This window comes from Streptomyces sp. NPDC002784 (genome assembly GCF_053592135.1).
In genome coordinates this window covers 1-44,535 of the sequence record NZ_JBSFVD010000033.1, presented here as the reverse complement: position 1 = coordinate 44,535, position 44,535 = coordinate 1, and the positions used below count along the sequence as shown (strand labels likewise).

Genomic DNA, 44,535 nt, shown 5'->3' with positions numbered 1-44,535 from the left:
GGTGGTGGGTCGACGGTGACGGCGTGGGCCGAGGCCAACGTCCGTTCCTGCGCGTCGACTTCGTGCAACGCCGTCAGCAAGGTGTACGCGGGTCAGTCGTACCCCGCCCATTGCTGGACCGTGGGTCAGAGCGTGACCGCGGAGGGCATCACCAACGACAAGTGGATCCGGCTGCCGCTGAACGCGGGCGGGGTCGGCTATGTCAGCGGTATCTACCTCAAGGGCGACGAGACCGGAGGCGTCACCACCAGGTGCTGAACCGGCCGCTCCGTCAGCGCTCGCGGTCCGAGGCCGGCCACACGTAGGGCAGGTCGTCGGGGACGCCGGGGAAGAGCGCGGCGTAGGTGTCCGGGTCCTTGCGGACCAGGGCGGAGCGGTGGCTTTCGTGGAAGGGCTCGTCGCCCAGCCAGGGCGGCAGCTCACCCGCGGCCGCCAGGGCGGGCTGGTCGCGCACCGCGGTACCGGGCCGGTGCGCGGCCAGCTGGGAGACGAGGGATGCCGCGCAGCTGTCCTGGTGTCCTTGGTCCCGCCAGACCCGGCAGATCTCCAGGCCGTACCGGACGAGTGCCTCCTCGTACCCGGTCCACATGCGTACGGCCGGGTGCCGGCGCCACCCGTAGCCGGGGATGATCAGGCCGCGCAGCACCTGGAGGGCTTCGACGCGCTGCTTGCCCAGTCGTCGCCGGTCCAGCAGCAGGGCGGTGCGGTGGAAGTCGGATTCTGGCAGGAAGGTCTGCATCGGCCGGCTCGATTCGGTCAGGTCTGCCGTCCCATCGGGCCCTGCGTGTGGTCCGGGTGGGCGGGCGTACGGCGCTTCTCCTTGAGCTGCGCCTCGTACAGGTGGTCACGGCCCCCGGCGAGTTCCTGGACGGCACTCGTCTCCAGCTCCTGGAAGGGCTGGTAGTAGGTGGCGTTGTACGCCTCGATGATCTGGAACGTCCAGTGCCCGGGGATGACGTTGCGGCCCAGGATCTCCGTGCGGACCTTCTCGGCCCACTCGGGATGACCGGCCTCCTTCAGCAGTCTTACGGCGTCGTCCAGTTGCAGGTCGGCGGTCCCGGTCAGCTGGTGGAAGTCGTACAGGCGGCCCCGGGCCCGCTCGGTGGTCTCCCACGCCTTGGAGAGCGCTCCGAGCGCCTCGACGGTCTTGTCGTCGAGGTTGTCGAGGTTGTCGAGGCCGGCGGGACGCTCGTGGCTCGGGTCGAGGGAGCCGGAGGCTTCGGCGACGTCGTTCATGGGTTCCTTCCTTGCGGATGTGCGGATGTGCGGATGTGCGGATGTGCGGATGTGCGGATGTGCGGTGGCGCGTCGGCGCGGTCGGCCGGTCAGTGGCTGCTTCCCGTGCGGTCGCGGTGCATCAGCAGCCGCTGGGCGCGGACCAGGCCGGGTGAGTGACGGCGCAGGGCGGCGCGGGCGGCGTTGGCTCCCGGAGCGCCGTGCACCCCGCCGCCCGGGTGGGCGCTGGCCGAGGCGAGGAAGAGTCCCGCCACGGGGGTCTCCGGGCGTCCGGTGCCGGGTACGGGGCGGAAGAAGAGCTGCTGGTGCAGCGCGGTCGTGCCACCGTTGATGGCGCCGTTGCGCAGGTTGTCGTCGAGGGCTTGCAGGGTCGGGGGCGCCAGGATGCGGCGGGCGCGGATCTGGGAGCGGAAACCGGGAGCGAACCGTTCGACTTGCTGTTCGATCCGGTCGGCCATGCGTTCCTCCTCCGCGGCGTCCCAGCGGCCGGTGATGCCCTCCTCGCCCGCGTCGGAGCCGACCTCGTGGGGGACATGGGTGTACGCCCAGGCCGATTCGGTGCCCTGTGGCGAGCGGGAGGGGTCGGCGGTGGTCATCTGGCCGAACAGCAGGAAGGGGCGGTCCGGGACCTGCCGCATGGCGATCTGCGCGGCGAAGCGGGTGAGCTCGTCCATGCCGTCGGCGAGGTGCACCGTGCCGGCCCGGGCCGCCTGCGATGCCTGCCAGGGCACGGGGGCGTCGAGCGCCCAGTCCACCTTGAACGTGGCGAAGTCCCACTGGAAGCGGCGCAGGTCGTCCATGAGCTGGCTGGGCAGATGGTCGGCGTCCACGAGCTCGCCGTACAGAGCGGGCACCGACACGTCGGCGAGGACCGCCCGGCGCGCCCCCACCATGTCACCCGACGCGGTCCGCACGCCGACGGCCCGCCCGCCCGCGACCACGACCTGGGTCACGCGCTGCCCGCAGCGCACCCGCCCGCCACGCGCCTCCAGCCGCCGCGTCAGGGCCTGGACCAGCGCGCCCGCTCCGCCCACGGGGACGGGAAAGCCGTAGGTCTGACCCAGCATGGACATGAGCCAGCCGAATCCACCGCTGCCCGCCGACTCGGGGGCGAGGTCGGCGTGCAGGGCGTTGCCGGCCAGGAGCAGCCGTCCGCCGTCCCCGCCGAACTCCTCCTCGCCCATGCGGCGGACCGGCAGGGCCAGGGAGCGGGCCATCCGCAGGCCGCCCGCGGCCCGCAGCCGCCGCGCGAGCCGCGCCGTGGCGCGTACGGGAGGGAAGGGCGTGAACAGTGCGTCCACGACGTCGGGGCCCAGGTCCTGCCACATGTCGTGCAGCCGCCTCCAGGCGTCCCCGTCGCCCTTCGCGAAGGCGTCGAGGGACTGGGCGGTGACGTCGACGTCCCGGTCCAGGACCGCGCAGCTGCCGTCGGTGAGGGGGTGCGCGAGCACGCTGGGGGCGTGGCTCCACCGCAGGCCGTGATCCTCCAGACGCAGCCCGGCCAGCACCGGCGATGCGGCGGCCAGGGGATAGAACGAACTGCAGAGGTCGCTGACGAACTCGGGGTCCACTTCCCGGTCGTGGCGTACGGCGCCGCCGGGCTCCGGCTGCTCCTCCAGCACCTCTACGCTCCACCCGGCGTCGGCGAGCAGGTTCGCGGCCACCAGGCCGTTCGGGCCCGCGCCGATCACCACCGCGTCCGGCGCCTCCGGATCGGCTTCTTTCGGCGCGGCGTGCGCCTTGCGCGGCCTGGCCCGGGGCTTGCGGGGCCTCGGCGACGCAGCGGGGGTGGAGTTCTCGCACAACCGTGCGAGCCGGGCGAGCATCGCGCGATGACGCAGCTGGATCAGGGGCTCGATGGCGGCGTTGTGCAGCCGGCCTCCCGTGCCGCGCAGGGGGTGCTCGTCGACGATCACCAGGCAGTCCTCGCCCCACGGCCGCAGCTCGATCGCGATACGGGCCGTGCCCAGGGGCCCCGCGTGGGCCTCCAGCTCCAGGCAGGCGCCTTCCTCGCAGTGGCGCACCACGGTCTCGTTGACCAGTTTCCGGGGGCCGAGGCGGATCTCGTAGCGGATCGCCGCGCCGGTCTGCGGCCACTGCCCGCGGGCGGGCCAGGACCGGGAGGTCCCCACCACCCACTCGCCGTACCGGGTGCCGTCGGAGAGGACGTCCCACACCCGGCTCGGAGGGACGCGGATCAGATGATGACGAACAGCCACGAAGTCCTCCCAAGGCGCCATGGCCGACCGGCCGCCGACCGCGCCCCGAGTGCCCCACCCGCCACAGATCCAACCGAACCGTCGGAGTGACGGCGCGGGACGGGGTCGTCGGAGCGCAGAGCGTGTGCCTGCCGGTCAGAGCGGCTTTCGGCCGAGGCCCGTGGCGCGCCATCGGTCCGATGCCGCGCACACCCGGGTGGCTGGAGGGCACAGGGGGCGGCTGGAGGGCCCGCGGGCACGCGGGCACAAGTAAAGGCAAGGAGTTCCGGCTCCTTGCCATGCTCAACGTATAGCGCACCTGGGGGCTTGCGGCAAGGCCCCGGCGACGGCGCAGAATCGTCCGCCGAGGCTACAACCTGCAGAGATGAGGGCGCGCGGTGCGTGAGCAGTTGCTGAAGGGTCTGACCGAGCTGGAGGCGCCGGTGGGGCCGTACGTGCTGGCCCTCCGCGAGGTCGACGAGACGCGGGTCGCGGTCGTCGGCGGCAAGGGCGCCCAGCTGGGCGCGCTGGCGCGGATCGACGGCGTCCGCGTGCCGGACGGCTTCTGCGTGACGACGGACGCCTTCCGGCGGGTCATGGCGGAAGAACCGGCGGTCGGCGATCGGCTCGATGAGCTGTCGCGCCTGGACCCGGACGACCGGGAGGGCATCCGGGCGCTCAGCGCGCAGGTGCGCCGGATCATCGAAGGGATCGCCATGCCGGACGATCTCGCGGCGGCGATCACTGACGCGCTGAGCCGCTCCGGGGACGACGCCGCCTACGCCGTCCGGTCCAGCGCGACGGCGGAGGACCTGCCGACGGCCTCCTTCGCCGGCCAGCAGGACACGTACCTGAATGTCATGGGACCGACGGCCGTCCTCCGGCACATCAGCCGGTGTTGGGCCTCGCTGTTCACCGAGCGGGCCGTGACCTACCGCCGCCGCAACGGCATTGACCACCGTACGGTCCACATGGCCGTGGTCGTGCAGCAGATGGTCCTCCCGCAGGCGGCCGGCATCCTGTTCACGGCCGACCCCGTCACGGGCAACCGCAAGGTCGCCACCGTGGACGCCGGCTTCGGCCTCGGCGAGGCCCTGGTCTCCGGCCTGGTGAACCCGGACGTCTTCAAGGTGCGGGACGGGGAGGTCGTCGCCAGGACGATCGCCGCCAAACAGCGGGCCGTTCACGCCCTGCCGTCCGGCGGCACGCAGGAAGTGGTGATCGACCCGCAGCGGCAACAGCAGCCGGCGCTGACCGATGAGCAGGCCGTGCGGCTGGTGGAGCTCGGCCGGCGCATCGAAGCACGGTTCGGCCGCCCGCAGGACATCGAATGGTGCCTGCTCGACGATGACTTCCGGATCGTGCAGAGCCGCCCCATCACGACGCTGTTCCCCGTCCCCGAGACCCGCGACCAGGAGAACCACGTCTACGTCTCCGTCGGCCACGGGCAGATGATGACCGACCCCATGAAACCGTTGGGGCTGTCCATGTGGCAGCTGACGGCGATGGTGCCGATGCAGGAAGCCGGGGGTCGGCTCTTCGTCGACGTCACCCCGCGCCTGGCCTCGCCCACGACCCGCGCCGGCCTCCTGGACGCCCTGGGGAAAGCCGATCCGCTGATCCGGGACGCCGTGGAGACCGTCCTCGAACGCGACGACTTCATCCCCACTCTCCCGGACACCGGCCCCGCCGAGTCCCCGGCCAAGGCCGCCGCGCCCGCCCCGATCGAGACCGACCCCGCCCTCGTCACCGAGTTGATCGAGCGCAGCGAGGCGTCCGTCGACGCCCTGGAGCGCGACATCCGGACGAAGAGCGGACCGGCGCTGTTCGACTTCCTGCTGGAGGCGGTCGAGGAGCACAAACGAGTCCTGAGTGATCCGCTGAGCATGCAGGCGATCATGGCGGGGATGGAGGCCACCTGGTGGCTCAACGACAGGCTGGGGGAGTGGCTGGGCGAGAAGAACGCGGCTGACACGCTCACCCTCTCCGCCCCCGGCAACATCACGTCCGAGATGGGACTGGCACTGCTCGACGTCGCGGACGTGATCCGCCCGCATCCGAAGGTGGTGGCGTTCCTGGAGAGCGTCGTGGACGAGGGCTTCCTGGACGAACTGCCGAAGGTGGAAGGCGGCGCCGACGCACGCGACGCCATCGAGGCCTACCTCGACCGCTACGGCATGCGCTGCGTCGGCGAGATCGACATCACGAGGCCACGCTGGCGCGAGCGCCCCACCACACTGGTGCCCCCGATCCTCGACCACGTCCGGAACTGCGAGCCGGGCGCGGCTGAGCGGCGTTTCGAGGAAGGTCGGCACAAGGCGCTGGAGAAGGAACAGGACGTGCTGTCACGGCTGCGCGCCCTGCCGGACGGGGACCGGAAAGCCGACGAGGCCAAGCGGATGATCGACCGGCTGCGGACCTTCATCGGGTACCGGGAGTACCCCAAGTACGGCATCGTCAGCCGCTACTTCCTCTACAAGCAGGCCCTGTTGGGAGAGGCCGAGCGCCTGGTGCAAGCAGGCGTGCTCCCGGAGAAGGAGGACATCTTCTACCTCACCTTCCAGGAACTGCGTGACGTCGTGCGCTCGAAGCAGGTGGACGACCAGCTCATCGAGCGGCGCAAGGAAGCGTTCCGGTCGTACCACGCGCTCACCCCGCCCCGCGTGCTCACCTCGGACGGCGAGGTGGTCACAGGGTCGTACCGGCGCGACGACGTGCCGCCCGGCGCCCTGGTCGGCGTTCCGGTCTCGGCCGGGACGATCGAGGGCAGAGCCCGCGTCGTCCTCGACATGGCACAGGCCGACCTCGAAGCGGGCGACATCCTGGTCACGGCCTTCACCGACCCCAGCTGGTCGCCGCTGTTCGCCGGAATCGCGGGCCTGGTCACGGAGGTGGGCGGCCTGATGACCCATGGCGCCGTGATCGCCCGGGAGTACGGCTTGCCGGCCGTCGTGGGCGTGGAGCAGGCCACCCGCCTGATCCGGGACGGACAGCGGATCCGCGTCCACGGCACCGACGGGTACGTCGAGGTGCTGCCGTGAGCGGGAGCCACCCGGCTCCGGCTGAGTAACCGTCGCACGACAGGGCCTCTTGGCCTTCGCGGGTTCGATGCCCGCAAGTAGCCAAGAGGCCCTGTGTCCCTGTCCGGGGCCGGCCACCTCGTGCGCGCAGGCACGCTGTTCGGCCCACCGCCCCTGCGGGCGGATGGAACAGCCGGTCAGATCCGTCCGCCGGTCATGCGGGTGATCGGGCCGAGCGTACGGCGTCCCGCGCGGCGACCGGCCAGGTAGGACGTGGCGGTCACCGCCGACAAGCCCGCCCCCACACCGGCGGCGACGAGCTTCCGATTGGCGATCAACGTCCACGCCGTCGTGGCGAGGGCCACGGCCTGTCCCGACGCGGTGACGACGGCCTTGCGCCCGGCCTGGACACCGGCGGCCGCGCTCTGCACGACCGCGGTGCCCGTTCCGGCCGCACGCTCGGCCCCCTTCGCGGCTGCTGAGGTCGCGTCACCGGACTTCTCGGCTGCCTTGTCCGCCGCCTGCGACGCGGGAGCAGTCGCCTTCGCCGTGGCCTGCCGGGCCTTGGCAGATGCGTTCCGCTTGTTCGCGGAGTCTTGATTCGTGGCGCTGTTCGACTGATTCATGTCCTTCGCGTTGCCCCTCGCGCCCATGGCAAACACATGTTGTCAAGACGGTGTACGCCGCTACACATCGAGTACACATCGAGCACGGCCGATGGTCACTGGGCGGGTTGGAGCTGGGCGAGCCAACTGGGTGCGGCCGGGTCGCCTTGGTGGGCGCGTTCGGTGAGCCAGGCGAGGGCTTGGTCGGTGCGTCCGGTGTCGTAGAGGAGGGTGACGGCGAGTCCGAGGGAGGCGGTGTCGCCGACCTCGTTGGCGCGCTGGTACCAGGTGATCGCCTCGTCGATGCGCCCGGCGCTGTGCAGGAGGGTGCCGGCGGCCCGCAGGCTGTCGGCCTGCCCCGCTTCGTAGGCCGCGGTGAACAGCCGCAGGGCAGGGGCGAGCAGGCCGCGCTCGCCGGCCGACTGGGCGAGGTCGGTCAGATCCGGGCGGCGTGCGTGGTCGACCAGAGCGTCCCAGAAGCCGGTGGGGGCGCGGACGAGCCGGCGGGTGGCACGCCCGTGCTCCTCGAGGAAGTCCGCCAGCCGGTAGTGCGGTTGGGGTGGGGCGGAGGCACCGCGGCGGGGCCGGATACGGGTGAGGGGACCACGTGCGCCGCGCAAAGGGGCCGCGCAGTAGGCCAGGGCCTGCTCGAACCAGTCCTCGCCCAGAGTGTCCCACTCGGCGTCGGTGAGGTAGCTCTCGGCGGCGGCTTCCAGCAGAGCGTGCGGCAAGGCGACGGTGTGCCCGGCCGCACGCGCGTCCATGGCCGCCTCGATCAGCGCTCGGGCGGCCGGTGGCGCGGTGCGATAGCGCTCCAGCAGGGCCGGCGCTCCGGCCAGGTACTGGGTGATGCGCCCGTCCTCGGCATGCCGGGCGGCGTGCAGCAGCCGCGGATCACGGGCCGCCTGGCCGAGCAACCGGGCGAGATCATCGGCGGTGAAGGCGGCCGGGACGGTGACGCCGGTGCCGGCCAGGAGGTAGCGGGCCTGCGCGTGCGGGTCTTCCCCGCCTTCCTGCGGGCCGGGTTCCTGGACGAGTTGGGCCCAGTGCTCCGGCCAGATGGTGCCCAGCACCAACACCGGCGCCTGCGACGGCTCGCGCAGCAGCGCGCGCAGTGCGGCGGCCACCCGTTCGCCCAGTCCCGTGCCGGGAGTCGTGAGGTAGTGGTGGGTGTCGTTGAGCCAGACCACGGTGTGCGGGCCGATGCCGCCGAGCCCGGTCAGGGCGGCGTCGGCCCGGCCGGGCACGATGGGATGCCAGAGCCGCCAGGTGTCGGGCAGCTCCTGGACGGCCTCCCAGCAGGCGCGGGTCTTGCCGGTGGAGGAGGGGCCGATCAGCACGGCCATCGTGCTGGTGCCCTTGAGGGCTTGCGTCACGTACTGGCGTAACTGCTCGTCGTGCCGGCGCTCGACGTAGGCGGGCAACGGCGGCAGGTCGTGCGGGAACTGGCCCGCGCTGTGGTCGATGGCCCTGTGCACTTCCAGGGCGAACGGATCGGTGACGAGGCGCAGGGGCTGCCCCAGCGGCGCCGTCAGCCGTGCCTTGAGCCACAGGCCGCGGATCAGCAGCGCGAAGTCGTCCGCGTTCCACGCGGCGCGGCGCGCCAGGATGACGGCGATCGCGGCGGCGTCGGCCTGCTGAGCGGGCAATTGCGCTTCGCCCAGGCAAGCCCGGATGATCTCAGCGCCGGGCGCCGGGTCGAGGTCGCTGATACGCGCCGCGTCCGCGGCCAGGTCCTGGAAGGTCGGGGTGCCGGCCGCCAAGTACGCCTCGTACAGAGCGCATTGGAAGTCGCGCAAGGGGCCTGGACCCACCTGGGGTACCTGCATGACACGCGACGGTTGCGGCTCGCTTCCCCCGTTCCTCATCCGTCCATCATGTCTCTTCGCGCCGGTGGGGAGCAGCGTTCGCAGGAAAAGCGGGGTCGGCCGTGACGCATCCGGCGCCGCACGCGAGGCGTACGCGGAGCGGCTCGGCAGCTGGCGGGTGGCGGGCCGTGCGCACCGCGCCGGCTGGCACACTGTCGTTCCGGTGGGTGGAGCGTGCGGCGGTGGGAGCAGGGTGGCGGGGGAGACGATGACGGCCTGGATCGCGGCCGGTTCCGCGGTGGCCGGAGCCGTCGCCGGCGGCCTGATGACCGGGTGGTTCACCCTGGCGGCCGCCCGGAAGCAGGCGCAGGGTGCGGTGGATGCCGCGGCCCGGCAGGCGGACGCGGCCTGGGCGGCCGGCCAGCGCCAGGCGGACGCTGCCTGGGAGGCGGGACGCCGCCAGGCGGACGCCGCCTGGGAGGCCGGACGCCTGCAGGCCGACGCCCAACTCGACGTCGCCCGACAGACGCTGACCGCCCAACACCTCGCCACGCAGCGGGAGGTGCGCCGGACCGCGTACGCCGCTTTCCTCGTCGCCACCGACACCGCGCACCAACGCCGCCGCGAATGGCAACAGGCCCTGGGAACCACGCAAGCAGCCGACTGCCGTGATCTCTACCGGACAGCCCTGCTCTCGGTCACTGAAGCGCTCACCCTGGTCCGTCTCGAAGGCCCCGGCCCGGTCGTCTCCGCCGCCGAAGCCCTGGAACGCGCCCTCGACGCGAGCACACCCGTGAACCAGCACCAGCGCGCGCATACGGCCTTCCTCGACGCAGCACGCACCGCCCTCGCCGCCGCCTGACCGCACTGATCCGGCACCCGCCGCATACTCCTCGCCCCGCAACCTCACGACCAGTGCGGGGTGGGTGGATCGCCGCCATCCTCCCGTAGTGCGGCGGGCGCCAGGAACTCGCAGGCGGTGTGGCGCAGTCTATGCCAGCGGAGACCCGAGCGGGGCGTCAAGCCGGTGGACAGCAGCCTCAGTTGACCTAGGCGAACCTTGACCGGGTCCGGCAGCGAGCCCGGTAGGGCGGCGAACATGTGCACGTCCTCCGGTGCTCGTAAGACCGCTGCCGCGGCGCGGCACCAGGCTTCGGGCGAACCGGCGGCGGGCTCATCGGCAGTGGCGAGCAACGCCGCGAGGACCGCGATTTCGACCTGGGCGAGAAACATGTCCCGATCGACGTCCCATGTACGCAGACGCTGTTGGAGCCGACGCGCGAATCGGGGATCGGCCAGTCGGGCGCGCATGACCTCGCCGGCCAGACGGGCCCCGGCGGTGACTGGGTCAGTCGTCATCAGAGGTCCTCCGAAGGCCCCGGCTGGACGGGGGAGACCAGCCGAGGCCGTATGAGGGTGGCATGCGGAGGGCGGTCGCCTCTCGGCGGAGGGCTCCATGGGGCTTCAGCCGGACGATCGTCCCCATGGGCTATGGGTGAGGCCCGGGGACACTGTCCCCTCCGCAAGCCACATGTAGCTGAACGGTCAACTGTCGCGGGTTGTTCCCGTACGGACCCCGACCACCGGTGTGAGCTGCAGAACACTCGCCGCGCGCGGCTCAGTCGAGGTAGTCGGCGACGAGGTCGGCGAACTCGGCCGGAGCGGCCAGGCGGATGCCGAGGTCTTCGGCCTTGGCCCGCTTGGACCCCGCTCCCTCTCCGGCGACGACCAGCGTGGTCTTCTTGGAGACGCTGGAGGAGGAACGGCCCCCGGCGCGCTCGATCAGCTCGTTCATCTGGTTGCGGCTGAGCTTCTCCAGAGGGCCGGTCATCGCACCGGTGACCACCACGGTCATCCCGGCCAGCGGCCCGCCCGCACGCTCGGGGCTCTCCTCGGCGTCGTCGGCGCCACCGCCCTGCGGCACGGGCGGGGTCGCGCCGGGCTCGGTCATGTTCACCCCGGCGGTGGCGAGCTTGTCGATCAGCGGGGCCAGGTCGGCGAGTTCGGCGACGATCGACGGGGCCTTCTCGGTGCCGATGCCCTCGACCTGCTGCATCGCTTCGGCGTCCGCGGCTCGGATGTGGTCCATGGTGGCGAAGTGCCGGGCGATACGGCGGGACATGGAGCGGCCGGTGCCGCGGACCCCGAGCGCGCACAGTACCCGCGACAGGGGCTGGCCCTTGGCCGCGGCGAGGGCGGCGAGGAGGTTGTCGGTGCTGGTCGCGCCCATCCGATCGAGGCCCAATAGCTGCTCGCGGGTGAGGGTGAACAGGTCGGCGAGATCGGCCACGAGCCCGGCGTCGACGAGCTGGACGACACGCGTGTGGCCCAGGCCCTCGATGTCGAGCTGGTCGCGGCCGGCCGCGTAGGACAGGGCGGCCACCAGATGGCAGTTGCGTCCGTTCTCGCAGCGCCAGCGCTGTTCGCTGGTGTCGATGCCGGCTCCGCAGCGGGGACACGCCTCGGGGAAGACGATGGGCCGCTCGTCGCCGGTGCGCAGGTGGGCGACGGGGGCCTCGATGCGGGGGATGACGTCACCGGCCCGGTGCACCATGACCTGGTCGCCCAGACGCAGGTCGCGGCGGGTGATGTCGGCCGGGTTGTGGAGGGTGGCGTAGGTGATGGTGGCGCCGTCGATCTCGACCGGTTCCAGGACGGCGCGCGGGGCGATGATGCCCGTACGCCCGACGTTCCACTCCACCTCAAGCAGCCGGGTGATCTTCTCGACGGCCGGCAGCTTGTAGGCGATCGCCCACCGCGGAGCACGCGAACCCGATCCTGCCGTCCGCTGGTCGGCGGCCAGGTCCGCCTTGATGACGACCCCGTCGATCCCGAACGGCAACTCGGCCCGCAAAGCGGCGATCTCCTGCACCTGGTCCAGCACCCGCTCGACGGTGTCGGCGGTGATGCCGGGCACCGCGGTGGTGGCGGTGGTGTTGACCCCGAACGCGGCGGCCTGCGCCATCAGCTCGCTGTGCGCGAGTTCGCCCAACCGCGCGGCGAGGGCCGGCTCGGTATGGGGCAGGGGCAGCAGCCCGTAGCCGAAGAACGTCATCGGCACGGTGTAGGCACGCTCCTTGGCGCGCAGGGTGCCCGCCGAGGCGCCGCGGGGGTTGGCGAACGGCTGTCCGCCGTGCGCGGTGCGGACCTCATTGGCGTGCTCGAACTGGGCGGTGGTCATGAGGATTTCGCCCCGGACCTCCACGGTGACCGGCTCGGCGAGTTCGTCCGGCAGGCCCTCGATGGTGCCTATGGCGTGCGAGACGTCCTCCCCGGCCGTCCCGTCCCCGCGGGTGATCAGCTGTCTCAGACGGCCGTCGGTGTAACGGGCGGCGACCGCCAGCCCATCCAGCTTCGGCTCCACGCTGAACCGCTCGACATCGCGGCCGATACGCCGGGCCAGGGATGCGGTCCAGGCGGTGAACTCCTCCGGCGAGAAGACGTTGTCCAGGCTCAGCATCGCCACCGTGTGCGGGACATCGCCCACCACGGCGCCCCCCGCCACCTTCCCCGTCGGCGAGTCGGGCAGCACCTGATCAGGATGCTCGGACTCCCACGCGGCGATGCCTCGCACCAGCCGGTCGTAGGCGTCGTCGTCCAATGCCGACGTCCCGCCCTCGTAGTAGGCGGCCGACGCCTTCACCGCGTCCTCGACCGCCTGCGCGTAGGCGGCGGCATCCATGATCACAGCAGCAGGTGTTGTCATGCCCCTCATCCTGCCTCCCACCACTGACAATGCCCGGTGCGGCGGGGCGGGCGAGACGGCACATGCGGCAGTACAGCGACCCAGATGCGCGCTGCGGAACATCACCCCGAGGCGCGTACGCCATGATCAGGGACAGCCGATTCTTTGGGGGCGCCGTGGGATGGTCTGAGCACGTGGTGGCGCGAGACGGCGTCCGGCTTGCCTGCCGGGACTGGGGCGGGCGTGGACAGCCCATCGTGATGCTGCACGGCCTGGCCGGTCACGCGGGTGAATGGGACGCGCTGGCAGGGCTTTTGAGCTCCAGGTACCGGGTCGTCGCGGTCGACCAGCGCGGACACGGCAGCAGCGAGCGCCACCCACGGGACGTCTCCCGCGCCGCCTACGTCGCCGACGTCATCGCCGTAGTGGATCAGCTGGCGCTGCGGCGGCCCGTCCTGGTTGGCCAGTCGCTCGGCGGGCACACGGCCATGCTCACCGCCGCAGCGCACCCCGCACACGTCCGCGCACTCGTGCTGGTCGAGGCCGGCCCCGGCGGCCCAGACGCGCAGGCGCCCGCGAACATCGGCGGTTGGCTCGACTCGTGGCCGACACCGTTTCCCTCACCGGAAGCGGCAGCCGCATTCTTCGGCGGCGGACCGGTCGGCGCGGGATGGGCGGCGGGACTGGAAGAACGGGAGGGCGGATGGTGGCCTCGCTTCGAGCGGGACGTGATGGTCCGCTCACTGGCGGAGACCGCGCAGCGCTCCTTCCTGCCCGAGTGGAGGCAGGTCGCGTGCCCCACCCTGGTCGTTCTGGCCCAATCCAGCTTCATCCCTGCCCAGGAAGCCGACGAAATGCTCCGGCAACGACCCACCACCATGGCCATGAGCATCCCGGGCACAGGCCACGACCTGCACTTGGAACAGCCGGAACTCCTCCATACCGCGCTCTCGGACTTCCTTGAGGGCTTGGCCCAAGAGGGGACTTCGGCTCGCGGATCGTGAGGGCCCGGGTACGTCGTCCCCGCCCATCGGACTCCCGCACGGCAGGGAAGGACGAGTCGCGGCGGTGCCTACTTCTTCCAGCGTCCGCGGGCGATCATGATCACGCCGATCGTCAGCCCCACCACCAGGACCACGAGGCCCAACTGCCAGCTCAGGCCGACTGCCGCTCCCGATCGCGCCACGTACATGGAGAGCTCCTCACGTCCTCGTCCCCGGCCCTCGCAGGCCTTGAGCAAGCAGCCGTGCCCCCCACCCCACATGCCCCCGATGGCGCCGCTCATGGCTGACGGCCCCACCACTGTGCCCGCACCGGCCCGGCACCGGTGATTTGACGGATCCGCGTTGCCGAAGGGCACCGCTTGAATCGGCATGGTTCGACTCCCGCACGATCTCCGGCGCCGGAAGCACGGGACGCCCCCGTGCGCCCGGCACGACGACGCGCCGCCACCGCCGAGGGCGGGCGGCGCGGCCAGAAGGGATCAGTCATGTCATCTCGCCTCAGTCTGCGGCTGCTCGGCGCGGCCACCGCAGGCGCCATCGCCCTAGGGGTCACCGGCGCACTCTCCGGCCCCGCCTCCGCCGCCACCCAGGTCTACAGCGAGAACTTCTCCTCCGGGCTCGGGACCTTCACCTCCACCGGTTCCGTCAGCACCACCACCGGGGCGGCGCGACTGAGCGCCTCCCTGCTCACCGACCCGTCCCTCACCTCCGCACCCATCGCCCTGACCGGATACAGCGGCATCTCGGTGTCGTACACCCGCACGGCGACCGGCCTCGACCTCGGTGAGGCGTTCACGGTCGCCTACTCCGTCGACGGCGGCACGTTCACCACGCTCGAGTCCTCCCGCACCGCCTCGGGCGCGGCGTCGTTCCAACTGCCCTCGTCGGTCGACGGCCGCAGCGTGCGGCTCCGCTTCTCGCTGGACGCGAGCAGCGCGCTGGAGACGCTGACCGTCGACGACGTCCTCGTCCAGGCGGCGGGCGGCGGGGGCGGCGGACCGACCGATCCGCCGGGCGGAACGCTGCCCCCGGTGACCAACGTGACCGCGCCAGGGCCGTACGCGGTGACCATCGACACGACCGCCGGTCCCGGCAACGACGGGTGGCTGGTGTACCCGTCGAACGCCGGGCAGAACGGCGTGAACCACCCGGTCCTCGTCTGGGGTCCCGGCGCGGGTTCCGACCCGGCCGCCTACGAGGACATGCTCCGCCAGTGGGCCTCGCACGGGTTCATCGTCTACAGCGAGGTCTCCTCCAGCAGCGGCGACTACATGGTCGACGCCCTGGACTGGATCGAGGACCAGAACGCGAGCCCCAGCAATCCGCTGTACCAGGACATCGACACCTCCGAGGTGGCCTTCGGCGGCCACTCCCGCGGCTCGATCGGCACCTTCGACGTGGCGGACGAGCCGCGGCTGGAGACCACGATCCACGTGGCCGGCGGCTCCTTCGACGGCAACGGGCCGGACAACCTCCGCAACCCCGCCCTCTACATCGGCGGCGACGACGACTTCGCGACCCCCAACGTGGAGCGTGACTACGCCAACACCGACGTACCGGTGTGGTTCAACATCCTGAACGGCACCGACCACATCGCCGCCACCCGCAACGGACAGCACATCATCACCGCCTGGCTGCGGTGGCACCTGGCCGACGAGGAGTTCCGCCGCACGCAGGACTTCCTGCGCACCGGCTGCACCTTCTGCGGCCTCGGCGAGACGCAGTACAAGAACTGGTAAGCAACGCGAGGGCACCGGTGGCCACCACCGGTGCCCTTCCGGAGGGTACTTGCGCAGTCGGCAGCGGGATTGCCCCGTGATTCACGCTCAGCCGATGGCGATACGGGGGTGCGCGGACGGGGTGATCCAGCTCATGATCCGGTCCATCGTGGCGCGGGGGACGGAGACGCAACCGGCGGTGGCGCCGCTGCCGTTGACGTGGAGGAAGATACCGGCGCCGCGGCCGGGGGTGGCGGGCCAGCGGTTGAAGTCGATGACGAGGGCCTTGGCGTACTGCGTCGGGTAGTTGATGAGGTGCTCGCTGCCCCGGTCGCCGGACTCGGTGAGCGGGAAGTCCGCGCCCGCCTCGCCGTGCATCTGGTTGTAGAACTTCGACTCCGGGTCCTGCACCCACCAGTCGTCGTCGGCGACGACGTGGTAGGGCATGGCGGTGCCGCCGGGGACGTGGCCGAAGCCTTCGGTGATGGTGTAGGTGCCGCCAGGCGTGGTGTACGTGTTCTGCATCCGGGTCGCCCCGTTGGTCACCCCGTTGGAGCCGACCCGGCCCGCGCCGGTGCTGAACTGCGCCTTCCAGCCGGAGGGGCCCTTGGCCCAGGCGGTGACGGTGGCGTAGGAGCCGCTGGCCTTGACGGTGATCACCTGGGTCGCGTCGCCCACCTCCACGGGGACCGGGAAGTCGGGCGCGGCGGGAACGGTGGTGTCACCACCGGATCCTCCCGTCGTGGAGCCGCTGCTGCTCTCCCTGCCCGCGTTGTCCGCGGCGGCCGTGGACGCGGAGGCCGAGACCGACGGTGAGACAGACGCGGAGGCGGAGGCGGAGGTGCGGGTGGACGGAGACCCGGAGGGCGATGCGCTGGCGGAGGCTTCGGGCGAGCCGGACTGCGAGGTCCGCGGCGCCGCGACCGATTCCGAGGCCGCCTCCTGCCGGTCGTCGTCCTGCCCGCCGCAGGCGCCGGTCAGGGTCAGGGTGCCGAGGACGGTGGCAGTGGTCAGCACCTGCCGGGGAAGGGCGTGCACAGAGGGCTCCTTGCGTTCTCGTCTGCGGATCTGGTCATTTCTGGGTGCCGCTGCCTGCCGCGCCCGGCGCGGGCAGAGTTCCGATGCACGTGGCGCGGCCGAACGCACCGCTGGCGGTGGCGCCTTGGACGTACCGGCCGCGGATGGTGAGCGTGCAGCGGGCCTGACCGCCGTGCTCGCCGAGCACGATGCTGACCACTGGCTCGCGGCCGAGGGGCACGGCAACCGTCTTGCGCCACGGCAGCGCCGCGTCCTTGACGGTCACGGCCTTCGAGGACTCGCTGCGCGCCTGGTAGCTGATGTCGGCGGTGCCGTTGCCGGTGACTTCGTAGGTCACCGAGGCGGTGGGAACCCGGCGTTCGGGTGGGGTGTCGTCCTGACCGTTGTCGAGGACGCCGTAGAGGACAAGCCCGGTGCAGGCGGCGAGGGCGGCGCCGGCGATGAGCAGCCCTGCCCGGTCGGAGCGGGGGCGGCGGGGCTCGGCTGATTCGCCGGCCGCATTCCCGTGCCGTGCGTCTTCATCCGTTTCCCGCGGGGAAGGTGCGGGTTTTCCGGTTACGGCGCCCATGAAACGTCCCCTTCGGAAATAGGAAATAGCCCGGGTGGCGGGCGATGACGGGCGCTTTATACATGACGCCGTTCCCCGATCGCCAGCGTGCGGATATTTCGGACATCCAGATCCCGAATTCTTGGTAACTGCCCTTCATGTCCGGTCGCTTGACTTGTCATCAGTTGACTGACTAGGAACTGCGTCGCCGCGTTCCGTGGCCTTGTTCGTGCTGCTCAGAAGGCACTGGGACGGCGAATTCCGGTCAGCTTCTTCAGGAAGGTTTGGCGTGAGACCCAGACTGGGGAGAACGATGGCTTGCCTGGTGGCAGCCGCGGTCATGAGTACCGCATTGCCGCAAGCCGCTTATGCGATGCCGGCCTCCGACGGTGATGACAAGGGACTCATCGACACGGTCAAAGGCTGGTTTTCGGACGATGACGAAGACGGCGACGAGCCTGCGCTCGAAAACCCCCCGTCACACGATGAATTGGACGTGGCGGACCGGGAGAAGCTGCCGAAGGAGAAGTTTCAGCCACCGGCCAAGCGGGTCCGGGAGATCACCGGCAAGCGCACGTCGAGTGCTCGGTTCTGGGCGTTGTCGGACGGCCGGGTCGAGGCGGAACTGTCGGCGACCCCGACCTCGTACCAGCAGGGCACGTCGTGGAAGCCGATCGACACGACGGTGGACGAGACCGACGCGCAGGGCTTCGATTTCGCCAATACGACGAACGAGGGCCGTACGTGGTTCGGTTCGGATGCGGACCGGCTGGTGAGTTTCAGGTCACCGGACGGCCGCTCGGTCACCCTTGGCCTCCAAGGTGCGAGCGGCAGGCTGAAGCCGGTGGCGAAGGGGTCCACGGTCACGTACCAGGACGCGCTCGGCGGCGCGGACCTGGAGTATGTGGTCGGGGCGGGCCGGGTCAAGGAGAACATCGTCCTGGCCGAACGCCCGGACGGCCCGCTGGAGTTCGTGTTCACGCTGGACACCGACGGTCTGGTGCCGAAGGCGCGCAAGGACGGCTCGATCGCGCTGTACGGCGCGCTGCCCAACACACCGGTCATGGTGATCCCGGCGCCGTACATGACGGATGCGAAGAAGGCGGACCGATCGGTCTTCGGCCAGACCTACAGCACCGACGTCACCCAGAAGCTCACCCCGGACGGCAAGTCCTGGAAGCTGACGGTCACGCCGGACGCGAAGTGGCTGGCGGCGAAGGAGCGCCAGTACCCCGTGGTGATCGACCCGACGATCACCATCGCGCCGTCACCGTCCGGATCTCAGGACGTCATGGTCCTGTCGGACCAGCCGTCGACGAACTTCAACACCAGCTGGAAGCTGTCCGCGGGCAAGACCGACACCGGTATCGCCCGCTCGCTGATCCGGTTCCCGCTGGACGAGATCCCCGCGGGGGTGGATCTCGACTCCGCACGCCTGGAGATGTACTTCGACCAGGCGCACACCACGGGGGCCGGCAACAACACGATCGAGGTGCGCCGGGCCACCGGCCCCTGGGACGAGACGACGGCGACCTGGTCCTCCACCAGCGCGCTGGCCGGTGAACTCTCCGGTACCACGGTGCAGTTCGACGACGGGGACGCGGGCACGGCGGCCGTCGGTGCCTGGCCGTCGTCGGGCTCGACGCTCGCGCAGCACGCGATCGGCGGCGACTACCGGGTCAACCAGGACTCGGTCTCCGGCGACACCCACACCTGGCGGACACCGGTGGGCGACACCGGCACCTACCGGGTCGACGTGCACCACGTCGCCTCAGCCAACCGCACCACCGCGGCCCCGTACACGGTGACCTACAACGGCGGCAGCGCGACCACGTCGGTCGACCAGTCGGCCGGCACCGAGGGGGTGTGGACCTCGCTGGGCGGCGGCACTCAGTACCAGTTCAACCGGGGCGGCACCGGCTACAAGGTGGTCCTGGGCGACACCGCCAGCCCGGCGGGTTCGGCGGTGATCGCCGACGCGGTGCGGCTGAGCAACCCCGCGCAGGTCGTGAAGAACAAGGGCGAGTACAGCCAGTGGCACAACTTCCCGGTCACCAATACGGTGCAGAAGTGGATCAGCGGCACTGAGGTCAACAACGGCTTCGTCCTGCAGGCCAAGGACGACACGCTGGCCGCGACGGCGCTCGGTGGGCCGCGGTACGAGGCCGGTGACGGCGACTACGGCGGCGAGACCTCGACCATCCCGCGGCTGACAGTGACGTACGGCAAGGTCGGCACCACGCTGAACTCACCTACGGTGATTCACGGCACGGGTCCGGAACTGTCGTGGAAGCCGTACAGCAACACCACCGGTGACAGCGGTCTGGACATCGTCGAATACCAGCTGCACCGCTCCACGCAGCAGGCGTTCACGCCGTCCGCCGCCACCCTGGTGGCCCCGCTGGGCGGGACGGTCACCAGCTACACGGACACCACCGCGACACCGACCCCCGACTCCTCCAGCGTGGAGATCGGCCGGTCGTACTACTACCAGATCGCGGTGAAGACCGCCGATGACCAGTTGCTCGGCTCACCGACCCGGATCGTCGGCGTCCCCAAGGCCGGCCGCACCATGCGGCTGATCCAGGGCACCGCCGGCGGGGTCACGGACACCACCTTGTCGTCCGCTGAGCCGACGACCAACCAGGACACCCTCTCCTACGACGGTGTGGGCCAGAAGTGGCTGAGCGTGGGCAACAACACGCCCACGAGCGCTACGGAGAAGACCCGCGCGGTGATGAAGTTCCCCACGGACGCGATCCCCGCCACCGCCACGGTGCTGGAGTCGCGGATGTTCATGTGGGGCGCGGAGACCACCACGAAGACCAACGGGGCGATCTACGAACTCCGCGGCCTGAACCGGGGCTTCACCGAAACAGAGGCCACCTGGAACAACGCCACGTCGGCCACCGCGTGGACGACCGCGGGCGGCGACTATGCGGCGACGGTCTCGGACACCGTCGCCCAGGTCTCCGAAGTCGGCCGGCACTGGTGGGACGCCACCTCACTCACCCAGAGCTGGATCAAGACGCCCACCAGCAACAAGGGCGCGATGGTCAAGCTCAAGGACGAGACCGGCGCAGGCCCGCAGGAGCAGACGGTGTTCCTCGCCTCGGAGGCCGCCGACCAGCAGATCGGCCCGCTGCTGCGGGTCATCTACGTCGACTCCACCACCGAGGACACCTACTACGCGCCGCGGACCCCGGCCCGGATGACCCCCAACTCCACCTACACGGTCGACTTCACGGTCACCAACACCACGAGCACGGCATGGGCGGCGGGCGAGCGGCAGCTGTCGTACACCTGGAAGCTCCCGGACGGCACCGACGCCACCACCGGCGGAAACCAGCTCTCCACGGCGATCCCGGCCCTGTCGCCCGGCCAGTCGGCGACGATCAAGGCGCAGGTCAAGACGCCGATCAACTCCGACTCGGGCAACAAGCGCACCGAGTACGTGCTGGGCTGGGACGTCCGGAAGGTCTCCGACGGCAGCTGGCTGTCCGCCGGGACCGGCGGCATACCGGCACTGAAGCAGAACGTGGCGGTGGAGGACGCCACCTCCAACAGCCTGGGCCTGGAGAAGTTCTACGCCTACACCGGCAAGAACACCGGCGCCGGTTCGACGGTGATGAACAACCTGGCCTCGGGCAACAGCGTCTGGTCGTACAACGCGTTCACCAACCCCGGACGCGGCCTGACCACCTTCGCCCGCTTCTCGTACAACTCCCTCGACACCAGCGACACGGTGTCGGGCGCGGGCTGGTCGGCACAGCTCGCCGGGCCGATCCGCCTCGGCGCCGCGCTGGACTTCCACCCCAATCCCCACCCGGCCGAGATCCGTCTGCCCGACGGCGACGGCACCACCCACGTCTTCCGCAAGCAGGCCGACGGCACGTGGAAGGCGCCGGCGGGCGTGCACTACCGGCTCACCATGAAGGCGGGCCTGGACTGCACCCCGGCCAAGGACCCGGTCCCGGACGCCTGGACCCTGCTCCGGCCCGACGGCACACGTTTCCTCTTCGGCTGCGACGGCTACCTGACGTCGATCGTCGACAAGAACGGCAACACGCAGACGTACACCTACGAGGAACGCAAGTCCAACCACAAGCCGACGAAGTTCCTCAAGTACATCACCGACCCGGCGGGCCGGAAGTCGCTGCGCGTCGGGTACTGGCTCAAGGGCGACGCGACCTACTCGTACATCAACGAGACCGGTGCGCAGGTCACGGGGACGAACCTCAACAACCCCAAGATCTACGACCACATAGCGTCCCTGACGGATATCTCCGGCCGCAAGATCTCCTTCTACTACACCGAGACCGGCCAGCTGGGCCGCATGGTCGACGGCAACGGCTCCGACCAGCCGAAGACCTTCAGGTTCACCTACGACGCCATCCAGGGCAACAAGAACGTCAAGCTGGTCAAGGTGACCGACCCGCGGGGCAACGGCACTTCGCTGGCGTACCACTCCCCGGCGGCGGGCGACAACCCCAAGTACCACTGGTGGGCCAAGACGATCACGGACCGTCTCGGGGGTGACACGGGCTTCGCGTACGCGGCGAACACGGCCAACCCCAAGTTCACCGACACCACGGTCACCGACGCCGAGACACACGCGGCGAAGTACGTCACGGACGACTTCGGCCGCCCCGTCCAGACCACGAACGCCAAGTCCCAGACCACAAAGATGAGTTGGGACGCCGACAACAACGTCACCTACCTGGAAGAGGACAACGGCGCCAAGACGGCGTATTGCTACGACCAGAAGACCGGCTACCCCCTCTGGCAGCGCGACGCGGAGAACAACAAGACCGGAGTCCCGGACCAGGCGACCGCCTGCGTGACCGACCCCACCAAGTGGCCGGCCAGCGCCGCGAAGTACCAGTACCAGACCCGCGCCGACGGCTACTCCGCCGACCTGTGGCGCAAGACGTCACCCGAGGGCCGGGCCTGGCAGTTCGGCTACGACACCTTCGGCAACCTCAAGACGGTCACCGACCCCAAGGGCGTGGCGACGGCGACGGCCGGTGACTACACCACGAAGTACGACTACAACTCCTATGGCCAGCTGACCAAGGCGACGGACGCCAACGGCAACCCGACCAGCTACAGCGGCTTCGGCCCCACCGGCTACCCGGCGACGATCACCGACGCGCTGAACAAGTCGACGGACTACGTCTACGACGAGCGCGGCCAGGTCCGCGAGGTCACGGACGCGCTGGGGAAGAAGACCACGCAGGGGTACGACACGTTCGGCCGCCCCACGGTCAACACCGTGCCGAAGGACCAGGCGGCGGGCGCCCTGATCACCACGCCCGCGCCCGTCTACGACGCCAACGACAACGTGACGACGTCGACGGCACCCAACGGCGCGGTCTCCACCGCGGTGTACGACAAGGCCGACCAGGTGTCCACGGCGACGGCACCGGCGAACAACAACACCGCACCGCGCACCTCGACGTACACCTACGACAAGGTCGGCAACCTCAAGACGACGACCGAGCCGAAGGGCACGGCGACGACGGCGGACCTGACGGACTACGTCACCACGAATCACTACAACGAGATCTACCAGCTCGACCACGTGGTCAACGCGGCCGGTGACAAGGTCAGTTACGAGTACGACACGGTCGGCAACGTCACCAAGGTCATCGACCCGAAGAAGAACGCGACCGCCGACACGACCGACTACACCACCAAGACCGCCTACGACCTGAACCACCGGGCCACCACCGTCACGGACGCGGCCGGAAAGACGAGCAAGCGGTTCTACGACAAGGACTCGCTCGTCACGTCCACGGTGGACGCGGAGAACAACACCACCACCATCGCCTACGACGAGCGCGGCAAGCAGAAGGAGGTCAAGGTCCCGCACTCCGGGACGACGTCCATCACGTACCGCACGACGCAGTTCGAGTACGACCAGGTCGGCAACACCACCAAGGTCATCACCCCGCGGGCTGTAGCGGCCGGCACGACCACGGCGTTCACCGCGCGGACCGAGTACGACGCGTTGAACCGCCCGGTCAAGCAGTTCCAGCCGTACGACCCGGCGGATCCCCGCTACAACAACGCGAACGTCTACACCCAGACCGTCTACGACGAGGTGGGCCGGGTCAAGAAGACCTCACTGCCGCCGTCGGAAGGCGAAACGGTCCGCAACGACACCAGCTACTCGTACTTCGACAACAGCTGGGTGAAGTCCTCCACCGACCCGTGGGACATCGTCACCACCTACGACTACAACGAGCTGGGCCAGCAGACCAAGCGCACCCTGACCTCGGCGGGCGGCTCCTCCGACCGCACGATGACCTGGTCGCACTACCCGGACGGGACGCTGAAGTCCCGCGCGGACGCCGGTGTCCCGGTCGGCAAGTCGGTGGTCCTGGTGGACAACTCCGACACGCAGAACACCTCGTCGACGGGGACTTGGGCCACCGGCGACGTTGCGGGCCAGCACGGCTACAACCACCGCACGCATGCGGCCGGCACGGGTACGGACGCCTTCACCTGGACCCTGAACATCCCCAAGGACGGCACGTACACCGCGTACGTGAAGTTCCCGAAGGTGACGGGTGCGGCGACGGCAGCGAAGTACACGGTCACCCACTCCACGGGGACCGCCGACAAGACGCTCGATCAGAACGCGACGGCGAACCAGAACACCTGGGTCGCTGTGGGCTCCTACGCCTTCAAACAGGGCAACGCGGCCAAGCTCCAGCTGTTCCAGAACAGCGGTGGTGCGGTCGTCGCCGACGGCGTGAAGCTGGTGCGTGACACGGCCGGTGAGACCGACACCGAGAAGAACAACTTCGCCTACACCTACGACCTCAACGGCAACCTCACCAAGATCGACGACACGTCGTCGACCGCGAAGATCGACGCGTACACGGTCGCCTACAACGGCCTCAACCAGGTCCAGAAGGTCACCGAGGCGCTGGCCGGTACGGAGAAGAAGGCCACGTCGTACACGTACGACGCCAACGGCCAGCCGGAGACGGTCACCCACCCGGATCAATTCTCCAAGTACACCTACGACTTGCGTGAGCTGGTCAAGACGGTGTCGGTCGGCAAGACAGCAACGGACGCGGCACCGAAGGTGACGTCGTACACGTACACCGACCGCGGCCTGAAGCTGAAGGAGACCAAGGCCAACGGCAACACCGTCGACTACGCCTACTACCTCGACGCGGCCCTGAGGTCGACGACCGAGAAGAAGGCCAACGGCACCCTCGTCTCCTCCCACACCTACGCCTACGACGCCAACGGCAACAAGGCGCAGGACGTGGCGAAGAAGATGAACGCCGACAACCACGCGGCGTACCTGGAATCGACCACCAACTACAGCTACGACCCGGCCGACCGCCTGAAGGAGTCGGTCAAGACCGGCAACGGCGCGGGCACGGAGACTTACGTCCACGACGACAACGCCAACGTCATCCGCCAGACCGTCAAGGGCACCGCGACCACCTACAACTACGACCGCAACCGCCTGCTGAGCGCCACGACGGGCACGTCGACGGCGAAGTACAACTACGACCCGTTCGGCCGCCAGGAATCAGTCACCTCGGGCGGCCAGATCATCGAGCGCAGTACGTACGACGGCTTCGACCACGTGGTGAAGTCCGAGAAGGCCGACAGCACCGGCGCGCTGAAGGCAACGACGTACACCTTCGACCCACTGGACCGCACCGCCTCCAAGACAGCGGACGGCAAGACCACGGACTTCTCCTACTTGGGCCTGTCATCGGAGGTCCTGGACGAGAAGGTCGCCGGCGAGCTGACCAAGTCCTACCAGTACAGCCCTTGGGGCGAACGCCTCTCGCAGATCAAGCACAACACCGACGGCACGGCCGAGGCCGGTTACTACGGCTACAACAGCCACACCGACGTCGAAACACTGACGGACGCAAGCGGCAACACCAAGGCTACGTACGGCTACACCGCCTACGGCTCCGATAACGAGGCCGAGTACACGGGCATCGACAAGCCGAACGCGGCGGACCCGACCAAGGAGGCGTACAACGCCTACCGTTACAACGCCAAACGCTGGGACGCTCAATCCGGCACGTACGACATGGGCTTCCGCGACTACAGCCCGGGGCTGAACCGCTTCACGAGCCGGGACATGTACAACGGCGCCCTCGCCGACATGGGCCTCGGCAGCGACCCTTTCACCGGCAACCGCTACGCCTTCACGGGCGGAAATCCCATCAGCTTCATCGAAATGGACGGGCATACGAGCTGCGATGCCACCGGGATGTGCGGGGGCACTTACCGCGAATCCACGGCGCCCAAGACGCGAGGCGGTGGCCTGTTCGGCGGCCTCATCACGAGTTTTGTGATCGGCATCTCCGAACTCCTTGGGGATGACTCTGCCCCCGGTGACGGCTCCGCCAGCGGCACTACGCCACGAACCGATCCGACGTGTCACGGCACTGACGGTCAGGGCTGGATCTCCTACAGAGATGTGGACACGGCCCACGGAGGACGGGCCACGGGCGCCGTCGGATGCATCGACAAGGCATACGCCTCCACGCACGGCACCGACGTCAAGTGCCGCAGCACGCCCTACATCTGCCCCCCCGGATACGAATGGGCGAGGAAACTTGCCCGCTGGTACGGGCACCCGGACCCGGGCCGGCACATCAACGCCTGTCACCTGATCGGTGCCTCCCTCGGTGGTGACGGCCTTGACCCTAGGAACCTCGCCACATGCGGTCGGGTCACCAACACATATGGCGACGACGTCGCAGGAACTCAGACGATCAACATGCGGGTCTTCGAGGAGGTTGTTGAAGATGCGATCGAGGTGGGTCAAGTGGTGCTCTACGAGGTGACCCCCAATTATCTAGGAGCCCGTACCGTGCCCAGGTCAATCACGGTGTCGGTACAGGGGATGTACGCGGACGGCTCACCAGGTGTCATCTTTACCGACGAGCTTCCCAACCTCCTCCTCACCGGGCCCCAGGGATCGCAACAGTTCAGCAACCTAGGTATGGTCACCGACAGCCGGTCCGGGATACCAGTACCTTCTGCGGGGATGCCATGACAGTGACGCGAAAGGAAGTACAGCGGTGAACACGCAGGCATTCATCGCCGAGCTGCGGCGCCTTATGCCCCCCCATGAGGGCGCCGGAGACTCCATCGACTGGCGCGAGGCCGAGAGCTCTTACGGGATCGAGTTTCCGCAAGACTACAAGGAGTTCGTCGCCACTTACGGCCGCGGCGAGGTCGACATGTTCCTGACCTTTCTCGTCCCCGGGAAGTGCGAGGGCCCCAGGCCCTCCGACTCCATGGCCGAGGAGACTGCCGAGGCACGGCGTATGTGGCTGAGGAAGCCGCCAGCGGGATACGGAACGACGGACCCAGCGCCGGTCGTGGCCTGGGGTGTGACCTCCAGCGCGGACCTATTGTGCTGGGCCCCCGGTGGTGAGCAGGGTCCGGACGGATGGCCAGTGGCCGTGTGGAGCCGTGGCAGCCTGAACTGGACGGTCCACGACTGCGGCATGCTCGAGTACGTCGTCCGGCTCCTGCGCGGCGAGCTCGACAACATTCCCGCCGAGGCTGACCGAGTACACCGCTTCGTCCACGTCCGCGAAGCCCGCCGTCTCCTGGCAGCCGGCATCAATCCGGACACCGGCGAACCCGACCCGGACGCAGGCATGTTCGGTCCGCCGCCCCCCTGGCTGTCGCAGGGCAGCTAGTCGACACCTACCCATGGCGTCGCCTGCCCCGCCCGGTCAATGTGTGTGCCGACCGGGCGGGGCAGTGCCCTGCGGGCGTTTGTCAGAAAACCGGCTACCCCGTCTGGCAACGCGATGCGGAGAACGACAAGCCCGGCGTCCCCGACCAGACGACCACCTGCGTCACCGGGACGCGAGCTTGGTCGTCTTGTGTATCAAGACGCAAGTCAGATGGGTTGAGCGCGCGGCGTCCGCCACCGTCGGTCGGGGGGAGTCCCGGGCAGTGTCGGCTTCGCGCGCTGCTGTGAGAGGTACCGGCAATTGCGGACAGTGGACAGAAGGAGACGACACGTGCACGTGAAACCCTGGTTGCCTCGGTCGACGGAACGCGGACCTGTGAGTTCGCCTGACATCTTCACTGTCCCGTTTGAGTCAGGCTCCTGAAGCTCTGCCCGCTCTCGCTGTCTGCCCTATCATTCGCTGCCGCATCCAACGCCTGCGTTACGACCCCTAACTGGTCTTCGTAGCCGCTATGGAGTGGGCACACTCCGGTTCACCTCCACCTCAATGCTCTGCTGCACCACCCCCCGCGTCGAGAACGGGACCGGCTCGCCGTTGGTGAAGTCGCCCGGCGGGATGCCCGGGTGGTGGCCCTCCTTTGTGGCCGGCCGGTCGTCGTGGGCGCTCAGGGTGAGGCGGGAGACGATGCGGTAGCGGTCGCCGCGGTAGACGGAGTGGACGTACTCCACGGCACGGCCCTCGGTGTCGGTGGTGAGCCTCTCGAAGAGGAGTGCGGGGGAGACCTCCGGGACTTGGAGGAGTTCGGCTTCGGCTCGGGTGACCACGGTGGGCTCGATGGACTGCACCGCCTCGCTGACGTGGACGCCGTGCCGGTCGCGCAGGTGCTCGTAGAGGTCGCCCTGCTGTAGTTCGTCACTGGTCAGGCCCGGCGCTAGGTCCGTCCGTACGTGCAGGTGCTCTATGGCGATGGGGGAGCCGTCCACGAGGCGGAGGCGGGCGACGTAGAGGATCTCGGCGGCGGGCGAGATGCGCAGCTTGCGGCTGATGCGGGCACCGGCGGGGAGGGTGCTGAACTCCAGCAGTCTGCTGCTCCACGCTCCGCCGGCGCGCGGCAGGCTGAAGGCGTTGTGCTCGGAGACCAGTTCCTGGGTGATCTTCTCGGCGGCCACGAACATGCCCCGGCCGTGCTCCCTGACGAGCAGTCCCGCGATGACCAGTTCGTCGACCGCCGCCCGCAAGGTGGGGCGGGACACGCCGAGTTGGGCACAGAGGGCGCGCTCGGAGGGGATGGCGTCTCCGGGGCGCCGTGCCTCGATGAGTTCGAGGATCGCGTCACGGACCCGCTCGCGCTTGAGCATCGCGCCGGAGGCTGCCGGGTCGATCTCCATACGGGGCTCTCGTTCGTCGTCGGGAAGTCGGGACGTCGGGACGTCGGGAAGTTTGCTGGTCAACTATAACGGGCCTACTGGTCAGGCTACAGGTGTCTGGACAGGTCCGGGGCCCTCCAGCCCGTTCCCGCCACACCCGCCGCCAAAGTGCCACTCTGCCAAGGGGGTTGACGACGTTATTGGTCTATGCCACCTTCATGCCGCCAGCAACTGGTAAACACCCCGTAAGAGATTGGTCAGGTCGGGGTGTCCTTCTCGTTCTCAGGCTCCCCAGAGGTGAACCGTGAAGCACCGCCCCCTCGCTCTGCTCGGCGCGATGCTGCTGAGTACCGGACTCGTCGCCTGCTCCTCCTCCGACGGCGACCAGAGCGCCGGCGGACCGACCACCCTGGACGTCTGGCTGATGCGCGACAGCGTCTCCGCGGCGTTCCAGGAGGAGTTCGAGGCAGGTTTCGAGAAGGCGCACCCGGAGATCGACGTCAAGATCCAGATCCAGGAGTGGGAGGGCATCGGCGAGAAGGTCACCGCCGCCCTGGCCAGCAATGACGCCCCCGACGTCATCGAGGTCGGCAACACCCAGGTCGCCCAGTACGCCCAGAGCGGCGGCCTGACCGACTTCACCGACAAGGTCACCGAGCTCGGCGGCGAGTCCTGGCTCAAGGGCCTCGCCGAACCCGGCGCCTGGGAGGGCAAGCAGTACGGCATCCCGTACTACGCCGCCAACCGTGTCGTCATCTACCGCACCGACCTGTTCCAGCAGGCGGGCGCCGACGCCACGAAGATCAAGACACGTGAGCAGTGGATCGCCGCCACCGAGAAGCTCAACAAGGGCGGGACGCAGGGGATTTACCTGCCCGGCCAGAACTGGTTCGCTTTCGCCGGCTTCGTCTGGGACGAGGGCGGTGACCTCGCCGTCGAGGAAGGCGACCGGTGGGAGGGGGGCCTGGACAGCCCCGAAGCGCTGAGGGCCATGGAGTTCTACAAAGAGCTCCAGGCGCTCGGCAAGGGTCCCAAGGACTCCGACGAATCCCGCCCGCTCCAGGCCGAGGTCGTGGCCAAGGAGAAGATCGCCCAGGTCATCTCCACCCCCGGCGGCGCCAACGTCATCGTGCAGAACAACCCCGACCTCAAGGGCAAGCTGGGGTTCTTCCCCATCCCCGGCAAGACCGCGGACACCCCGGGCGCCGTCTTCACCGGCGGCTCCGACCTGGTCGTACCCTCCGTCGCCGCGCACCAGGAGGAGGCGTACACCTTCATCAAGGAGCTCACCGGTGACGCCTGGCAGCAGAAGCTCGCCCTCGCGATGAGCTACGTCCCGAACAAGACCACCCTGGCGGACGCCGTCGCCTCCGACCCCGGCGCCGCGGCCATGGCGGTCGGCGCCGCGCAGGGACACGCCACGCCCAACACCCCCCAGTGGGCCGCGGTCGAGGCCAAGAACCCCATCAAGGACTACATGACGGCCGTACTCACCGGCCGGGACGCCAAGTCCGAGGCCGCCAAGGCGTCCGAGTCCATCACCACCACGCTGAACAGCGGTTCCTGACAGATGCTCGCCAGGTCCCCCCGCCGGCCGCCCCGCGGACGCCCGCTCGCTCTCGGCCCGTACCTGCTGATCGCGCCGGCCGTCCTGGGCATGCTCTACCTCCTGCTCTATCCGTTCGGCCGGGCGCTGCTGATCTCCCTCCAGGACTTCCGGCTGCGCGAACTGATCCGGGGCAACGCCGAGTTCGTCGGGCTGCGCAACTACCAGACCCTGCTGAGCGACCCGAGGTTCTGGGACGTCGTCCGCCGCACGTTCCTGTTCATGGCCATCAACGTCGTCGCCATCATGATCCTCTCGACGCTGGTCGCCCTGATGATCGAACGGCTGGGCGGGTTCGGCAGGGCCATGGTCCTCAGCTCGCTGGTACTGGTGTGGGCGGTGCCGGTCGTGGCCGCCACCACCGTCTTCCAGTGGCTGTTCCACTCGCAGTTCGGCATCGTCAACGAAACGCTCACCAGCCTCGGCTTCACCTCCTTCGAGGGCTACACCTGGCTCGCCAACGGCAGCGCCGCATTCACCATCATCGTCATCCTCATCGTGTGGCAGTCGGTGCCGTTCGCCGCCATCACCGTCTACTCGGCACTGACCACCGTGCCCGGGGAGCTCTACGAATCCGCGCGCATCGACGGCGCCGGCGCCATGCGGATCTTCCGCTCCGTGACCTTCCCCCTCGTGCGACCGATCTTCATGCTCGTCCTCTCCCTCGAAGTCATCTGGACCTTCAAGGCGTTCGTCCAGATCTGGGTGATGACCCGGGGCGGACCGGGCGACGCGACGACGATCCTGCCGGTCTACGCCGTGCAGACCGCGCTCGCCAACCAGCGCTACGACCTGGGCGCGGCCGCCTCCATGGTCACCGTCCTGCTCATGAGCGGCGTCCTCGTCCTCTACTTCCGCCAACTGTTCCGCCAGGAAGGGGAGCACCTGTGACCACGACCCGCAGGACCGCCGCCCCGCGGCGCACGCTGCGCCGGCTCCCGCTCAACGCGGCAGCCACCCTGACCGTGGCCATCTGCCTTTTCCCCGTGTACTGGATGGTCGCCACCGCCTTCAAACCGTCCGGCGACATCCAGTCCTACGAACCCCGCCTGATCCCGGGGGAGTGGACCTTCGAGCACTTCCGCACAGCGGTCCAGGCCGACGGCTTCGCCCTGTTCTGGCGCAACAGCATCATGGTCACCCTCAGCGCCGTACTCCTCGCGCTGGTCGTCGCGCTCGGGGCCGCCTACGCCGTGGCCCGGCTGCGCTGGCGCGGCCGCCGCCAGTTCATGCTGGCGGTGTTCATCGCCCAGATGGCGCCGTGGGAATCACTGATCATCCCGATCTACATCATCTCCCGCGACACCAACATGCTCGACCGGCTGCCGACGCTCACCCTGATCTACTTCATGATCACCCTGCCGTTCACGGTGGTGGCCCTGAGAGGCTTCATCGCCGGCATCCCACCCGAACTGGAGGAGGCGGCGCAGGTCGACGGCTGCACCCGGGTGGGCGCCTTCCGCCGGATCGCGTTCCCGCTGCTCGCCCCGGGGCTGATGGCCACCTCGCTCTTCGGCTTCATCACCGCCTGGAACGAGTTCACCTACGCCAACTTCCTCATCATCAAGCAGCAGGACAGCCGCACGCTGCCGGTCTGGCTCTCCTCCTTCCAGACCACCTTCGGCACGGACTGGGGGGCCACCATGGCCGCCTCCACCCTCTTCGCCCTGCCCGCGCTGATCGTCTTCCTCGCACTGCAACGCCATGTGACCTCAGGCCTCACCGCCGGAGGGGTCAAGGGCTGACCGGCTCATCCGCCCCCTGCCATGTCCCGCTGAGCACCGGAGAAGATCCCCGTGGACCAAGCTGAAGTGGACCGACCCGAACCCCCACGCCCCGATCTGGCACTTGTGCCCCGCCCCAGCAGCATGTCCCACCGCCCGGGCCGGTTCCGCCTCGACGACACCGCGCGGCTGCGCCTCACCCCCGGCACCGAAGCGGCCGCCGACCTCCTGCGCACCTATCTCGTACCCGCCACCGGACTTCGCCTGGAGCACGCCGAGGACGGCGCCTTCGTCCTCGCCCTCAACCCCGCCCTCACGGGCCTGGGCGAGGAGGGGTACGGGCTCACCGTCTCCTCCCAGGGGGTCCTGCTGCGGGCCGCCGCCCCGACCGGGCTGCTGCGCGGCGTCCAGACGATTCGTCAACTCCTGCCCTACGACGCCCTGTCGACGCCCTCGGACACTGTCGAGCTGCCCGGTGTGGAGATCACGGACGTGCCCGCGCACCCCTGGCGCGGCATGCTGCTCGACGTCGCCCGCCACTTCCAGCCCGTGTCCTATCTGCGGCGCTACGTGGATCTCCTCGCCCTGCACAAACTGAACGTGCTGCACCTCCACCTCACCGACGACCAGGGCTGGCGGATGCCGGTGACCGCCTACCCCAGGCTCACCGAGATCGGCAGCCGGCGGAGCCAGTCGATGGTCGGCCCCGCCGGCAGCGCCCGCTTCGACGGCCGCCCGCACGGCGGCGCGTACACCCGCGCCGAACTCACCGAACTCATCGCCTACGCCGCCGCACGAGGCGTGACGGTGGTGCCGGAGATCGGTGCGCCCGGGCACGTACGGTCCGCGCTCGCCGCCTATCCCGAACTGGGCAACCGCCCCGAGCGGCCGCTCGACGTGTGGACCCACTGGGGTGTCTGCACGAACGTGCTCGGCGTCGGCGACCACGTCCTCGACTTCTTCCGCACGGTGCTGGACGAGGTGATGGACCTCTTCCCCTCCCCGTACATCCACATCGGAGGCGACGAAGTCCCCACCGAGGAATGGGAGGCCAGCCCGGCGGCGCGCGAACGGGCCGCGCGGGAAGGGCTGTCCGGCCCGCGTGAACTGCACGGCTGGTTCATGGCCGAGATGGCCGACCACGTCGTACATGCGGGACGGCGGCCGGTCGCCTGGGCCGAGGACGACACCACGCTGCCCCTGACGTGCACGGTGATGAGCTGGCGCACGCCGCAGCACGCGTGGGCCGCTGCACGCCGGGGGCACGACATCATCCACGCCGACCACCGCTCCACGTATTTCGACTACGCCCGTGACCTCGGCCCCCTGGAACCTCCCGCCCAGCCGGGGCACGCCCTCGACCTGCGCACGGTGTACGGCGTGGACCTGCTGCCGCCCGCCGAGGAGCCACAGCTCGCCAAGAAGATCCTGGGCACGCAGGGGCAGCTGTGGACGGAGTTCGTACGGACGCCCGAGCACATCGAGTACCTCACCTACCCCCGCCTGTGCGCTCTCGCCGAGCGGGCGTGGGCCCCCACCGGCGACTGGCCGCACTTCCGGACCCGGCTCGACGGGCACCGCGCGCGGCTGACCGCGCTCGGCGTACCGCACGACGTCCTCCCGGACCCGACGGCGTACGCCCCCGCCTGACCATGACCTCCTCCGGACCCGACGGCGTATGCCCCCGCCTGACCACGACCTCCTCCGGACCCGCCGCACACGCCCCCGTGACCCGAGCGTCCCCGACCGGGCCGCACACGCCCCCCCGCCTGACCACGACGCCACCGGAACAGGCCCCACACCCCCCGTGACAAGGAGGCCCCGGACCAGGCCGCACACGCCCCCCGTGACCAGGACATCCCCCAGTACCGGGCCCCGCACGCCCCCGCGTGACGTGGCCCCGCACCACCCGCTCCACCCGCACACCCCCACGATCCCTCCCGCGGACGGCGGGAGCGAACGAAAGGACACTGTCGGATGAGTACCCGTGCCACCCGCCGCAGCATCCGCGCGGCCCTCGCCCTGACCGCCATCGCCGGCAGCGCGGCCCTGGCCACCCTCCCCAGCACCACCGCCTCCGCGGCAGCGGGCGACGGCCTGGCCGTCCAGTACCGCACCAGCGCCGGCGGCGCCACCGCCGACCAGACCGAGCCGTGGTTCAAGGTGCGCAACACCGGCACCACCAGCGTTCAGCTGAGCCAGGTCAAGATCCGGTACTACTTCAAGGCCGACTCCCCGAACGCCACCTACCGCTTCGCCTGCTCATGGGCGGTCAAGGGCTGCTCCGTGGTCACCGGCACCTTCGGCACGCTCGCCAACCCCACCGCGACCGCCGACCGCTACCTGGAGATCGGCTTCACCTCCGCGGCCGGCTCCCTCGCCCCCGGCGCCGACACCGGCGACATGCAGCTGCGCTTCTACCAGTCCAACTGGCAGCGGCTGACCCAGAGCGACGACTACTCCTTCAACGGCAGCCAGTCCACCTACGCCGACTGGAGCAAGGTCACCGCGCAGATAGCCGGTACGAACGTGTGGGGCACCGCCCCCGCCGGGAACGAGCCGACCGACCCGCCAACCCCGACCGACCCGCCCGGCGGCGGCCAGACCCTGTTCGACGACTTCTCCTACACCTCTCACACCGACCCCGCCCTGTCCAGCCACGGCTGGAGCGTCCGCGCCAACTCCGGCGGCCCCGGCGTCCCCGGCGCCACCTGGGACCCCTCCAAGGTCACCTTCGTCAACCAGAGCGGCAACACGGTGATGAACCTGGAGACGTCCAGCGCCGGCACCGGCTCCAGCACCACGCACACCGAAGTCCTCACCAAGGCGACGAAGTTCAAGAACGGCACCTACGCGTCCCGGGTGAAGTTCTCCGACGCGCCCAAGTACGGCCCCGACGGCGACCGCATCGTCCAGACCTTCTTCACCATCAACGACCTCAAGGCCCCCATGGCCGACGACTACGCCGAGTACGACTTCGAGTACCTGCCCAACGGCGGCTGGGGCGAGCCCGCGAACATCCTGTACACGACCTCCTGGGAGACCTACAACCCGGACCCGTGGCAGGCGGTCAACCAGCACAGCGAGAGCCGCACGAGCTACGCCGGCTGGCACGACCTCGTCGTGACCATCGACAACAGCAAGATCACCTACTACGTCGACGGCCAGCACTTCGGCACGCACGACGCCGCCTACCTGCCCGAGCGGCCCATGTCCATCAACTTCAACCAGTGGCTGATCGACCTCAACGGCCAGACCTCCACCACCCCGCGCGCCTACGACCAGCAGGTCGACTACGTCCTGCACGTCAAGGACCAGGTCCTCACCCCGGCCCAGGTCGCCACGAAGATCGCCTCGCTGCGCAGCGCGGGCACGAAATTCGTCGACGAGGTCCCGGCATCCTGACCGCGGAGCCCTGCATGAGAACAAGCTGCCCCCGCGGTGCGCACCGCGGGGGCAGCTTGTTCTCTGGAGGGACGAAGTTCCGGGTGACGGGGTGCGGTCGGCGAACTCCCGCCCTGCGCAACGCCGTTGCTGATCAAGCCGACCACGGCATGCCCGCCTCGCGCCCGCCCGTCCGGCCTGTGCCCGCGCACATCTCCCGTCCGTCCCGTTGTGCACCGGCCTCCCGACGACACGGGCTGCTGGACCGCATAGGGGATGGCTGATGACATGACCGCCATGTCTGCCGCATCGCCTGCCCCGCAGCACGCTCGCGCCCGCCTGGAACCCGCCGTCGTGTCATCGCCGGGGAGGCGTTGCCCGTGAATGCCACGGACGGGCAGTCCCTCGCCGCCATGGTCTTCCTCGTCTTCGTCGCGGTGTCCTTGCTGCTGTGCGGGCTGGCCGCCGCGGACCTGGACGAACCCGAGCACTTCTACGCGGGCGGCGGCGCCGCCTTCGGGCCGGTCGGCAGCGGGCTCGCCGTCGCCGGTGACTACGTCTCCGCCGCGACCTTGCTCAGCACCACCGGCGCGGTCGCGCTCGACGGAGCCGACGGCATGCTGTTCGCCACGGCGACGGTGGCTTCCCTGTGGCTCGTCATGCGCGTCTTAGGTGAACGCCTGCGCCGACAGGGCGTGTTCACCCTCGGGGACTTCATCGCCGACCGGCTCGGTGACCGCTCGGCGGGCCGTGCCCTCGGCGTCGCCACCCTCGTGGTGCTCGCCCCGCTGCTCCTGGTGCAGTTGTCGACCGGGGGACACATCATGACGGCCATGTTCGGCCTGCCCGACGGAGCGCTCGCCGGCTGCACCATCGGCAGCGGTGCGCTGATGATCAGCTACGCGGCGTTCGGCGGGATGCGCGGAACCGGCTACATCCAGATCCTCAAGGTCGGCGTGGTCCTGTTCGCCGTACTGCTTCTTGCCGGTCTCGTCCTCGCGCGCCACGACTGGTCGCCCTCGGCTCTCATCGGGGCGGCGCGAGAAGGATCGGGAGCCGGAAACTCCTTCTTCGTCCCCGGGCAGCACTTCGGCGGCTCTCTCCTCGGCCGGCTCGATCTGATCAGCTTCGGCGCCACCTTGCTGCTCGGCGCCGCGTGCCTGCCGCATCTCACCATGCGGCTGCACCCGTTGCGCGACGCCCGGACGGCCCGCCGGGCCGTCGGCTGGGCCGTGGGGCCGGTCGCGGTGGTGTGCCTGGGCGTGGTGGTGGCGGGGCTCGGGGCGTGTGCCCTGCTCGGCCGGGAGACGGTGCGCGCCGCCGATCCCGGGGGAGCGACCGCCCTGTTGATGGTGACGGGCGCTCTCGACCCGGCTGCGGGCGGTACGCGGCACAGCATGCTGTTCGCGATCGTCGCCTGCGCGGTGTTCGCCACCACCCTCGCGGCCGTCGCGGGCATCACCCTGGCGGCGGCGGCCGGCCTGGTGCGGGACTTCAGTAAACGGCCCGGCAGCGGTGCCGCGGCCCGATCTGCCGGTTCCGAAGTCCGCAGGGCCAGAAGCGGCGTTGTGCTGTTCGGCGCCGCCGCCGTCTTCCTGGCCGTTCTGCTCGGCGACCGCGGCACCCTCACGCTGATCTCGCTGTCCCTGGCCGCCAGCGCGTCCGTGCTGGCACCGATCCTGTTGTACGCGCTGTTCCTCCCGGGGTACACGGCCACGGGGGTTCGGTGGACGGCGTTCGGAACGCTCTCGTTGATCGTGGTGCTCATGGCGTTTTCACCCGCCGTGTCGGGCGCTCCCACCGCGCTGTTCCCCGACCGTGATTTCCACCTGTTCCCTTTGCAGACACCGGGTTTGATCACCATCCCGGTCGGCTTCCTGCTGGGCCTGATCGGCAGAGACCGCTCGCGCATGGTGCGACCGGCCCGAGGGAGGAAACTGTCGGGCACGGGCGCCCGCTGAGCGCCGCCGGTCGTACGCCATGCTCCGCGCGAGCTTCTGGAGCCTGTTGTGGGCCACCCGGCGAGAGCGCGTCAGCGGCCGGTCGAGCCGTCGATCAGTTCGCGGAGGATGTCCGCGTGACCCGCGTGACGGCCGGTCTCCTCGATCATGTGGGCGAGCGCCCAGCGGACGCTGGGAGCCGGGCGGTCCGGCTGCGGTCGGGGGAGCGGTGCGCCGAGGTCGGCACACTTGTCGAGCACTTCGTTCGCGCGCTCGACCACGTCTTGGTAGCGGGCGACGACATCGGCCACGCTGTCGGTCGGCGCGGCCTGGAAGGTCGCTTTCCAGTGGGTGACGTCCTCCCCGAGGAACAACGAGCGCTCGACGAAGGTCAGATGGTTGAGCAGGCCGAGCAGGTTCGTGCCGGAGGGCACCGCGGCGGTGCGCACCTGCGGTTCGGGAGCCCCGTTGACCTTCGTGGCGATGGAGGTCCGGAGGTAGTCGAGGAAGCCGCGCAGGACCTCGGTCTCGCTGGTGCCGGTCCGGGGTGGCGGGGTGTCGCGGCGCGTGATGCTGGGCACGGGGATCTCCTTGTACGGGGGAGGGCCGACCGCGGGGTCACATGGTGCGGCGGATGAGGAGGACGTGGTCGGTGACCTCGGCGGTGCGCCCGTCCGGGCCCTTCGCGATCCGACGGGGCGTGTCGGCTCGCTCCACTGTCCACGTGGCCGGGTCCAGAGCGATGTCCGCGGCGACTTCTCGCGGGCTCGGGTACCGCAGGTCGGGGTCCTGGTTCCACGACCACGGCGCGGTCGAGCCGTGATCGACGACCAGCAGCCGTCCGCCCGGGCGCAGGGCGTGCGCTGCCGCGCGCAGCACGGCCGACCGGTCCAGATCGAAGGGGGTGTGCAGGTAGTGCGCGCAGACCAGATCGAAGGCGCCGGACGGGAAGGACTCCTGCAAGTCGTGCCGCACCGCCGTGACGCGTTCGCCCAGGCCCTGGGAACGGGCGAGCTGGGCCAGCCGCGCGACCGCCACGGCCGAGATGTCGGTGGCTGTGACGCGCCACTCCTGCCGGGCGAGCCACAGGGCGTCGCCGCCGTCGCCGCATCCGAGGTCCAGCGCGTCACCGGGCGGCAGGTCCGCCACCGTCTCGGTGAGGCGAGCATTCGGCTGCGGGCCGGAGGTTTCCGGCCGGGCCGCGTAGACACCGTCCCAGAACGCGACCGCATCGGTGGTACTCATCGGGGCTCCTTGTGTCGGCATACGCTCAGTCTTACGAGCCGCCGCGGGGCTTGGCACGGAATGTTGCTGTTCCGGCAACATGACCGATGGACCACCCCGCGGACGAGAAGCGCTCGACGCGGCGTCACCCGTGCCGTGCGGCTCAACTCGCCGACGGGGCGGTGCGGTTGAAGGCGCGGCGGTACGAGCGTGGGGGAACTCCCCGGCGGCGTACGAACCGCTCACGCAGCACGGCAGCGCTGCCGTACCCGACCGCGCGGGCGACCTCCTCGACCGGCAGGTCGGTCGTCTCCGGCAGTTCCTCGGCTGAGCTCAACCGCAGCTCCCGCAGCCAGGCGTGTGGCGTGGTGCCGGTGGCCGGGGTGAAGCGGCGAGCGAAGGACCGCTTGCTCATCACGGCACGCCGGGCCAACTCGGCCAGGTACTGGGTCTGCCCTCCTCGCGGTGCGACGGCAGCACCATGTCGCGGGCGATGTGGTTGGCCATGGCGGCCCCGTACTCCCGCCGCGGCAGCGGCACGCCTACGTCGGTGGGAACCGGCTCCGGCCGGTCGCCGCACAAGGTGGAGTCGAAGCCGGGCGCCGCATCGCCGTGCGGAGCGAACACCTCGGCGACGATGCCGACGGCGAGCATGCCGACACCGGGCGGGGCGTAGGCCGCGACGGGCGTGCTCTCCACCAACCCCGGGGTGGCCGCCACCGTCTCCTACGTCTCCGACGCGGACCGGCACGTGATCGTCGATCCCGGCATGGTGGCGAGCCGCGACCGCGTCCTCGGCTCCCTCGCCGAACTGGGGCTCGGCACCGACGACATCACCGACGTGATGCTCAGCCACCACCACCCCGACAACACCATGAACGTGGGCCGTTCGGACGGGCCCGGGTCCACGAAATCACGCTGCTGGCGGGCACGGACGCCGGGGTGGTGGCGTTCGTGGGTGATCTGTGGTGGCGCCCGGACGGTCCGGCCGAGGATCCGGTCGCCCCGGACCGCGAGGTGCTACGGGCCTCCCGGCTCCGCGTGCTCGCCGCCGCCGACCGGATCGTGCCCGGCCGCGACGCCGAGTTCCCGGCGGACGACACGGCGCCCCGATGAACGCGCGACGGGTGACTTCCCTGCGGGCGCGCTGCTCAGCGCAGGGCCTGGGCTGCGTACAGGGCCCCGAGGGCCGTGGCGAGGGTGCCGAGCAGGAGCCGTAGGGCTCGTTCGCGCAGGCGGGGTTGGAGGCGGGCGCCGAGGTAGCCGCCGATCAGTCCGCCGGTTCCGCAGGCGAGCCCGAGCCACCAGTCGGGGGCGATGTCTCCGGCGCTGACGAGGGACAGCACGGCGTAGGCGGCGGCGCCGACGAGGGAGGTGGCGAAGGTGGCGGCCAGCGCGGCCGGTGCGACGCGGGCGACGGGCATGCCGTGGCCGACGAGGATCGGGCCGAGGATGGAGCCGCCGCCGATGCCGTAGATCCCGCCGATGACGCCGACCGCCAGGGCGAGGCCGGTGAGAGCGGGCCCGGACAAGTCGCCTGCGGGCGACGGTTGATGGCGGCCGGGAACGACAGTGCGCAGGCACAGCCACACGCCCAGCGGCAGCAGCAGTACGGCGATCAGCAGCCGGAAGACGTCCGGGCCCGGGAGGACGAAGACGCGCACGACGCTGCCGAGGACGACGCCGGGCAGCGTGCCCAGCACCAGGCGCCGCGCGAGGCCGCCGCGCAAGGCGCCGTCATGGCGGTAGCGCCACAGCGCGCCGGGACCGGCGACCACGTTGTACAGCAGGTTGGTCGGTGTGACCGCCGGGTTCGGCACGCCGAGGACACTCAGCTGGACCGGCAGGAGGAACACCGCGCCGGACACACCGACGGGAGCGGTCACGGTCGCGATCAGCAGCCCGGCGACCAGCCCACCCACCAGCGTCCAGTCCACCGCCGCCTCCGCCCGTCGTGCGCAGGGCCAGTATCAGGGTGATCACCGCTGGATCAGCAAGTCCAGGAGTTCACGGCCCTGCCGCCACTGCCCCAAGCCGCTTGCGGAGTTGAGGTGCCCGCCCCCGTCCGTCGGACGCCATCGCGCACCCCACCCCTCCGCGAAGCCGACGGCGGCCTCCGGGGTGCAGTACGGGTCGTCGCCGCTGCCCACCACCAGGGCAGGGCACGGCAACGGCTGTGCCGACACCTCCATGAACGTCGCGGCGGCCCGGCGTGGGAACGCCGGCCCGTCCGGGTCGGGCGGCGCGACCATGAACGCGCCGTCTGCCGAGGTCGAGGGGTTCCTGTTGAGCCAGGTGGTGGCAGCCCAGCAACCCAGACTGTGAGCCACCAGCACCACTCGGCTGTCCCGCCGGGAAGCGACGTCGTACGCCTCCTGGACGGATCCGACCCAGTCATCCAGTTCGGGGGCGGACCAAGAGCCAGGGGAGATCCGCACCGCTGAGGTGCCCCACCCTCGCTCCCACAAGGTCTGCCAGTGCTGTCCGTCCGAGCCGTCGATACCCGGGATGATGACGTACGCGACCACCGCACCACCGTTCCACTCGTCGCCCCCTGCGATCCTGGGGGACACCTCGCCGAGATTCTGTGGGATGCATCGGCGCGATGGGGGTGGTGCAAGTGAACTCAAAGAAAGTGGTGCGGACGACGATGGAATCACTCGACCGGCTGGACCGTGACATCCTCGCTCTGCTGCAGAGCGACGGTCGGTTGACCGGTGCCGAGGTGGGGCGCCGCGTCGGACTCTCGCAGCCCGCGGCCAGCGCGCGCATCCAACGGCTGGAGAAGAACGGCGTCATCACCGGCTACCGAGCCGTGGTCGACCCGGCGGCGCTCGGTCTGAACATCCACGCGGTCATCCGGCTGCGCACCACGCACGCCCAGCTCTCCCGTGCCCTGGAATGCGCTTCCCGGACCCCCGAAGTGGTCGCCACCCGCAGAGTCACCGGGGAAGACTGCCTCATCTTCGACGTGTACTGCCCGCAGGCAGGACGCCTCGAAGAAGTCGTCGACGCACTCGCCCGCTACGGCCCCGTCACCACCTCACTCGTGCTCCGCGACTACCCCGCCAAGCCGCTGACCGACGCCACGTCAGCAAGCTCCTGAGCCGTGACCGCTAGGGCTGCGCCTACGGTGCGGTGACCCCACTGTCTGCGCCCATGACGCGGTACATGCCGATGGAGTCGTGCGCGGCGGTGTCGGTGAAGCCGAATTTCTCGTAGAGGAAGCGGGCGGGGCCGTCCGCGATCAGGGAGACGTAGGAGGTGGCGGGCGCCCGGCGCTCCAGTTCCTCGGTGAGCGCGGCCATGATGCGCCTGCCCAGGCCCCGGCCCTGGTGCGCGGGGTGTACGCACACGTCGACGATCTGGAACGCGGTGCCGCCGTCACCGATGATCCGGCCCATGCCGATGGGCTCCCCCTCGTGGTGGAGGACCACACCGTGCCAGGTGTGGGGGAGGGCGAGTGCCACCGCGGCGGGGTCCTTGTCCGAGAGCCCGGCGTCGGTGCGCAGGCGGCGGAAGACCTCGACGGAGGGCACGCCCACGCTCAACTCGTAGGGGTCGTAGGGGTCATTGGGGTCGTTCACGCAGTCCACTTCCCATCATGCGATGCCGAGCAGGGCCTTCTCCCCGCCGGTCCGTGACCTACTCCTGCTTGGCGGGGAGCAGCCACAGGACGATGGCGACGGAGACCGCGGCCAGGCCCGTGGCGAAGAGGAACGCGTCGTCGAAGCCGGAGGCGGCCCGGGCGCCGGTGTGGACGGAGATGCCGGCTGCGGCGGCGCTGGAGACGGCGGCGGCACCGGCCGAGGCGCCGAACTCGTGGCACGTGCTCACGATGCCCGACGTCACGCCGGCCTCATGGGGCGCGACACCGGCGAGGGCGGTGGCGGAGGCGACCACGAACAGGGCACCCAGGCCCGCCGCCGCCACGCTCAGGCCGATGACCATCGAGGCGGAACCGGAGACCAGCACCGGCACGAGGAACCCGACGGCCGCCACGGCGAGGGCGATGACCGCCAGGAGCCGGGCGCCCATTTGCCCGATCACCCGGCCGGCCGCTGCGGCGGCGACCATGGTCAGCAGGGCCACCGGCAGGAACAGTACGCCGGTCATGAGGGCACCGTGGCCCTGATGGTTCTGGAGGTAGAAGGAGCCGAGGAAGAAGGCCCCCACCATCAGCGCCGTAGCGACAGCGATGACGAAGACGCCCGCCACCACCGGGCGGCGGCCCAGCAGGCGCGGATCCATCAGCGGCGCCGCCGCCCGGCACTGCCAGAGAGCGAACACCGCGTAGGCAGCGGCCGCGGCGGCGCCCAGGGCCAGGGTGAGGAGGTCGAGCCAGCCGTGGTCGCCGGCCCGGATCAGGGCGTAGATGAGGGCGCCGGTGGCGGCGGCGACCAGGACGGCGCCGGGTATGTCGAGGGAACCGGTCGCCGCGCGGGGCAGGCTGGGCAGGACCCGGGCGAGCAGGGCGAGGACGAGCAGGCCGACGGGGACGTTGACGAAGAAGACCCAGGCCCACCCGGGGCCTGCCGTGATCAGTCCGCCCAGCAGGACGCCGAGGGCGGCGCCTCCGCCGCCGAGTGCCGACCAGATGCCCAGCGCGCGGTTGCGCTCGTCCCCGTCGAACAGCCGCACCACCACCGACAACGCGGCGGGCGACAGCATCGCGGCACCCGCCCCTTGGGCGATGCGTGCGGTGAGCAGCAACGGGGCGCCGGTGGCAAGCCCGGCGGCCAGGGACGCGGCGGTGAACACGGCGAGCCCGGCCAGCACGACCCGCTTGGGACCGAACAGGTCCGCGGCCCGGCCGCCGAGCAGGATCAGGCTCCCGAAGGTGAGGGCGTAGCCGCTGATCACCCAGGTCAGCGCCGCGCGGTCCAGCCCCAGCTCGGCGCCCATGTCGGGCAGGGCGATCGCGACGACGGTGATGTCGAGGATCAGCATCAGCTGGGCCAGCCCCAGCAGCCCCAAGGCCTGCCAGCGCAGCGGATGCGGTGCGTCGGGTGCGCGGGTGGTGGTGGTTTCCGTGTCGCTCATGACGTACGCCCCTCACTGGTTAAGTCGTACAAGGCTGTTCAAGTTATACGGATCGGGGGCGCAAGGCAAACACTGCTGTACGACTTACTGAGGTACCGTGGGCACATGGGCAGCAAGAACTCCACGGCCACCAAGCGCGCCGACGCGCTGCGCAGCATCGAGGCGATCGTGCAGGCCGCCGCCGAATGCCTCGGGCAGAACCCGGAGGCGAGCCTGAGCGAGATCGCGCGCGCCGCGGGTGTGGGCCGGGTGACGCTGTACGCGCACTTCTCCTCCCGGGCGGAGGTCGTCGACGCGGCGATGAGCCGCGCCATCGATCAGGGCAACCAGGTCTTGGACACGATCGACCTGGCCGGGGATCCGAGGCTCGCCCTGGCCCGGTACATCGACGCCGGATGGCACCTGGTGGACCAGGCGCGGGCGCTGCTCGCCGCCGCGCAACGGGAGCTTTCGGCGGGGCGCATCCTCGAACTGCACGCCGGACCCGCCGCCCGCGTCGAGGCGCTGGTCGCCCGCGGCCGTGCGGAGGGGGTCTTTCGTACGGACCTGCCGATCGCCTGGTTGGTCAACGTCCTGCACGCCGTCATGCACAGCGCGGCCGAGGAGATCCGAGCCGGCCGACTCGCCTCCGAGTACGCCGCCGACCACATCACGGCCACGGTGCTGGCCGCCTTCACGCCTCCCGGTCAGCCGGTGCCCGAGACCAGCGGTGTACGTCCGCCGCAGTGATCCGTCGGTCCGCGCAGCCCTCAGTCGAGCACCCCTAGCTCGGTGTCGGGCCGGCAGTGGGGGCAGGCGTCGACGCCGTCGGTCAGCGCCCGGATCGCCTGGCCGCGGTCGATGCCCCGGGACCGGCTGCCGGCCATGTGGCAGCCGCCGACGTGTACGTACACCGGCGGCACGTCCCGGTTGAGGCTCTGCTCGACCAGCCAGTCCGGAGCCGGCGGCCGGGCCGCGATGCCCCGCTGCCGTTCGGCCGCACGCCGCTCCTCCGCGGCGATCCGCCGCCGCACCCGGTCCAGCGTGAGGACGAGCCACGTCTCCAGGATCCGGAGTCGGGGCAGGTCGGGCGGCAGATCGGTCACCCTCTCAGCTTGCCCCAAAAATCGAACACGTGCTCTAGTCGGGGCATGGTCAATCACGGAGTCCCCTACCTCACACCACGACAGGAGCAGATCCTGCAGTGCATCCGCGAGGCCATCACGGACCGCGGCGAGGCGCCGACGGTGAAGGAGATCCGGGACCGGTTCGGCTACCGCAGCAGCGCGTCGGTCCACTACCAGTTGGCGCAGATCGAGAAGAAGGGCGCCATCGTGCGCGAGGCCGGCCGAGCGCGCGGGATCCGGCTCGCCTGAACCGGCCCCGCCCGTCCCGGCCGGCCCCACACCGCGCCCAGCGGTCAGCGCTTGAGTATGAAGCTGAAGTCGCTGGACAGCTTGCCGCTCAACCGGGTCGCCGAAACGAGTTTCCCCTCCGTGATCAGTCTCTCGACCTCGGCCCGCGAAAGGCCGCACCCTTCGGCGATCAGCCGTACTGGTCGGACCGGAATACGCGCCGCGAAGCGGACCGATACGTCGATCACTCTGGGTTACGTCCAGGGAAGTGGTGTACGGGTTCGACCTGATCCGGGGGTTTGCTCCGGCGTTGGGATGGGGCCCGCATAGATGAACGGCCACCGGCT

36 protein-coding genes and 3 pseudogenes are annotated in these 44,535 nt (G+C 70.1%); 18 read left to right on the top strand and 21 right to left on the bottom strand.

The genetic code is table 11. From position 1 onward, the window contains the following. A partial coding sequence (locus tag ACWD1Z_RS33155; RefSeq protein ID WP_451123897.1) for an SH3 domain-containing protein occupies positions 1-258 on the top strand: 258 nt, incomplete at its 5' end. 13 nt (positions 259-271) lie between these two features. Here ACWD1Z_RS33155 and ACWD1Z_RS33150 read toward each other — a convergent pair. From ACWD1Z_RS33150 to ACWD1Z_RS33135, 4 genes and pseudogenes are all read right to left on the bottom strand, one after another. Continuing rightward, positions 272-739, bottom strand: a complete 468-nt coding sequence (locus ACWD1Z_RS33150; RefSeq protein ID WP_389419695.1) for an MSMEG_6728 family protein — start codon at positions 737-739, stop codon at positions 272-274. 17 nt (positions 740-756) lie between these two features. Next, entirely contained in the window at positions 757-1,236 is a 480-nt protein-coding gene (locus tag ACWD1Z_RS33145) for a hypothetical protein (protein WP_451123895.1), read from the bottom strand. 89 nt (positions 1,237-1,325) lie between these two features. Then, positions 1,326-2,930: a phytoene desaturase family protein gene (locus tag ACWD1Z_RS33140; RefSeq protein ID WP_451123909.1), complete on the bottom strand. Its 1,605-nt coding sequence runs from the start codon at positions 2,928-2,930 to the stop codon at positions 1,326-1,328. Positions 2,931-3,044: 114 nt separating this feature from the next. After that, positions 3,045-3,476, bottom strand: a pseudogene (locus tag ACWD1Z_RS33135) (SRPBCC family protein); the annotation flags it as partial. Between the two features lie 356 nt (positions 3,477-3,832). Between ACWD1Z_RS33135 and rph the strand changes: the two are divergent. Beyond that, positions 3,833-6,475, top strand: a complete 2,643-nt coding sequence (gene rph, locus ACWD1Z_RS33130; protein ID WP_451123893.1) for a rifamycin-inactivating phosphotransferase — start codon at positions 3,833-3,835, stop codon at positions 6,473-6,475. Between the two features lie 176 nt (positions 6,476-6,651). On the opposite strand, the gene ACWD1Z_RS33125 is transcribed toward rph, so the two are convergent. Both ACWD1Z_RS33125 and ACWD1Z_RS33120 read right to left on the bottom strand, forming a co-directional pair. Then, positions 6,652-7,080: a hypothetical protein gene (locus ACWD1Z_RS33125; protein WP_451123891.1), complete on the bottom strand. Its 429-nt coding sequence runs from the start codon at positions 7,078-7,080 to the stop codon at positions 6,652-6,654. Between the two features lie 95 nt (positions 7,081-7,175). Further along, the gene (locus ACWD1Z_RS33120) at positions 7,176-8,858 is read right to left on the bottom strand and encodes a hypothetical protein (RefSeq protein WP_451123889.1); all 1,683 of its coding nucleotides are present in this window, start codon (positions 8,856-8,858) and stop codon (positions 7,176-7,178) included. Positions 8,859-9,135: 277 nt separating this feature from the next. Between ACWD1Z_RS33120 and ACWD1Z_RS33115 the strand changes: the two genes are divergently transcribed. Beyond that, positions 9,136-9,729, top strand: coding sequence for a hypothetical protein (locus tag ACWD1Z_RS33115; protein WP_451123887.1), 594 nt, complete (start codon positions 9,136-9,138; stop codon positions 9,727-9,729). Positions 9,730-9,773: 44 nt separating this feature from the next. Here the strand turns inward: ACWD1Z_RS33115 and ACWD1Z_RS33110 are convergent, their stop codons facing one another. Both ACWD1Z_RS33110 and ligA read right to left on the bottom strand, forming a co-directional pair. Then, positions 9,774-10,226, bottom strand: a complete 453-nt coding sequence (locus tag ACWD1Z_RS33110; protein WP_451123885.1) for a hypothetical protein — start codon at positions 10,224-10,226, stop codon at positions 9,774-9,776. Positions 10,227-10,485: 259 nt separating this feature from the next. Next, positions 10,486-12,573 carry an NAD-dependent DNA ligase LigA gene (ligA, locus tag ACWD1Z_RS33105; RefSeq protein WP_451123883.1) on the bottom strand — a complete coding sequence of 696 codons (2,088 nt, stop codon included), beginning with the start codon at positions 12,571-12,573 and terminating at the stop codon, positions 10,486-10,488. Between the two features lie 155 nt (positions 12,574-12,728). Between ligA and ACWD1Z_RS33100 the strand changes: the two genes are divergently transcribed. Both ACWD1Z_RS33100 and ACWD1Z_RS33095 read left to right on the top strand, forming a co-directional pair. Next, positions 12,729-13,556 carry an alpha/beta fold hydrolase gene (locus ACWD1Z_RS33100; protein ID WP_451123907.1) on the top strand — a complete coding sequence of 276 codons (828 nt, stop codon included), beginning with the start codon at positions 12,729-12,731 and terminating at the stop codon, positions 13,554-13,556. Between the two features lie 485 nt (positions 13,557-14,041). Then, positions 14,042-15,295, top strand: a complete 1,254-nt coding sequence (locus ACWD1Z_RS33095; RefSeq protein WP_451123881.1) for a poly(ethylene terephthalate) hydrolase family protein — start codon at positions 14,042-14,044, stop codon at positions 15,293-15,295. A gap of 87 nt (positions 15,296-15,382) precedes the next feature. Here ACWD1Z_RS33095 and ACWD1Z_RS33090 read toward each other — a convergent pair whose 3' ends face one another. Next, positions 15,383-16,312: a L,D-transpeptidase family protein gene (locus tag ACWD1Z_RS33090; protein WP_451123879.1), complete on the bottom strand. Its 930-nt coding sequence runs from the start codon at positions 16,310-16,312 to the stop codon at positions 15,383-15,385. Positions 16,313-16,346: 34 nt separating this feature from the next. After that, positions 16,347-16,880 carry a hypothetical protein gene (locus tag ACWD1Z_RS33085; protein WP_451123877.1) on the bottom strand — a complete coding sequence of 178 codons (534 nt, stop codon included), beginning with the start codon at positions 16,878-16,880 and terminating at the stop codon, positions 16,347-16,349. A gap of 319 nt (positions 16,881-17,199) precedes the next feature. Between ACWD1Z_RS33085 and ACWD1Z_RS33080 the strand changes: the two genes are divergently transcribed. Both ACWD1Z_RS33080 and ACWD1Z_RS33075 read left to right on the top strand, forming a co-directional pair. After that, complete coding sequence (locus tag ACWD1Z_RS33080) at positions 17,200-25,911, top strand: golvesin C-terminal-like domain-containing protein (protein WP_451123875.1); 8,712 nt, start codon at positions 17,200-17,202, stop codon at positions 25,909-25,911. A gap of 25 nt (positions 25,912-25,936) precedes the next feature. After that, complete coding sequence (locus ACWD1Z_RS33075; protein WP_451123873.1) at positions 25,937-26,566, top strand: SMI1/KNR4 family protein; 630 nt, start codon at positions 25,937-25,939, stop codon at positions 26,564-26,566. A gap of 509 nt (positions 26,567-27,075) precedes the next feature. Here ACWD1Z_RS33075 and ACWD1Z_RS33070 read toward each other — a convergent pair. Next, positions 27,076-27,954, bottom strand: coding sequence for a GntR family transcriptional regulator (locus ACWD1Z_RS33070; RefSeq protein WP_451123871.1), 879 nt, complete (start codon positions 27,952-27,954; stop codon positions 27,076-27,078). A gap of 283 nt (positions 27,955-28,237) precedes the next feature. On the opposite strand from ACWD1Z_RS33070, the gene ACWD1Z_RS33065 reads away from it, so the two are divergent. The 6 genes from ACWD1Z_RS33065 (at position 28,238) to ACWD1Z_RS33040 (ending at position 36,608) form a co-directional block, all read left to right on the top strand. Further along, on the top strand, positions 28,238-29,500 hold the full coding sequence (locus ACWD1Z_RS33065) for an extracellular solute-binding protein (protein ID WP_451123869.1): 1,263 nt from the start codon (positions 28,238-28,240) through the stop codon (positions 29,498-29,500). A 3-nt stretch (positions 29,501-29,503) separates the two neighbouring features. Beyond that, positions 29,504-30,430: a carbohydrate ABC transporter permease gene (locus tag ACWD1Z_RS33060; RefSeq protein WP_451123867.1), complete on the top strand. Its 927-nt coding sequence runs from the start codon at positions 29,504-29,506 to the stop codon at positions 30,428-30,430. After that, positions 30,427-31,284, top strand: coding sequence for a carbohydrate ABC transporter permease (locus ACWD1Z_RS33055; protein WP_451123865.1), 858 nt, complete (start codon positions 30,427-30,429; stop codon positions 31,282-31,284). The genes ACWD1Z_RS33060 and ACWD1Z_RS33055 overlap by 4 nt, the downstream gene beginning before the upstream one ends. A gap of 66 nt (positions 31,285-31,350) precedes the next feature. Then, positions 31,351-32,913, top strand: a complete 1,563-nt coding sequence (locus tag ACWD1Z_RS33050) for a beta-N-acetylhexosaminidase (RefSeq protein ID WP_451123905.1) — start codon at positions 31,351-31,353, stop codon at positions 32,911-32,913. Positions 32,914-33,240: 327 nt separating this feature from the next. Next, entirely contained in the window at positions 33,241-34,668 is a 1,428-nt protein-coding gene (locus ACWD1Z_RS33045; protein ID WP_451123863.1) for a cellulose binding domain-containing protein, read from the top strand. A 392-nt stretch (positions 34,669-35,060) separates the two neighbouring features. Then, positions 35,061-36,608, top strand: coding sequence for a sodium/solute symporter (locus tag ACWD1Z_RS33040; protein ID WP_451123903.1), 1,548 nt, complete (start codon positions 35,061-35,063; stop codon positions 36,606-36,608). Positions 36,609-36,679: 71 nt separating this feature from the next. Here ACWD1Z_RS33040 and ACWD1Z_RS33035 read toward each other — a convergent pair whose 3' ends face one another. The 4 genes from ACWD1Z_RS33035 to ACWD1Z_RS33020 form a co-directional block, all read right to left on the bottom strand. Continuing rightward, positions 36,680-37,168, bottom strand: a complete 489-nt coding sequence (locus ACWD1Z_RS33035; protein ID WP_451123861.1) for a DinB family protein — start codon at positions 37,166-37,168, stop codon at positions 36,680-36,682. Between the two features lie 37 nt (positions 37,169-37,205). Further along, positions 37,206-37,832 carry a class I SAM-dependent methyltransferase gene (locus ACWD1Z_RS33030; RefSeq protein WP_451123860.1) on the bottom strand — a complete coding sequence of 209 codons (627 nt, stop codon included), beginning with the start codon at positions 37,830-37,832 and terminating at the stop codon, positions 37,206-37,208. Between the two features lie 142 nt (positions 37,833-37,974). Next, on the bottom strand, positions 37,975-38,226 hold the full coding sequence (locus tag ACWD1Z_RS33025) for a helix-turn-helix domain-containing protein (RefSeq protein ID WP_451123858.1): 252 nt from the start codon (positions 38,224-38,226) through the stop codon (positions 37,975-37,977). Continuing rightward, positions 38,226-38,510, bottom strand: a complete 285-nt coding sequence (locus tag ACWD1Z_RS33020) for a hypothetical protein (protein ID WP_451123856.1) — start codon at positions 38,508-38,510, stop codon at positions 38,226-38,228. Before ACWD1Z_RS33020 ends, ACWD1Z_RS33025 begins: the two co-directional genes overlap by 1 nt. Before the next feature lie 70 nt (positions 38,511-38,580). On the opposite strand from ACWD1Z_RS33020, the pseudogene ACWD1Z_RS33015 reads away from it, so the two are divergent. Further along, a pseudogene (locus ACWD1Z_RS33015) lies at positions 38,581-38,712 on the top strand (hypothetical protein); the annotation flags it as partial. Positions 38,713-38,753: 41 nt separating this feature from the next. Next, on the top strand, positions 38,754-38,927 hold the full coding sequence (locus ACWD1Z_RS33010) for a hypothetical protein (RefSeq protein WP_451123911.1): 174 nt from the start codon (positions 38,754-38,756) through the stop codon (positions 38,925-38,927). A gap of 35 nt (positions 38,928-38,962) precedes the next feature. On the opposite strand, the gene ACWD1Z_RS33005 is transcribed toward ACWD1Z_RS33010, so the two are convergent. Both ACWD1Z_RS33005 and ACWD1Z_RS33000 read right to left on the bottom strand, forming a co-directional pair. Beyond that, positions 38,963-39,748: a TSUP family transporter gene (locus ACWD1Z_RS33005; RefSeq protein ID WP_451123854.1), complete on the bottom strand. Its 786-nt coding sequence runs from the start codon at positions 39,746-39,748 to the stop codon at positions 38,963-38,965. Between the two features lie 42 nt (positions 39,749-39,790). Continuing rightward, positions 39,791-40,339 carry an RBBP9/YdeN family alpha/beta hydrolase gene (locus ACWD1Z_RS33000; protein WP_451123901.1) on the bottom strand — a complete coding sequence of 183 codons (549 nt, stop codon included), beginning with the start codon at positions 40,337-40,339 and terminating at the stop codon, positions 39,791-39,793. A 122-nt stretch (positions 40,340-40,461) separates the two neighbouring features. Here ACWD1Z_RS33000 and ACWD1Z_RS32995 point away from each other — a divergent pair, with 122 nt between their 5' ends. Beyond that, a complete protein-coding gene (locus tag ACWD1Z_RS32995) occupies positions 40,462-40,917 on the top strand; it encodes an Lrp/AsnC family transcriptional regulator (protein WP_451123899.1) in 456 nt (151 codons plus the stop codon). A 22-nt stretch (positions 40,918-40,939) separates the two neighbouring features. Here ACWD1Z_RS32995 and ACWD1Z_RS32990 read toward each other — a convergent pair whose 3' ends face one another. Both ACWD1Z_RS32990 and ACWD1Z_RS32985 read right to left on the bottom strand, forming a co-directional pair. Beyond that, positions 40,940-41,398: a GNAT family N-acetyltransferase gene (locus ACWD1Z_RS32990; RefSeq protein WP_451123852.1), complete on the bottom strand. Its 459-nt coding sequence runs from the start codon at positions 41,396-41,398 to the stop codon at positions 40,940-40,942. A gap of 58 nt (positions 41,399-41,456) precedes the next feature. Continuing rightward, positions 41,457-42,854, bottom strand: coding sequence for an MFS transporter (locus tag ACWD1Z_RS32985; protein WP_451123850.1), 1,398 nt, complete (start codon positions 42,852-42,854; stop codon positions 41,457-41,459). A gap of 105 nt (positions 42,855-42,959) precedes the next feature. Here ACWD1Z_RS32985 and ACWD1Z_RS32980 point away from each other — a divergent pair, with 105 nt between their 5' ends. Next, complete coding sequence (locus ACWD1Z_RS32980; RefSeq protein WP_451123848.1) at positions 42,960-43,583, top strand: TetR/AcrR family transcriptional regulator; 624 nt, start codon at positions 42,960-42,962, stop codon at positions 43,581-43,583. A 20-nt stretch (positions 43,584-43,603) separates the two neighbouring features. Here ACWD1Z_RS32980 and ACWD1Z_RS32975 read toward each other — a convergent pair whose 3' ends face one another. Then, positions 43,604-43,939 carry a DUF6233 domain-containing protein gene (locus tag ACWD1Z_RS32975; RefSeq protein WP_451123846.1) on the bottom strand — a complete coding sequence of 112 codons (336 nt, stop codon included), beginning with the start codon at positions 43,937-43,939 and terminating at the stop codon, positions 43,604-43,606. A 45-nt stretch (positions 43,940-43,984) separates the two neighbouring features. On the opposite strand from ACWD1Z_RS32975, the gene ACWD1Z_RS32970 reads away from it, so the two are divergent. Next, positions 43,985-44,209: a LexA family protein gene (locus ACWD1Z_RS32970; RefSeq protein ID WP_389419721.1), complete on the top strand. Its 225-nt coding sequence runs from the start codon at positions 43,985-43,987 to the stop codon at positions 44,207-44,209. Between the two features lie 44 nt (positions 44,210-44,253). Here the strand turns inward: ACWD1Z_RS32970 and ACWD1Z_RS32965 are convergent. After that, a pseudogene (locus ACWD1Z_RS32965) lies at positions 44,254-44,436 on the bottom strand (DUF1062 domain-containing protein); the annotation flags it as partial. Between the last annotated feature and the right edge of the window lie 99 nt (positions 44,437-44,535).

Coding starts and splice junctions, on each gene's coding strand:
- ACWD1Z_RS33150 (WP_389419695.1), bottom strand. CDS start 739: ATGCAGACCTTCCTGCCAGAATCCGACTTCCACCGCACCGCCCTGCTG.
- ACWD1Z_RS33145 (WP_451123895.1), bottom strand. CDS start 1,236: ATGAACGACGTCGCCGAAGCCTCCGGCTCCCTCGACCCGAGCCACGAG.
- ACWD1Z_RS33125 (WP_451123891.1), bottom strand. CDS start 7,080: ATGAATCAGTCGAACAGCGCCACGAATCAAGACTCCGCGAACAAGCGG.
- ACWD1Z_RS33115 (WP_451123887.1), top strand. CDS start 9,136: ATGACGGCCTGGATCGCGGCCGGTTCCGCGGTGGCCGGAGCCGTCGCC.
- ACWD1Z_RS33110 (WP_451123885.1), bottom strand. CDS start 10,226: ATGACGACTGACCCAGTCACCGCCGGGGCCCGTCTGGCCGGCGAGGTC.
- ligA (WP_451123883.1), bottom strand. CDS start 12,573: ATGACAACACCTGCTGCTGTGATCATGGATGCCGCCGCCTACGCGCAG.
- ACWD1Z_RS33095 (WP_451123881.1), top strand. CDS start 14,042: ATGTCATCTCGCCTCAGTCTGCGGCTGCTCGGCGCGGCCACCGCAGGC.
- ACWD1Z_RS33085 (WP_451123877.1), bottom strand. CDS start 16,880: ATGGGCGCCGTAACCGGAAAACCCGCACCTTCCCCGCGGGAAACGGAT.
- ACWD1Z_RS33080 (WP_451123875.1), top strand. CDS start 17,200: ATGAGTACCGCATTGCCGCAAGCCGCTTATGCGATGCCGGCCTCCGAC.
- ACWD1Z_RS33070 (WP_451123871.1), bottom strand. CDS start 27,954: ATGGAGATCGACCCGGCAGCCTCCGGCGCGATGCTCAAGCGCGAGCGG.
- ACWD1Z_RS33060 (WP_451123867.1), top strand. CDS start 29,504: ATGCTCGCCAGGTCCCCCCGCCGGCCGCCCCGCGGACGCCCGCTCGCT.
- ACWD1Z_RS33045 (WP_451123863.1), top strand. CDS start 33,241: ATGAGTACCCGTGCCACCCGCCGCAGCATCCGCGCGGCCCTCGCCCTG.
- ACWD1Z_RS33040 (WP_451123903.1), top strand. CDS start 35,061: ATGGTCTTCCTCGTCTTCGTCGCGGTGTCCTTGCTGCTGTGCGGGCTG.
- ACWD1Z_RS33030 (WP_451123860.1), bottom strand. CDS start 37,832: ATGAGTACCACCGATGCGGTCGCGTTCTGGGACGGTGTCTACGCGGCC.
- ACWD1Z_RS33025 (WP_451123858.1), bottom strand. CDS start 38,226: ATGAGCAAGCGGTCCTTCGCTCGCCGCTTCACCCCGGCCACCGGCACC.
- ACWD1Z_RS32995 (WP_451123899.1), top strand. CDS start 40,462: ATGGAATCACTCGACCGGCTGGACCGTGACATCCTCGCTCTGCTGCAG.
- ACWD1Z_RS32985 (WP_451123850.1), bottom strand. CDS start 42,854: ATGAGCGACACGGAAACCACCACCACCCGCGCACCCGACGCACCGCAT.
- ACWD1Z_RS32980 (WP_451123848.1), top strand. CDS start 42,960: ATGGGCAGCAAGAACTCCACGGCCACCAAGCGCGCCGACGCGCTGCGC.
- ACWD1Z_RS32970 (WP_389419721.1), top strand. CDS start 43,985: ATGGTCAATCACGGAGTCCCCTACCTCACACCACGACAGGAGCAGATC.